Source organism: Rhodococcus sp. NPDC003318 (assembly GCF_042879035.1).
Taxonomy (GTDB): Bacteria; Actinomycetota; Actinomycetes; order Mycobacteriales; family Mycobacteriaceae; genus Rhodococcus_G.
This window is the reverse complement of sequence record NZ_JBIAOU010000005.1, coordinates 57,672-115,342: the sequence shown is the minus strand read 5'-3', so window position 1 is coordinate 115,342 and position 57,671 is coordinate 57,672. Positions and strand designations below refer to the sequence as shown.

General features: G+C 69.9%; 46 protein-coding genes and 1 pseudogene (2 of these 47 cut by a window edge). 36 read left to right on the top strand and 11 right to left on the bottom strand.

The window, feature by feature from the left end; all coding sequences use genetic code 11:
• The 9 genes from mftE to ACFYVR_RS11340 all read left to right on the top strand — a co-directional run.
• Positions 1–65, top strand: the final stretch of a protein-coding gene (mftE, locus tag ACFYVR_RS11380; RefSeq protein WP_387472831.1) for a mycofactocin biosynthesis peptidyl-dipeptidase MftE. Its footprint begins 631 nt before the window's first position; only the last 65 of its 696 coding nucleotides appear in the window; its start codon lies beyond the left edge, outside the window; its stop codon occupies positions 63–65.
• A 25-nt stretch (positions 66–90) separates the two neighbouring features.
• The gene (gene mftF / locus ACFYVR_RS11375) at positions 91–1,488 is read left to right on the top strand and encodes a mycofactocin biosynthesis glycosyltransferase MftF (protein ID WP_387472829.1); all 1,398 of its coding nucleotides are present in this window, start codon (positions 91–93) and stop codon (positions 1,486–1,488) included.
• Between the two features lie 5 nt (positions 1,489–1,493).
• A complete protein-coding gene (gene mftG, locus ACFYVR_RS11370; protein WP_387472827.1) occupies positions 1,494–2,951 on the top strand; it encodes a mycofactocin system GMC family oxidoreductase MftG in 1,458 nt (485 codons plus the stop codon).
• A 131-nt stretch (positions 2,952–3,082) separates the two neighbouring features.
• On the top strand, positions 3,083–4,405 hold the full coding sequence (locus ACFYVR_RS11365; protein ID WP_387472825.1) for a transcriptional regulator: 1,323 nt from the start codon (positions 3,083–3,085) through the stop codon (positions 4,403–4,405).
• Between the two features lie 85 nt (positions 4,406–4,490).
• Entirely contained in the window at positions 4,491–6,014 is a 1,524-nt protein-coding gene (gene adh / locus ACFYVR_RS11360) for an aldehyde dehydrogenase (RefSeq protein ID WP_387472823.1), read from the top strand.
• 231 nt (positions 6,015–6,245) lie between these two features.
• Complete coding sequence (gene adhP, locus ACFYVR_RS11355; protein WP_387472821.1) at positions 6,246–7,271, top strand: alcohol dehydrogenase AdhP; 1,026 nt, start codon at positions 6,246–6,248, stop codon at positions 7,269–7,271.
• A 14-nt stretch (positions 7,272–7,285) separates the two neighbouring features.
• A complete protein-coding gene (locus ACFYVR_RS11350; RefSeq protein ID WP_387472819.1) occupies positions 7,286–7,849 on the top strand; it encodes a DUF779 domain-containing protein in 564 nt (187 codons plus the stop codon).
• A gap of 241 nt (positions 7,850–8,090) precedes the next feature.
• Positions 8,091–8,780, top strand: coding sequence for a TNT domain-containing protein (locus ACFYVR_RS11345; RefSeq protein ID WP_387472817.1), 690 nt, complete (start codon positions 8,091–8,093; stop codon positions 8,778–8,780).
• 76 nt (positions 8,781–8,856) lie between these two features.
• Entirely contained in the window at positions 8,857–9,294 is a 438-nt protein-coding gene (locus tag ACFYVR_RS11340; protein ID WP_387472815.1) for an Imm63 family immunity protein, read from the top strand.
• A gap of 7 nt (positions 9,295–9,301) precedes the next feature.
• On the opposite strand, the gene ACFYVR_RS11335 is transcribed toward ACFYVR_RS11340, so the two are convergent.
• Both ACFYVR_RS11335 and ACFYVR_RS11330 read right to left on the bottom strand, forming a co-directional pair.
• Positions 9,302–10,678, bottom strand: coding sequence for an MFS transporter (locus tag ACFYVR_RS11335; protein ID WP_387472813.1), 1,377 nt, complete (start codon positions 10,676–10,678; stop codon positions 9,302–9,304).
• Positions 10,679–10,859: 181 nt separating this feature from the next.
• The gene (locus ACFYVR_RS11330) at positions 10,860–11,864 is read right to left on the bottom strand and encodes an AraC family transcriptional regulator (RefSeq protein ID WP_387472811.1); all 1,005 of its coding nucleotides are present in this window, start codon (positions 11,862–11,864) and stop codon (positions 10,860–10,862) included.
• A gap of 121 nt (positions 11,865–11,985) precedes the next feature.
• Between ACFYVR_RS11330 and ACFYVR_RS11325 the strand changes: the two genes are divergently transcribed.
• From ACFYVR_RS11325 to ACFYVR_RS11305, 5 genes are all read left to right on the top strand, one after another.
• Positions 11,986–12,960 carry a quinone oxidoreductase family protein gene (locus ACFYVR_RS11325; protein ID WP_387472809.1) on the top strand — a complete coding sequence of 325 codons (975 nt, stop codon included), beginning with the start codon at positions 11,986–11,988 and terminating at the stop codon, positions 12,958–12,960.
• A gap of 98 nt (positions 12,961–13,058) precedes the next feature.
• Entirely contained in the window at positions 13,059–13,952 is an 894-nt protein-coding gene (locus ACFYVR_RS11320; RefSeq protein ID WP_387472807.1) for a TauD/TfdA dioxygenase family protein, read from the top strand.
• 45 nt (positions 13,953–13,997) lie between these two features.
• Positions 13,998–15,050 carry a 3-keto-5-aminohexanoate cleavage protein gene (locus ACFYVR_RS11315; RefSeq protein ID WP_387472805.1) on the top strand — a complete coding sequence of 351 codons (1,053 nt, stop codon included), beginning with the start codon at positions 13,998–14,000 and terminating at the stop codon, positions 15,048–15,050.
• 162 nt (positions 15,051–15,212) lie between these two features.
• Entirely contained in the window at positions 15,213–15,821 is a 609-nt protein-coding gene (locus tag ACFYVR_RS11310) for an RBBP9/YdeN family alpha/beta hydrolase (protein WP_387472803.1), read from the top strand.
• Complete coding sequence (locus ACFYVR_RS11305; protein ID WP_387472801.1) at positions 15,815–17,380, top strand: long-chain fatty acid--CoA ligase; 1,566 nt, start codon at positions 15,815–15,817, stop codon at positions 17,378–17,380. Before ACFYVR_RS11310 ends, ACFYVR_RS11305 begins: the two co-directional genes overlap by 7 nt.
• Here the strand turns inward: ACFYVR_RS11305 and ACFYVR_RS11300 are convergent.
• The 4 genes and pseudogenes from ACFYVR_RS11300 to ACFYVR_RS11285 form a co-directional block, all read right to left on the bottom strand.
• Positions 17,352–18,251, bottom strand: a complete 900-nt coding sequence (locus ACFYVR_RS11300) for a LysR family transcriptional regulator (RefSeq protein WP_387472799.1) — start codon at positions 18,249–18,251, stop codon at positions 17,352–17,354. The two genes, ACFYVR_RS11305 and ACFYVR_RS11300, sit on opposite strands and share 29 nt — an antisense overlap.
• Positions 18,252–18,258: 7 nt before the next feature.
• Complete coding sequence (locus ACFYVR_RS11295) at positions 18,259–18,465, bottom strand: hypothetical protein (RefSeq protein ID WP_387472797.1); 207 nt, start codon at positions 18,463–18,465, stop codon at positions 18,259–18,261.
• Between the two features lie 193 nt (positions 18,466–18,658).
• On the bottom strand, positions 18,659–19,417 hold the full coding sequence (locus ACFYVR_RS11290; protein WP_387472795.1) for an ABC transporter ATP-binding protein: 759 nt from the start codon (positions 19,415–19,417) through the stop codon (positions 18,659–18,661).
• Positions 19,414–20,529: pseudogene (locus ACFYVR_RS11285) on the bottom strand (ABC transporter ATP-binding protein); the annotation flags it as partial. The gene ACFYVR_RS11290 and the pseudogene ACFYVR_RS11285, both read right to left, overlap by 4 nt.
• A 315-nt stretch (positions 20,530–20,844) precedes the next feature.
• Between ACFYVR_RS11285 and ACFYVR_RS11280 the strand changes: the two are divergent.
• From ACFYVR_RS11280 to ACFYVR_RS11235, 10 genes are all read left to right on the top strand, one after another.
• On the top strand, positions 20,845–21,897 hold the full coding sequence (locus ACFYVR_RS11280; protein ID WP_387472793.1) for a YeiH family protein: 1,053 nt from the start codon (positions 20,845–20,847) through the stop codon (positions 21,895–21,897).
• A gap of 108 nt (positions 21,898–22,005) precedes the next feature.
• Positions 22,006–22,500, top strand: coding sequence for a hypothetical protein (locus ACFYVR_RS11275; protein WP_387472791.1), 495 nt, complete (start codon positions 22,006–22,008; stop codon positions 22,498–22,500).
• 137 nt (positions 22,501–22,637) lie between these two features.
• The gene (locus ACFYVR_RS11270; protein WP_387472789.1) at positions 22,638–24,023 is read left to right on the top strand and encodes an MFS transporter; all 1,386 of its coding nucleotides are present in this window, start codon (positions 22,638–22,640) and stop codon (positions 24,021–24,023) included.
• Between the two features lie 214 nt (positions 24,024–24,237).
• Entirely contained in the window at positions 24,238–25,839 is a 1,602-nt protein-coding gene (locus ACFYVR_RS11265; RefSeq protein ID WP_387473121.1) for an AMP-binding protein, read from the top strand.
• Entirely contained in the window at positions 25,836–27,602 is a 1,767-nt protein-coding gene (locus tag ACFYVR_RS11260; RefSeq protein ID WP_387472787.1) for a sigma-54-dependent Fis family transcriptional regulator, read from the top strand. The genes ACFYVR_RS11265 and ACFYVR_RS11260 overlap by 4 nt, the downstream gene beginning before the upstream one ends.
• Before the next feature lie 177 nt (positions 27,603–27,779).
• Positions 27,780–29,165, top strand: coding sequence for an MFS transporter (locus ACFYVR_RS11255; RefSeq protein ID WP_387473119.1), 1,386 nt, complete (start codon positions 27,780–27,782; stop codon positions 29,163–29,165).
• Between the two features lie 99 nt (positions 29,166–29,264).
• Positions 29,265–30,767 carry an aldehyde dehydrogenase family protein gene (locus ACFYVR_RS11250; RefSeq protein WP_387472785.1) on the top strand — a complete coding sequence of 501 codons (1,503 nt, stop codon included), beginning with the start codon at positions 29,265–29,267 and terminating at the stop codon, positions 30,765–30,767.
• 26 nt (positions 30,768–30,793) lie between these two features.
• The gene (locus ACFYVR_RS11245; RefSeq protein WP_387472783.1) at positions 30,794–31,906 is read left to right on the top strand and encodes an NDMA-dependent alcohol dehydrogenase; all 1,113 of its coding nucleotides are present in this window, start codon (positions 30,794–30,796) and stop codon (positions 31,904–31,906) included.
• A gap of 185 nt (positions 31,907–32,091) precedes the next feature.
• Positions 32,092–32,355, top strand: coding sequence for a GlsB/YeaQ/YmgE family stress response membrane protein (locus ACFYVR_RS11240; RefSeq protein WP_387472782.1), 264 nt, complete (start codon positions 32,092–32,094; stop codon positions 32,353–32,355).
• Positions 32,356–32,415: 60 nt separating this feature from the next.
• Positions 32,416–33,048, top strand: a complete 633-nt coding sequence (locus ACFYVR_RS11235) for a YoaK family protein (protein ID WP_387473117.1) — start codon at positions 32,416–32,418, stop codon at positions 33,046–33,048.
• Positions 33,049–33,118: 70 nt separating this feature from the next.
• Here the strand turns inward: ACFYVR_RS11235 and ACFYVR_RS11230 are convergent, their stop codons facing one another.
• Genes ACFYVR_RS11230 through ACFYVR_RS11220 form a run of 3 tightly spaced genes read right to left on the bottom strand, consistent with a single transcriptional unit; the run spans position 33,119 to position 35,204 of the window.
• Entirely contained in the window at positions 33,119–33,877 is a 759-nt protein-coding gene (locus ACFYVR_RS11230; RefSeq protein ID WP_387472780.1) for a maleylpyruvate isomerase family mycothiol-dependent enzyme, read from the bottom strand.
• 54 nt (positions 33,878–33,931) lie between these two features.
• On the bottom strand, positions 33,932–34,537 hold the full coding sequence (locus ACFYVR_RS11225; protein WP_387472779.1) for a TetR/AcrR family transcriptional regulator: 606 nt from the start codon (positions 34,535–34,537) through the stop codon (positions 33,932–33,934).
• Positions 34,538–34,589: 52 nt separating this feature from the next.
• On the bottom strand, positions 34,590–35,204 hold the full coding sequence (locus tag ACFYVR_RS11220) for a TetR/AcrR family transcriptional regulator (RefSeq protein ID WP_387472777.1): 615 nt from the start codon (positions 35,202–35,204) through the stop codon (positions 34,590–34,592).
• A 179-nt stretch (positions 35,205–35,383) separates the two neighbouring features.
• On the opposite strand from ACFYVR_RS11220, the gene ACFYVR_RS11215 reads away from it, so the two are divergent.
• From ACFYVR_RS11215 to ACFYVR_RS11190, 6 genes are all read left to right on the top strand, one after another.
• Positions 35,384–36,940 (top strand): carboxyl transferase domain-containing protein, encoded by a 1,557-nt coding sequence (locus ACFYVR_RS11215; protein ID WP_387473115.1) that lies wholly within the window; start codon positions 35,384–35,386, stop codon positions 36,938–36,940.
• Between the two features lie 82 nt (positions 36,941–37,022).
• Positions 37,023–39,044 (top strand): acetyl/propionyl/methylcrotonyl-CoA carboxylase subunit alpha, encoded by a 2,022-nt coding sequence (locus ACFYVR_RS11210; RefSeq protein WP_387473113.1) that lies wholly within the window; start codon positions 37,023–37,025, stop codon positions 39,042–39,044.
• Positions 39,041–40,204 (top strand): acyl-CoA dehydrogenase family protein, encoded by a 1,164-nt coding sequence (locus tag ACFYVR_RS11205; RefSeq protein ID WP_387472775.1) that lies wholly within the window; start codon positions 39,041–39,043, stop codon positions 40,202–40,204. Before ACFYVR_RS11210 ends, ACFYVR_RS11205 begins: the two co-directional genes overlap by 4 nt.
• Entirely contained in the window at positions 40,201–40,686 is a 486-nt protein-coding gene (locus ACFYVR_RS11200) for a MaoC family dehydratase (RefSeq protein ID WP_387472773.1), read from the top strand. The genes ACFYVR_RS11205 and ACFYVR_RS11200 overlap by 4 nt, the downstream gene beginning before the upstream one ends.
• Position 40,687: 1 nt before the next feature.
• On the top strand, positions 40,688–41,521 hold the full coding sequence (locus ACFYVR_RS11195; RefSeq protein ID WP_387472771.1) for an HpcH/HpaI aldolase/citrate lyase family protein: 834 nt from the start codon (positions 40,688–40,690) through the stop codon (positions 41,519–41,521).
• 23 nt (positions 41,522–41,544) lie between these two features.
• Positions 41,545–43,674 carry an acetoacetate--CoA ligase gene (locus tag ACFYVR_RS11190; RefSeq protein WP_387472769.1) on the top strand — a complete coding sequence of 710 codons (2,130 nt, stop codon included), beginning with the start codon at positions 41,545–41,547 and terminating at the stop codon, positions 43,672–43,674.
• Between the two features lie 91 nt (positions 43,675–43,765).
• Here the strand turns inward: ACFYVR_RS11190 and ACFYVR_RS11185 are convergent, their stop codons facing one another.
• Entirely contained in the window at positions 43,766–44,839 is a 1,074-nt protein-coding gene (locus ACFYVR_RS11185) for a DUF6777 domain-containing protein (RefSeq protein ID WP_387472767.1), read from the bottom strand.
• Between the two features lie 97 nt (positions 44,840–44,936).
• Here ACFYVR_RS11185 and ACFYVR_RS11180 point away from each other — a divergent pair, with 97 nt between their 5' ends.
• Positions 44,937–45,407 (top strand): MarR family winged helix-turn-helix transcriptional regulator, encoded by a 471-nt coding sequence (locus tag ACFYVR_RS11180; protein ID WP_387472765.1) that lies wholly within the window; start codon positions 44,937–44,939, stop codon positions 45,405–45,407.
• A 66-nt stretch (positions 45,408–45,473) separates the two neighbouring features.
• On the opposite strand, the gene ACFYVR_RS11175 is transcribed toward ACFYVR_RS11180, so the two are convergent.
• The gene (locus tag ACFYVR_RS11175; RefSeq protein ID WP_387472763.1) at positions 45,474–46,385 is read right to left on the bottom strand and encodes a TetR family transcriptional regulator; all 912 of its coding nucleotides are present in this window, start codon (positions 46,383–46,385) and stop codon (positions 45,474–45,476) included.
• Between the two features lie 246 nt (positions 46,386–46,631).
• On the opposite strand from ACFYVR_RS11175, the gene ACFYVR_RS11170 reads away from it, so the two are divergent.
• The 5 genes from ACFYVR_RS11170 to ACFYVR_RS11150 form a co-directional block, all read left to right on the top strand.
• On the top strand, positions 46,632–47,837 hold the full coding sequence (locus ACFYVR_RS11170) for an acyl-CoA dehydrogenase family protein (RefSeq protein WP_387472761.1): 1,206 nt from the start codon (positions 46,632–46,634) through the stop codon (positions 47,835–47,837).
• Positions 47,837–48,859 carry a phosphotransferase family protein gene (locus ACFYVR_RS11165; protein WP_387472759.1) on the top strand — a complete coding sequence of 341 codons (1,023 nt, stop codon included), beginning with the start codon at positions 47,837–47,839 and terminating at the stop codon, positions 48,857–48,859. The genes ACFYVR_RS11170 and ACFYVR_RS11165 overlap by 1 nt, the downstream gene beginning before the upstream one ends.
• Positions 48,856–49,599, top strand: coding sequence for an SDR family NAD(P)-dependent oxidoreductase (locus ACFYVR_RS11160; RefSeq protein WP_387472757.1), 744 nt, complete (start codon positions 48,856–48,858; stop codon positions 49,597–49,599). The genes ACFYVR_RS11165 and ACFYVR_RS11160 overlap by 4 nt, the downstream gene beginning before the upstream one ends.
• A gap of 156 nt (positions 49,600–49,755) precedes the next feature.
• Positions 49,756–50,025, top strand: coding sequence for an MbtH family protein (locus ACFYVR_RS11155; protein ID WP_387472755.1), 270 nt, complete (start codon positions 49,756–49,758; stop codon positions 50,023–50,025).
• 262 nt (positions 50,026–50,287) lie between these two features.
• Positions 50,288–57,671, top strand: the 5' portion of a protein-coding gene (locus ACFYVR_RS11150; protein ID WP_387472753.1) for an amino acid adenylation domain-containing protein. 1,802 nt of this gene lie beyond the right edge of the window; only the first 7,384 of its 9,186 coding nucleotides appear in the window; it begins with the start codon at positions 50,288–50,290; the stop codon falls past the right edge of the window.

Sequence of the window (57,671 nt, the reverse complement as noted above, 5' to 3'; positions counted from 1 at the left end):
TGTGTGCGCGGGCTGCTGCGGCGGCGGAGCGGTGGCAGCCGGATACCCGCGGAATGTTGCGATGAGACCAGATCCGAATACGATCACCTGATGCGCCAAGCTCGACTGCCCGACGGATTCGGGGTTCGACTCGATCCGACGGTGCGCACCTTCTCCGACGGGCGGGTTCTGATCGGGGGGTCTCCGACCCGGATGCTCAAACTGGCGCCGACCGCGGCCGCGATGATCGGGGACGGCTACCTGAAGGTGGTGGACCAGCAGTCCGCGGTGGTGGCGCGACACCTGCTCGACTCCGGTGTCGCCAACCCGCGGCCGATGAGTTCACCCCCCAACCACGACGTCACGGTCGTCGTCCCCGTCAAGGACAACGTCGTCGGGCTCAACCGCCTGCTGCCCGCCCTGCACGGATTGCACGTCGTCGTCGTCGACGACGGGTCGGCGGAGCCGGTCCTTCCGCCGCCGGTGCCGGGTGGTCGCGGTGAGGTCCGGGTCCTGCGGCACGACGTCTCGCGCGGTCCCGCCGCCGCGCGGAACACCGGAATGGAAGCAGCGACAACGGAGTTCGTCGCCTTTCTCGACTCCGACGTGGTGCCGCGCACCGGCTGGCTGGAGTCGATGCTCGGGCACTTCAGCGATCCGGCGGTCGCGATGGTCGCGCCTCGGATCGTCGCGCTCACGCCGGAGGGCGGAGCGCTGGCCCGGTACGAACACGCGCGGTCCTCGCTCGACCTCGGACGCAAGGAGGGGCCGGTGCGGGCCGGGAGCGCCGTCTCCTACGTGCCGAGCGCCGCGATGCTGGTGCGGCGCAGTGCGCTCGACGAGTGCGGTGGATTCGACGAGTCGATGCACGTCGCCGAGGACGTCGACCTGTGCTGGCGGCTGCACGAGGCGGGTTGGCGCCTGCGGTACGAGCCGATCGCGCACGTCGCCCACGACCACCGGGTGTCCTTCCGGAAGTGGTTCGGCCGCAAGTTGTTCTACGGCACCGGGGCCGCACCGCTCGCCGCCCGGCACCAGGGTCGGGTGTCGCCGCTGGCGATGTCGGTGTGGACCCTGCTCGCGTGGGCGGCGGCCGCGACCTGCACCCGTGTCGGTCTGCTCGGTGCCCTCGTCACGCAGGTGGTGACGGTGCACCGTCTGCGGCGCACGTTCGCCGACCTCGACCGGCCGACGCGGATCGCGACGGTGCTCGCGATGCAGGGGCTGGCGGGTGGGGCGTGGCAGCTCGCGTCCGCGCTGTGCCGGCACTACTGGCCGGTGACAGTGGTCGCGGCGGTCTGTTCGCGGCGGTTCCGGCGGGTGGCGTTGACCGTCGCGGTCGCGGAGGGTGCCGCGGACTGGTGGACGCACCGGGAGCCCGGCGGGCTGGGGCCGGTGCGGCACGTCGTCTACAAGCGTCTCGACGACCTCGCCTACGGGGCCGGTCTGTGGCGTGGGGCGATCGACGAGCGGAGCCTCGCCGCGCTGGCTCCCCGGCTGAGCCGCTGAACCCGATGGCGCCGACGGCGGACGTGGTCGTCGTCGGTGCGGGCTCCGCGGGCTGTGTCCTGGCGGGCAGGCTGAGCGCGAATCCCGATCGCACCGTGCTGTTGGTGGAGGCCGGCGTCGGCGCGGGCCCGCCGGGACCGGTCGGTGTGCTGCCGGTGGGGCCGGCGAGTGACGTCGTCTGGAGGTATCCCGCCCAGTTGCGGGACGAATCGGCGCCCCGGGTCGCGCTGGCCCGTGGCCGCGTGCTGGGCGGCTCCGGTGCGGTCAACGGCGGCTACTTCGTCCGCGGCACCGCCGCGGATTTCGCGCGCTGGCCGGCGTCCTGGTCCTACGAGTCGGTGCTGCCGTACTTCCGCAGGCTCGAAAGCGATCCGTTCGGCGACCGGGCCTGGCACGGTGACAGCGGTCCCGTGCCGGTGACCCGCACCGCCCCGGACGAGTTGCATCCGCGCAGCGCCGCGTTCCTCGCCGCGGTGACGGATGCGGGATTCGACTACCGCGTCGATCTGAACGAACCCGACGCCGTCGGTGCGGGCCCGGTTCCGCTCAACGTCCGCGCCGGGATGCGGGTCAGTACCGCCGAGGCATACCTCGTGCCCCACCTGGACCGGCCGAATCTGCGGGTGCTCACCGGTGCGGTGGCGCGGCGGGTGCTGCTGTCGGGCTCGCGGGCGGTCGGCGTCGAGGTCGAGACGGCAGGTGGAGTGCGCGTCCTGCGCGCGGGCACGGTGGTCCTGTCCGCCGGCGCCGTCGGCACACCGCATCTGCTCGTGCACTCCGGAATCGGTCCCGCACAGTCGCTTTCACGGATCGGAATTCCCGTCGCGGTGGACCGGCCGGGGGTCGGCCGGAACGCCACGGACCATCCGGAGGTGACGGTCGGGTACCGGCCCCGGTCGAGCGTCCCGCACCGGACCGACCGGGCGATCCTCGAAGTCGCGCTCGAGACGGACGACGTCGAACTGCGGCCGTACACCGCGACGTTCGGGCAGTTCATCCCCGGCGTCGACGACCCGTTCGGCCGGATCGGTGTCGCGTTGATGCGTCCACGCAGTCGCGGGGAGGTGGTGGTGCGGTCTGCGGATCCGGCTGTTCCGCCGCTGGTGCGGTACCGCTACCTGCGGGAACAAGCCGACCGGACCGCGCTGCGGGAGGGTGTGGATCTCGTCCGGGAACTGTTGGCGGGGGCGGCGTTCGCGGGCCTGGTCGAACGCCCGACGCCGCCACCGGGGGATCCGCTGGACGAGCTGGGGACCTCGATGCACCTGGCGGGCAGTTGTGCGATGGGCTCCCCGGACGATCCGGATGCGGTGGTCGACGACCGCTGCCGGGTGATCGGGGTGGACGGGCTGTGGATCGCGGACGGTTCGGTGATGCCGTCGTTGCCGTCGCGGGGACCACACGCGACCGTCGTGATGATCGGTGAGAGGGTGGCCGACCACGTCGCCGGGTTGGACGGCTGACCAGCGGTTCCGCCTCCCGCGCGGTCACCACTTCGATCCGCGATCCTGTGACGGGCGTTACAGTGGTGGTGTGCGCCAGGCCAGCGCACGCGGTCATCCGACTGCACAGCGTCCTCGACGGAGGGAAATCCTTGACCACAACCTCGCGGGCCACGACGACGCGCGGCAACCCGTGGGTCGCCGTCCGGCCGGGTGACGACGTCGCGCAGCTCGCCCGCACGGTGTCGTCCGCGCATCGCTCGTTCGTGGCGGGTGCCGACCCGCAGTCCGGCGGGGACGCGGTGCGGTCGCCGGTGCGGCCGGTGGTGTTCGATTCGTGGTTGCGCAGCCGCAGCAGGGGAGTCGACCCCGACGCCGTCGGCGAGGACATCGGGTTGGACGGGGGCGAACTCGACCGGTACCGCAGGGCGCATCCGATGGCGCTGATCCGCCCGGTGGTGCGTCGCCTGCTCGTCGACGACATCGCCGACACCGGACTGCTCGTCGCGATCAGTGACGCCCAGGGCCGGCTGCTGTGGGTGGAGGGAGACTCCGACGCGCGCGATCGCGCCGTTGCGATGCACTTCGTCGAGGGCGCCGACTGGAGCGAGGACCGCGTCGGCACCAACGCCCCGGGCACGGCGCTCGCGGTCGACCAGTGTGTCCAGATCTTCGGTGCCGAGCACTTCAGTTCCGCCGTGCACGACTGGAGTTGTTCGGCTGCGCCCGTGCACGATCCGATGAGCGGGCAGATCCTCGGCGCCATCGACATCACCGGCGGGCCGCAAGTTGCCGAGCCCCAGGTGCTCGCGCTGGTGCGCGCGACGGTCGCGGCGGCGGAGGCGGAACTGCGGTTGCACCTGATGAACTCGCCGCGCCTGCTCGGTTCCGCACCGGCGCGGCTGGCGGTCCTCGGCTCGGAGCGCCCGACCCTGGTCCGGGACGGCGACCGCATTCCGCTCTCCCGCAGGCACGCCGAGATCCTGCTGCTGCTCGCGGACCGTCCCGAGGGGCTGCGCGGAGACCAGTTGGCGATCCTGCTCGACGAGTCGGAACTGGACTCGGTGACGATCCGGGTCGAGATGTCCCGGCTGCGCAAGGTGTTCGGAGCGGACGGGCTCGGGTCCCGGCCGTACCGGTTGCTCACCGACCTCGTCACCGACGTCGACGAGGTGCGGCGGGCGCTCGAACGCGGCGACGCTGCCGCGGCGCTCGCCTCCTACCGCGGTCCGGTGCTGCCCGGTTCCGTCGCACCCGGCGTCGAGGAGATCCGTGAGCAGCTGCGGGCCAGGGTGCAGGCGGCTCTGCTGCGCGCAGGTGAGCAGTCCCTGCTCGCGCGCTGGACCGCGACCGAGGAGGGACGGGAGGACTCCGCGGCGTGGGCTGCGTACCTGTCGTCGATCGACCCGCGATCGCCGATGTACGACCAGGTCAGGGCGCGGATCGCGATCCTCGACGAGCACCTTGGGCAGTGACGGTGCCGAACGCAACGTAGTTGCAACCCCCGCTCTTCTAGTGTTCTGGATCACACGCAGTGCCGGATATCAACGAGGAGTTCGAATGACTGTGTACGCCCGCCCGGGTTCGCCCGACGCGCTCATGTCCTTCCAGTCCCGCTACGAGAACTTCATCGGCGGGCAGTGGGTGCCGCCGGTCAAGGGACAGTACTTCGAGAACACCACCCCGGTCACCGGTCAGCCGTTCACCGAGATCGCGCGCGGCACCGCCGAGGACATCGAACTCGCCCTCGACGCCGCCCACGCCGCCGCTCCGGCCTGGGGCAAGACCTCGGTCGCCGAGCGCGCCGTGATCCTCAACAAGATCGCCGACCGGATCGAGGAGAACCTCGAGTCGATCGCACTCGCCGAGTCCTGGGACAACGGCAAGCCGATCCGCGAGACACTCAACGCCGACATCCCCCTCGCCGTCGACCACTTCCGCTACTTCGCGGGAGCTGTTCGCGCCCAGGAGGGGTCGATCTCCGAGATCAACTCCGAGACCGTCGCTTACCACTTCCACGAGCCGCTCGGCGTGGTCGGCCAGATCATCCCGTGGAACTTCCCGATCCTGATGGCGGTGTGGAAGCTCGCGCCGGCTCTCGCGGCGGGCAACGCGGTCGTGCTCAAGCCGGCCGAGCAGACCCCGGCGTCGATCCTGTACCTGATCTCGGTCATCGGTGACCTGCTGCCTCCGGGCGTGGTCAACATCGTCAACGGTTTCGGCACCGAGGCGGGCAAGCCGCTCGCATCGAGCCCGCGGATCAAGAAGATCGCCTTCACCGGTGAGACCACCACCGGCCGGCTGATCATGCAGTACGCGTCGCAGAACCTGATCCCGGTCACCCTCGAACTCGGCGGCAAGAGCCCGAACATCTTCTTCTCCGACGTGCTCGCCGCGAACGACGACTACCAGGACAAGGCCCTGGAAGGCTTCACGATGTTCGCCCTGAACCAGGGTGAGGTGTGCACCTGCCCGTCGCGGTCGCTGATCCAGGAGGACATCTTCGACGAGTTCCTCGCGATGGCCGCGATTCGCACCAAGGCCGTCCGTCAGGGCGATCCCCTCGACACCGACACGATGATCGGTGCGCAGGCCTCGAACGACCAGTTCGAGAAGATCCTCTCGTACATCGAGATCGGCAAGTCCGAGGGCGCGAAGCTGATCACCGGTGGTGAGCGGGCCGACCTGGGCGGCGACCTGTCCGGCGGCTTCTACATTCAGCCGACCGTCTTCACCGGTAACAACAAGATGAGGATCTTCCAGGAGGAGATCTTCGGTCCGGTGGTGTCGGTGACCTCGTTCAAGGACTACGACGAAGCCATCTCCATCGCCAACGACACCCTGTACGGTCTCGGCGCCGGAGTCTGGTCCCGCGACGGTGGCGTCGCCTACCGCGCAGGCCGCGACATCGAAGCCGGCCGGGTGTGGACCAACACGTACCACCAGTACCCGGCGCATGCCGCGTTCGGTGGCTACAAGCAGTCCGGAATCGGTCGCGAGAACCACCACATGATGCTCGATCACTACCAGCAGACCAAGAACCTGCTGGTGAGCTACGCCCCGAAGGCCCAGGGATTCTTCTGATCCCGAGCTGAGCCCTTCCGATCCGGGGCTGCCCCGACCTCCCCGGATCGGGAGAACGGCGCGGCGCCCGCCGAACCACCCCCTCCTCGGCGGGCGCCGTGTCCCACCACTGCAGACCGATTCGCCCGGACCGTCGGACGGGTGTCGCCACGACGAACCGGCTCCGCCCGACGGATACTGGGACCGCGCGATCGCATCCTCCAGCCACCCACAGCGGAAAGAGACCTCACGATGGTCGACACGATGAAGGCAGCTGTAGTCCACGAGTTCGGCAAGCCCCTGGTGATCGAGGAGTTGCCGGTGCCCCGGCCGGGACCGAACCAGGCATTGGTCAAGCTGGAAACCAGCGGGGTGTGTCACACCGATCTACATGCGGCGGAAGGTGATTGGCCGGTCAAGCCGAGCCCTCCGTTCGTGCCGGGGCACGAAGGGGTCGGCACCGTCGTCGAGTTGGGAGAGGGCGTCACCGAACTCGCGGTCGGGCAGCGGGTCGGCAACGCCTGGTTGTGGTCGGCGTGCCTCGAGTGCCGCTACTGCCGCACCGGCTGGGAGACGTTGTGCGAGAAGCAGGTCAACGGCGGCTACTCGGTGAACGGGTCGTTCGCGGAGTACATGCTCGTCGACGCCCGGTTCGCCGCCCGCATCCCCGACGGCGCGGACCTGGTGGAGGTCGCGCCGGTGCTGTGCGCCGGCGTCACCGTGTACAAGGGCATCAAGGTCGCGGACGTGGTGCCGGGCGAGTGGATCACCATCTCCGGCATCGGCGGACTCGGCCACGTCGCCGTGCAGTACGCGACCGCGATGGGACTGCGGGTCGCCGCCGTCGACGTCTCCGACGACAAACTCGAACTCGCGAAGAAGTACGGCGCCGAGGTGCTGGTCAATGCCGCGAAGGAGGACCCGGTCGCCAGGATCCAGGAGGCCACCGGCGGCACCGACGGCGTGCTCGTCACCGCGGTGCACCCGAAGGCATTCGGCCAGGCGATCGGGATGGCGCGACGCGGCGGGACCATCGCGTTCAACGGTCTTCCTCCCGGCGACTTCCCGGCCCCGATCTTCGACACCGTCCTCAAGGGTCTGACCATCCGTGGCTCGATCGTCGGCACCCGGCAGGACATGGTCGAGGCGCTGGACTTCTACTCCCGCGGCAAGATTCGTCCCACGGTGCACACCCGCGGGCTCGACGAGATCAACGACGTCTTCGACGAACTGCGGGCGGGCACCGTCGACGGCCGCGTCGTGCTGGACTTCCGGTGAGCGAAGGGGCGTCGGTGAGCACCCCTCGAACTGTCGCCACCCCACGGATCGTCGCGACCGTGGTGGCGGCCGACCTCCTGCGACGGCTCGTCGCGGTGCACGGCGCGGTGATGATGCACCAGTCCGGTGGCTGCTGCGACGGGTCGGCGCCGATGTGCTATCCGGCAGGGGAATTCATTGTCGGTGACCGGGACGTCCTGGTCGGCCTGCTGGACCTGCGGTTGGCGGTCGGGCAGAGCCCCGCCGACCTGCCCGCCGGCCCGGACGCCGTCCCGGTGTGGATCTCCGGTCCGCAGTTCGACCTCTGGAAGCACACCCAACTGGTGATCGACGCCGTCCCCGGCCGTGGCTCGGGATTCAGCCTCGAAACCCCTGAGGGTGTGCGGTTTCTCAGCCGGGGACGGGCCTTCGACGACCACGAGCTCGCCGACCTGGCAATCGACGAACCCGTCACCGGCGAGCAGTGGGAGGCGGGTCGTCGTCCCGCGGTACCCGCACAGCCGCAGATCGTCGCGGAGGCGGCCGAGGCCTGTCCCGTTCCTCCTCGATCCCAGGTCGTGTCTCGCCGCGAGGGCTGACCGACTCCCGGGCCGCGCCGCCGTGTCGTTCGTGTGAATGACACGGCGGCGCACCGGAAGTGCCCGGCACCACGGCATTCGTCACCCCGACCCCGACCCGCGCGTCCGCGCCGGGCTGCTGTCGGGGTGACGAAGCCGGACCGATCTGTCACGATTTGGGTGAATGATCTTGGCGGGGTCGGTACCCGGGTCGAACGGGATCACATGGGCGTCGCCGCATCTGATGGTGAAAGGGTCCGGTATGCGTCGTCGCCAGCTGCTTCTCGTCTTCGCCTTCGTACTGTCCACGGTGTTCGCCGAGGGGGCGGTCGCCCAGGCGGCCCCGGGTTCGTCGGTCGGTTCCAGTGATCTACTCGGCGGGGCCGGTTGCTCGGCGGAGTACTTCGACGGCGACAAGCGGCTCGGACCGCAGACGCTGTCGGATCAGTTCCCGGTTGCCGATCAGCTCGCCGACTACCGGCGCACCGGCGACCTGACACCGGAGCAGTTCCTGGCCGAGTACTGGGATCCGACCGTACTCCCGGCCGGCTCCTACAAGTACCCGCCCAAGAACGGATACGTCCTCGACGGCAGCGGCAACCCCCGACGGGTCGAAGGCCGGCTCGACGTCGGCACGCTGATCGACCGGTACGGCAGCGAGGGAGGAAACTTCCTGGCCCCGGCAGGCGCCAGCTACACGTCCCGCGCGCTTCCCCCGGTGAACCTGGTGGGTGTGCCGGCGGAGACCTGCAACTACCACGTCTACCTGGTGACCAAAGCCCTTCCCCTGTACACCGGTCCGATCGCGCCGTGGTTCGAACAGGAGGGTTACGGCACGCAGTACGAGGTGGTGGCCGACCTGCTGCCGCAGGTCGCCGAGTGCGGATCGAAGGTCGACGTCACCTGGTTGCGTTGCGCCGGCTACGTTCGCCTCGTGTACCCGCCGCAGTGACCCCGCTCCGACCACAGTCTGCTGCAATGACATTCGACCGAGGGGACGCCCCGCTGCCGACGGCACCGAGCGTCCGATGACCGACGATCTGCTCGATCCCGGCATGCGCCGGCGGATCCTGGAGGTGACGCAGCGGCTGGGTGCGCTGCCCGAGGACCTGCCCGCACTCGGGCAGGCCACCGAGGACGCGCTTCCCTTCTGCTGGAGTGCACCCGAGGGCGGTTGGCATCTGACCGTCCGGGAACGTGACCGACTCCTGTCGGACCGGTTCACCGACGATCCGGACGAGTTCGTGTACTGGGTCGCCGAGTCGGTCTCCGAGCGCATCTCCCTGCGACTGCACCCACCGGAGAACCCCGGTTTCCGGGCCGCGTCCTGGCGCACCCAGTACCGACTGTTGAGCGGTGTCGATCCGGCCTGGGGTGAGGCGTGGCTCGGCGCCACCCGCTCGGCGTTGACGGCCGCCGGCGCGGGCCGCGCCGTCCTCGACATGCTGCCGCAGCCGCCGCCGTGACCCGACGTCACCGGTGGTCCGCACCCGCATCCGGGCACCGTCCGGCGCTCTGCGCCGCCAGCGTGCGGAGCCCGGCCGGGTGGAGGCGCCTGCCCGTGGCCAGGGCCGCGATCGCGAGCACGTACACCAGCGGCGCCACCTGTAGTGCGCCCAGCAGTCCCAGACGGTCGGCGAGAACGCCGATCAGCAACGGACCGGTCGCCAGTCCGAGGATGTTGTTGGCGACGGTGAGGCTGCCGAGCGCCGACGACCGAACCGACGGATGCGTCAGTCTCGCCACCATGGCCGCGGTCGGCCCGGACGACCCGGCGGAGAAGAAGGCGCCGATGCCGAGCAGGATCAGCTGGGGTGCACCGGTGTCCAGCGCGAACGCGCACCCGAGCGTGACGAGCGAGATGATGCAGTAGGCGATCGCGCTGGCCCATTTACGGCGGGGATCCTCGCCGCTGACGCGGTCGGTGATCATGCCGCACACGACCATGCCGCTTCCGACGAGAAGCACGAACAGCGAGGCGATGACTCCGGCCTTGTCGGGCGCGAGACCGTAGTAGCGGTTGAAGAAGCTGGGGGTCCACGCGAGCAGCACGGCGGCGGTGAACATCTGGAGTCCGCCTCCGAGATACGCGCACCACACCGCCGGGTTGGTGAACAGTGTCGACACCGGCACCCGGATCCCGGCCGTCGCCGGCGCCGAGGCGGGCAGGTCGTCCTCGGAGTTGTGTTCGGCCAGTCGGCGTTCGGTGACGACGGCCCGGAACAGTGCCACGAGCAGGAGTCCGAGAACCGCCATCGCCGCGAAGGACCATCGCCAGCTCAGGTGCACCGCGATCACGCCGCCGAGGGATACCCCGATGACGGAGCCGAAGGATCCGCCCGCCATGAACGCGCCGCTCAGCGTCGAATGCACGCGGGGCGCGAAGACACCGAGGACCACCGCGATGCCGACGCTGCCGTAGGCGGCCTCGCCGACGCCGACCAGGAACCGGGAGGCCAGCATCTGCTCGTAGTTGGCGGCCACCGCGCAGCACAGCGTGGCGACGCTCCAGATGACGGCCATCAGGACCAGGCTCCGTACTCGGCCCCACCGGTCGGCGAGCAGCGACAGCGGGAAGGTGAGCAGCCCGACCATCAGCGCGACGACGCTGGTGAGGGATGCGAGCTGCGAATCGGTCAGTGCCCATTCGGTTTTCAGGAACGGGAACACCGCGCTGAGGACCTGGCGGGACATGTAGTCCGAGAGCAGCAGGGCGAAGGTGAGCGCGAACACGAGCCAGGGATACAGTCGCCGGCCCGGACGGGGCCGGGCGCGGTCCGGGGCCGAGTCGGTGTTGGTGGGTTCGTCGGCCCCGATCGGGTCGGCGGTCGTCGCGGGAGGCAGTGCCATCGATGCTCCTTGCGGGAAGGAAAGTGGGGACGATGTCGCGGGGGACCGGGGCGATGGGAGTGAACCGCCCGGAACGGAAAGTGGTGTGGATCACGTTATCGCGGTCCTGGGGTCGACAATTGCCTCTGCGGGACACTGTTCTGTCCAATTCGGGACAGAATTCGGAGCGGGACTGCCCGGGCTACCGTTCCGCCTGCCTGCGCCACTCGCGCGGGCTGGTACCGAACCGCTGGTGGAACCAGCGCGAGAAGCTGCTGGGTGTGGAGAAGGCGAGTATCTCGGAGATCTCCGTGAACGAGTAGCGCTTGCCGCTGACCAGGCGGTTGGCGAGTTCGGCTCGCGTCGAGTCGAGAACGGCGGAGAACGTCAGCCCCGACGTGGCCAGGTGCCGGTGCACTGTGCGCCGGTCGACGCCGAGGCTTCGTGCCACCTGCTCGATCGTGCACTTGCCCGTGGGCAGCAGCAGTTCGACGAGTTCGCGCACCCGCGAGGTGACCGTCGGTTCCTCGGGTTCGGTGAGGGTGTCGAGGAATTGCTGGGCGTACGAGCGCAGGAGGGGGTCGGCCAGTCGGTTGGGCTCGTCGAGATCGCTCGAGTAGACCACGACGCCGGACCAGTCGCCGTCGAAGACCAGTGGCGCCCCGAACATCTGGCGGTGGGTGCCGTCGTTCGCGGGTCGGGGATGGTCGAAGCTGACCGTCACGGGGTGCCACCGATCGCCGAGCAGGTGCTGGAGCAGTTGGTGGATCACGGCGACGGCGAGTTCGACGGACTGGCGGACCGGAATCGGCTCGCCCGGATCGACGGCGATCCGGACGGTCGCGAGGCCGTCGCGCTCCGAGAGGCGGACGGTCAGAGCCTCGTTGTACATGTGCTGGTAGCGGATGAGCAGGCGCAGTGCGCTCCGTGCGTCGGGCTCCTCGCGGATGCTCACGCTCAGTGGGCCGAGGGTCGACAACCGCCGATGTTGCGCGAGGATCAGTGCGAAATCCTCGCGTCCCGACGCTGCGGCCGACAGTTCCAGCACGCGGGCAATGGATCCGGCGGGAATCCACCGGTCCTGAAGGTCCAGGGCCCCGGGGTCGAGGTGGGCGCTGCGCAACAGCTGGACCGGGTCGATCGACAGGGCGCGAGCGACCTCGACGTACCCGGTCAGCGTTGCGTAGCGGGCGAGCGGCCTGGCCACACGAATCACCGTCCTGTCCCGAAATAGCAAGAAATGTGTCCCTTGAGGATAAGTGTGATGGAGCTCTCGTGGCTACTGTCGATCTCGTCGAAGTCACCCGGACGACAATCGAGGAGATCCAATGGCACAAGCGATCCGCTTCCACGAAACCGGTGGTCCGGAGGTCCTGAAGTGGGAGTCCGTCGACGTCGGCGACCCCGGGGCCGGTGAAGTCCGGGTCCGGCACGAGGCGGTGGGGCTGAACTTCGCCGACACCTACTTTCGGACCGGTCTCTACCCGGCTCCGCTGCCGGCGGGGATGGGGGTCGAGGCCGCCGGTGTCGTCGAGGCGGTCGGGCACGGTGTCACCGGCTTCCGCGAGGGTGACCGCGTCACGTACACCGGCAGTCCGCTCGGTGCGTACAGCACCGAGCGCGTGATGCCGGCCGAGCACCTGATCGCACTGCCCGACCGGATCCCGTTCGGGACCGCCGCGGCGATGACGATGCGCGGACTGACCACCGCGTACCTGCTCCGACGTATCCACCCCCTCGCGGCGGGCGACACGGTCCTGCTGCACGCCGCCGCCGGTGGTGTCGGCCTGATCTTCACCCAGTGGGCGAAGCTGTTGGGTGTCAACGTGATCGGCACCGTGTCCACCGACGAGAAGGCCGCGGTGGCGCGAGCCCACGGTTGCAGTGAGGTCATCGTGTACACGCGGGAGAACGTCGCCGAGCGGGTGCGCGAACTGACCGACGGCAAAGGCGTGCCCGTCGTCTACGACAGCATCGGTGCCACCACGTTCGCGACCTCGCTCGACTCCCTCGCGCGGCGCGGTCTCCTCGTCGCCTTCGGCACCGCGTCCGGGCCGATCCCGCCGATCGACGCGATGCAGCTCGCGGTGAAGGGATCGCTGTTCGTGACCCGCCCCGCGCTGGCGGACTACATCGCCGACCCCGCCGAACGCGCCGAGCTCGCCGGTGAGCTGTTCGACCACGTCGCGGCCGGCCGGATCGCCATCGAGATCAACCAGCAGTACGCGCTCGACGATGCGGTGCGCGCCCACCGGGACCTGGAATCCGGCCGCAGCGTCGGATCCTCGGTCTTCACCTGCTGAGCCGCGTTCACTGCCGAGACCTCCCTCACTCCAGAGACCGCTCACTCCAGAGACCGCTCACTGCAGAGACCGCTCACTGCAGAGACAAGGAGACGACCATGACCGCCACCGTCGACATCGGAGCCGTCCGCACCGAGGCCACGATGGACGCTCGACCGCTCACGTGCAGCATCGGCGCCGAAGTGCACGACGTCGACCTCGCCGAGGTCGGCCGTGACGAGACCCGTTTCACCGAGCTGAAAGCGCTGCTCCTCCACCACAAGGTGCTCTTCTTCCGGGACCAGCACATGAGCCGCGGTGAGCACGTCGCGCTCGCCGAGCGATTCGGTCCGCTCGAGGACCATCCGGTCGTCGGCAGCGACCCGGACCATCCCGGACTCGTCCGGATCTACAAGGACGTCGACAGTCCGCCGGAGCGCTTCGAGAACGCCTACCACTGCGATGCGACGTGGCGCGAGAAGCCACCGATGGGCGCCGTGCTGCGGTGCATCGAGGGGCCGCCGGTGGGGGGCGACACCATGTGGGTGAACATGGCGCTGGCCTACGAGCGGCTGCCCGAGCGGGTCAAGGAGCAGATCGAGGGCCTGCGGGCGCGGCACAGCATCGAAGCGACCTTCGGTGCGCGGATGCCGATCGAGCAGCGTCTCGAACTCAAGGACCGGTTCCCGGACGCCGAACACCCGGTGGTGCGCACCCACCCCGAAACGGGGGAGAGGATCCTGTTCGTCAACTCGTTCACCACGCACCTGACGAACTACCACACCAACGAGAACGTCCGCTACGGAATCGATTACGCGCCCGGTGCCGGCGAGCTTCTGCGGTACCTGCAGAGCCAGGCCACCATCCCCGAGTACCAGGTGCGGTGGCGCTGGACGCCCGACAGCGTCGCGATCTGGGACAACCGGTCGACGCAGCACTACGCGGTCCAGGACTACTGGCCGGCGGTCCGCAAGATGGAGCGCGCCGGCATCGTCGGCGACCGGCCCTTCTAGCCCCCTCACCACTTCCTCCCCTCATCCAGAAATCGGAGTCCTGCCATGCATTTCCACGACGACGCGTTGTTCCCGGAGAACCAGGAGAAGCTGGTCATCACCTGTGCCCCCTACGGGCCGGAGTGGGAGCCGGACGACTTCCGCGAGGACCTGCCGCTGACGATGGAGGAGCACGTCCAGAAGGCGGTCGACTGCTACGAGGCCGGCGCCACCGTGCTGCACATCCACGTCCGCGAACTCGACGGCAAGGGCAGCAAGCGGCTGTCGAAGTTCAACGAGCTGCTCGCCGGACTGCGCGAGGCGGTGCCGGACATGATCCTGCAGGTCGGCGGATCGATCTCCTTCGCGCCGGAAGGTGAAGGCGCGGACGCGAAGTGGCTCTCCGACGACACCCGGCACATGCTCGCCGAGCTGGACCCGAAGCCGGACCAGGTGACGATCGCGATCAACACCAGCCAGATGAACATCATGGAGCTGATGACCGCGGACGACATCGCGGGCACCTCGATGGAGCGCCCCGACCTGGCCGCGGCGTACCGCGAGATGACCGTCCCGGCGGGACCGGAGTGGGTCGAGGAGCACCTGCGCCGGCTGCAGGCCGCGGGAATCCAGCCCCACTTCCAGCTGTCGTCGATCCCGCAGCTCGAGACCGTCGAGCGACTGATCCGTCGCGGCGTCTACACCGGCCCGCTGAACCTCACGTGGGTCGGCATCGGTGGTGGCTTCGACGGCCCCAACCCGTACAACATCATGAACTTCATCCAGCGCGTCCCGGACGGCGCCTGCCTCACGCTCGAAACCCTCATGCGCAGTGTGCTCCCCGTCAACGCGATGGCCATCGCGATGGGCCTGCACACCCGCTGCGGCAACGAGGACACCATCTGGGGCCGCAAGGGCGAGAAGATGACGTCGGTCGAGCAGATCCGGCAGCTGGTGCGGGTCGCGAACGAGCTGGGTCGGGAGGTCGCCACCGGCAAGGAGGCCCGCGACATCTACCGGATCGGCACGACGTACGCCGACGCCGACGAGACCCTCGCCCGGCTCGGCTACGCCCCGAACCGCCGGCCCGGCCAGGTCGGCTTCACCCACCACGCCTGAACACCGTCCCGCCTGAAACACCGTCCCGCCTGAAACACCGTCATGCCTGATTCGAGGGGGGTCGGGTGGTGGCGCGGCGCCGCCGCGCCGCGCCACCACACGTGCCCGCACGCCTCGACAGTCTGCTCGAACCACGGTTACCACAACAGTTTCGGAGAACCCATGACCCGCACCGCAGACCCCACGGTGGTGATCGTGCCCGGCCTACGGGGCCACGTCGCAGATCACTGGCAGACCCTGCTCGCCGAGCGACTCGACAGGGTCCGCACGGTGCCGCCGCTCGACCACGACACGTTGAGCCTGCGGGCGCGGGTCGAGGCACTGGACGCGGTCCTCACCGAGGTCGAGGGACCCGTGGTCCTGGTCGCGCACAGTGCGGGGGTGTTGATCACCGTGCACTGGGCGCAGCAGGCCGACCGTCCCGTGCAGGGCGCCCTGCTGGCCACCCCTGCCGATCTGGAACGGCCTCTGCCCGAGGGGTATCCGACAGTCGCGGACCTCGATCGTGGTGGCTGGTTGCCGTTGCCGCGGCGCCGACTGCCGTTCCCGAGCATCCTCGCGGCCAGCAGCAACGACCCGCTCGCCACGCCTCGACGGGTGGCGGGTCTGGCGGAGGTGTGGGGCAGCCGGCTGGTCGACCTCGGTGAGGTGGGGCATCTGAACCCCGCGTCCGGATACGGATACTGGCCGCGGGCCGAGGAATTCGTCCGGGAGCTGATCGGCCTCGCCGATTCCACCGGTCGTCGGCCGTCGGTGAGTTCGCCGTGCTGAACCTGTCCCTGCTGCTGGAGGATTCCGCGCGCCGATACCCGGACCGGGACGCCCTCGTGTTCGGGGATGTGCGCGTGACGTACGCCGAGCTCGACGCTCGGTCGAACCGGGTTGCCAACCTGCTCGTCGCGCGGGGCGTCCGACCCGGGGACCGGGTGGCGATGTCGCTGCCGAACGTGCCCGAGTTCCCGGTCGTCTACTTCGGGATCGTCAAGGCGGGGGCGGTCGTGGTCCCGCTGAACACCATGCTCAAGGGCCGCGAGATCGCCTACCACCTGGAGGATTCGGGTGCCCGGGTGTACTTCTGTGCCGAGGGCACCGAGGAGCTGCCGATCGGCGAGTTCGGTCACGCCGGATTCGACGAGGCCCGGCACTGCCGCGACATGTTCCTCGTCGGTGCCGGCGCAGCCCTGCCGGAGGGTGTCCGGTCACTCGACACCGCGGTGTCGGAGCAGTCCGACGTATTCGCGTCGGCGGCCACCGAGCCGGACGACACCGCCGTCGTCCTCTACACCAGCGGCACCACGGGAAAGCCCAAGGGCGCCGAGCTGTCCCACGCCAACATGGTGATGAACGCGGTGACCGCCAACCGGCTCTTCGACAGCAACCCGGTCCGCCGGGACACCGCGCTGGTGACGCTGCCGCTGTTCCACTCCTTCGGGCAGACGGTCGTGATGAACGCCGGTCTGGCGGTCGGCGCGACCCTGGTGTTGTTGCCCCGGTTCGAGCCCGGCGCCGCGCTGCGGCTGATGGTGGACGAGGCGGTCACGGTCTTCGCCGGTGTTCCCACCATGTACTGGGCGTTGCTCGGCGCCGTCGACTCCGCCGAGGCGGCGGGCACCGTCGACGTCGCCCGCATCGCCGCCACCATCCGCCGCGCCATCTCGGGTGGTGCCGCGTTGCCGGTGGACATCCTGACCCGATTCGCCGACCGGTTCGGAGTGCAGATCCTCGAGGGGTACGGGTTGTCCGAGACGTCCCCGCTCGCACTCTTCAGCGATCCCGAACGCGCGCCGCGTCCGGGGTCGATCGGGGTGCCGGTGTGGGGAGTGCAGGCGCGACTGGTCGACGCCGACTGGAACACCGTGACCGGCACCGATCAGGTCGGCGAGATCGCCCTGCGGGGCCACAACGTGATGAAGGGCTACCTGAACAGGCCCGAGGCCACCGCTGCGGTCGTGCGGGACGGCTGGTTCCGCACCGGTGACCTCGCCCGCTGCGACGACGACGGCTTCTACTACATCGTCGACCGTGCGAAGGACCTGATCGTGCGAGGCGGATTCAACGTCTATCCGCGGGAGGTCGAGGAGGTCCTGATGACGCACGACGCGGTGTCGCTCGTGGCGGTGATCGGTGTGCCGCACCCCAGTCACGGCGAGGAGGTGAAGGCTGTGGTCGTCCTCGAACCGGGCGCGGGGATCGGCGAGTCGGAGTTGATCGCATGGAGTCGAGACCGCATGGCCGCCTACAAGTACCCGCGAATCGTCGAGTTCGTGACGGTGCTGCCGATGACCGCGACCGGCAAGATCCTCAAACGCGAGCTCGTCGCAGGAGCCTGACCAGGTCGCCGCCCGGACCCTCCAGCTGGCGGGGCGGCCGCCACACGGCCCGCAGGGTGCGGTCGAGGTGGAGTCCCTCCACCTCGACCACACGCAGTTCCCCGGATTCGACCTGAGCGGACACGGCCAGCGTGCTCAGCACCGCCGGGCCGACTCCGCCGAGCACGGTCGTCCTGACCGCGGCACCGCTGCCGAGCTCGAGGAGCGGTGCCGCCCTCTCGTATTCCTGCAGTGCGACATCGAGTGTCGTGCGGGTGCCGGATCCGGGTTCGCGGACCACGAGCGGTGTCGCCGCGAGCTCCGCGATCGACAGGGGGCGCCGGCGACGCGTCCACGGGTGGCCCGGGTCGACGACCACGACCAGTCGGTCCCGCGCCACGGCCACGCTGTGCAGCCCGCGCGGGACCGTCGGCGACTCGACGAATCCGACGTCGCAGGAGCCCGTGGTGACGTCGTCGAACACCTGCATCGAATTGCGTACCTGCAGGTGGAGGGTGACGTCCGGAGTCATCCGACGGAATTGGCCGAGCCACGTGGGCATCAGGTGCTCAGCCACCGTCATGCTCGCGCTGATCGTCAGTTCGGCGGCACGCTTCTCACGCATCCCCGCTGCCACGTCGAGCAGTTGGCGGGCCTCGTCGAGCACACGGCGTGACCAGTGTGCGAGCACGGTTCCCTCTGCGGTCAGCGTCGAACCGGTCGGCTTCCGCTGGAGCAGGGGAGTGCCGACCTGTGCCTCGAGCCGCTTGATCGCTCGGCTGGCGTTCGGTTGTGCCATTCCGGCGATCCGTGCTGCCGCGCTGAGGCTTCCGTGGTCGTCCACGCCGACGAGGAGTTCCAGGACGTCGAGATCCGGCCAGTCCCTGAGCATGCAGACATCATATGACATCGCAAGTTCCCATATCAGCTGGATATGAGCTCGCGGCGGTGGGGGCGCCGAGCTCGTCGTTGGCGTACGCGACCGCGGCTTCGGCGGCCTCTCGGTTCTCGGGCTGCGAAACAGCCTGCCCACCTTCGTTGTTGATGAGCCCGATCTTCACCGGATCACCGGTGGTAGCTTTGCCCGGAAACGAATCGGCGGGCACGTTCGCGGACGATCCGGACGCGGCGGAGGCCTCGTCCGAGCTGTCGCTGCTACAGGCCGTCAACGCCGTCAGTGCGAGAGCGGCGAGGGATGCCGCGGCAACGCGCGCGACACTCCGGCCATTCGAAGGCTTCATCCCTTTCATTCGGGTTGGACTGAGTTGGTCTGGAGCGGGGCAGCGGTGCCCTGGAGGGTCAGGCGACCGTACTCGGCTCGGCGACACCCGGGTGCGGATGTCCGGCCGCGCCCAGGTAGGCGTCTTCGATCAACTTCGGATCGCCGGCCAGATCGGATGCCTTGCCCTGCAGGACGTTCGTGCCGTGACGCAGCACGAGCGCAGTGTCGGACACGGCCAGCGCGAGCTGGACGTGCTGTTCGACGAGCACGACGGCGGTGCCGGTGGTGTCGGCGACCGTCCTCAACACGGGAAGGAGCCTTTCGACGATGACGGGTGCCAGACCCATGCTCAGTTCGTCGATCAGGAGCACCTTGGGGTTCTGCACCAGCGCGCGGCCGATTGCGAGCATCTGCTGCTCACCGCCGGACAACGCACCGGCCGGCACCTTCAGCCGCTTGTCCAGTTCGGGGAAGTGACCGAGCACCGTGTCCCGGGCGGCTGCCCAGTTCCGTCGCGACTTCACGGCCAGCCGAAGATTCTCCTCCACGGTCAGCGTCGTGAACAGCGCCCGGTCGTCGGGGACGAACACCAGCCCCCCTTCGGACGCGCCGCGCGCGTGTCCCGGCTTGACCTGGTGGCCGGCGATGTCCACCGTGCCGCGCAGGCTGGGCAGCAGGCCCGCGAGCGTCAGCAGGACCGTGGTCTTGCCTGCGCCGTTGGGCCCGAGGAGGGCGAGGACTTCACCCTCCTGCAACTCGAGATCGAAATCGCGAACGCACGGTCGCCCCTGCGAATAGCCCGCATCCAATTCCGTGCACGTCAATACCGTGGTCATGCGTTCAGCTCCTGCCCGGTGTGGGTCGAGCCGAGGTAGGCCCGGGTCACTTCAGGGTTGTTTCGGATCTCGTCGGGAGTGCCGATCGCGATGAGCCTGCCGAGATCGAGAACGACGATGCGGTCGCAGACCTCGAGCACCAGCTCCATGTCGTGATCGACCATGACGACCGTCAGGCCCGAATCACGCACGGCCCGCAGTCGATCGCCCAGCCACATGCTCTCGGCGCTGTCGAGTCCCGCCGCGGGTTCGTCGAGCAGGACGACTCGCGGCCGGCCTGCGAGGGCCCGGGCGACCGAGACGAGCTGACGCTGGCCCTGGGACAGTTCCCTGACGGGGCGGTCGGCGACCGCGCTCAGGTGCAGCACCCCGAACAGCTCGTCGAGTCCGGCGGAATCGAGAGGCGGGTTGTCCGGCCCTCGATGGTGTGAGGCCGTGGTCCCGACGGAGACGTTCTCGCGAACCGACAGGTCGTCGTACAACTCGATGCCCTGGAAGGTCCGGCCGAGGCCCGCGCGGCTGCGTTCGAAGGCCTTGCGGTCGTCGAGGTTCTCGCCGGCGAGGGTGACACCACCCGTGGCGTCGGCGAAGCCGCTGATGGCGTCGATGAACGTCGTCTTACCGGCGCCGTTGGGTCCGATCAAACCGATGATCTCGCCGTCGCGGACGTCGAACGAGACGTCGTCGAGTGCGGTGATGCCGCCGTAGTGGACGCTGATTCCCTTGCTGGACAGGACGACGTCACCGATGTGACGGCTCGTTCCCGTGTAGGACGTCGCGGTGTCCACGTCGAGCTCGATGCCGTCGGGTTCGGTGTCGAGGGGAGCGCGGGTGATCCTGCGGCGCACCTTGTCCACCGTCTTGTGGAGGTCGGAGATGATTCCCTCGGGATTCGTGATGACCGTGACGACGAGGAGGATGCCGGTGATCACCGCGTAGTAGGTGCCGATGTTGGCCACCCGGTCGAGGAAGATGAACATGATTCCGCCTGCGCCCATGACTCCGGCGAGCATGCCACCGGAGACGCACGTGACACCCGCGAGGTAGGAGACGGCGAACATTCCGATTCCGGTCATGGCGGCGAAGGATTCGGGAACGGCTGCGGTCTGCTGCAGCCGACTCGGTGCGTCGATGCTGGCCGTGCGAGCCAACGAACGATCTGCCGCGCGCTCTCGCTGCGAAAACCGGCTCGCGTGAAGGCGACAGAGGTGACCAGGTTAGCTATGTCGTCTCCGGGCGCTTCGTGTCACGGGACCGGACGTCCCGGCCTTTCCGGTCAGCCGGGTGCTCGCCGCCCGCCCTCGGTGGTTCGCTCGCCGACCGGTGCTGTCGAGGAGCGACTCTCGGTGATTCCATATCAGTTCGATATATGGCAATGGCGAGATGACGGCTACCGCGCGCACTGTCGGTGCAGCAGTGTCATCGGCATGTCCAGTGATGTGCGAATCCACCCGCAGCCGAGTGCCGATCGACAGGCTCGGATCAGCGACCGTCGATCTCGGTCCACCGGCCTCGTGGCGGGTGTCGCGCTGTGCGTGACGGGATCCGCGATCGCGATGGGAATCGGCCGGCTCGTTCCGGCGGTCAACCCGATGCTGATCGCGATCGTCGCCGGCGCGTTGGTGGCGAACCTCGTCACCGTGCCCGGCTGGATCCGGCCGGGTCTGGACTTCTCGGCCAAACGGCTCCTGCGGGCCGGAGTGGCGCTCCTCGGACTGCAGCTGATGTTCGGGGACGTCATCGGCCTCGGTTTCGGCGTGATCGCCGTTGTGGTCGCCATCGTCGTGCTCGGCATCGCAGGCACGATGTACGCGGGCAAGCTGCTCGGCCTGTCGTGGTCCCAGCGGGTGCTGATCGCATGCGGGTTCTCCATCTGCGGCGCCGCAGCCGCGGCTGCCACCGACGGGGTGATCAACGCCAAGGAGGAGGAACTGCTCACGACGGTGGCTCTGGTCGTCGTCTTCGGGACGCTGATGATCCCGACGATCCCGCTGCTGTCGACCTTGCTGGGGCTGACCGACCGGCAGGCCGGGATGTGGGCAGGCGGGTCCATCCACGAGGTCGCGCAGGTCGTCGCGACCGGTGGTGCGATCGGCGGCGCCGCGCTCGCGGTCGCCACGGTCGTCAAGCTCGCACGGGTTCTCATGCTGGCCCCGGTGATGGCCTACCTCGGCGCACGTGCGCGCCGGGACGCACGTGGCGGCGGCACCTCGGCCACACACCCCCCGCTGGTTCCACTGTTCGTTCTCGGATTCCTCGCCTGCGTGGCGCTGCGCTCGTCGGGTCTGCTGCCGGAGGCCGCGATCGCCGGCGCGAAGCTCGCGCAGACCGCGCTGCTGACCACCGCCATGTTCGCCCTCGGACTCGGTGTCCGCGTGAGCCTGCTGCGTTCCGTCGGCCCGCGCCCGTTCGTCCTCGCTGCGCTGTCCACCGTGTGGGTGGCGACCGTGGCGTTCGTCGGCGTCCTGCTGGTGGCCTGACGAACCGCGGGCGAGCAGGGTAGCTGCACCCGGCGCCGCCCGGCCAGGCGATGATGGTGCGCACGGCGACCGCGATCACGAGTCGCGAACACGAAGAGGAGAAACGCAATGGCCTTCGCAGGCAATGTGGACGAGCTGGCGCTGCTGCAGACGGTCCGGCTCAAGGGCGCGGTGACGCCCGCGGTGCTGGCGACGCAGCTCGGCGTCGGTGAGGCGTCCGCGCATGCCGCGCTCACCGCGCTCGTCGACCTGGGGCGTGCCACCGCCGACGACGCCGGTTCCGTCACTCTCACCGCGGCGGGCATCGCCGAACTCGACGATCAGCTCGACGCGGAGCGCGTCTCGATCGACGAGTTCCTGTTCGCCGAGGTCGTCGAGCGGTTCGAGCCTCTCGACGCCGAGTTCGCCGACGCGAACGGTGACGCGGCCGCGCTCGCCGACCTGGATCGTCGCGCCGCGGACGTCTTCGACGACGTCTCCGCCTACGTGCCGCGGCTCGCGCGCTACCAGGAACTGCTCGCCGACACGGTCGCAGACCCCGGGGCGTATGCGGTGGTGTGGTCGGAGCTGCGTCAGGAGATCCTCAGCGCGGCGGGTCGCTGACCCACACCGACCGCCCTGTGACGCGGCTCACCACCACCCCCTTTTCGGGGGTATTCGGGGGTGAGCCGCGTCACTACCTTTTCCCGCAGTCCCGGCGACCGCGCCGGGGAGACCGCAACCGCGAGAAGAGGACACCCATGACGACAGTGTCGCCAGAACCGGCGTCGCCGGCACCGCCGGTAGTGTCGCCGGAGCCTGCCATGCCGACGGAGGCCGGCGCCCGCGCCACCACGCGGACGAGCGTGCGCCGAGTCGCCGTCGCCAGCTGCATCGGCACGACCATCGAGTTCTACGACTTCTTCATCTACGGGACCGCCGCCGCGCTGGTGTTCCCGAAGGTCTTCTTCCCGGCACTCGGATCGACCGCGGGTACCGTCGCCTCGTTCGCCACCTTCGCGGTCGCATTCTTCGCGAGGCCGGTCGGCGCGATGCTGTTCGGGCACTACGGCGATCGGATCGGCCGCAAGAAGACCCTCGTCTCCACCCTGCTCCTGATGGGCATCTCGACCCTGCTGATCGGTCTGCTGCCGAGCGCCGAGACCATCGGGGTTGCCGCGCCGCTGATCCTGGTTCTGCTGCGGTTCGCGCAGGGCTTCGCGGTCGGTGGTGAATGGGCCGGTGCGACGCTGCTCACGGCGGAGTACGCGCCGCCCGGCAAACGCGGCCTGTACGCGATGTTCCCGCAGCTCGGCCCGGCACTCGCCTTCGTCCTGTCGTCCGGCACCTTCCTCGTCACCGGCGCCGTCCTCGGCGACTCCAACGAGGCATTCCTGAACTGGGGCTGGCGGGTGCCGTTCCTGTTCTCCATCGTCCTCGTCGCGATCGGCCTCTACATGCGCCTCGCGATCGAGGAGACCCCGGTCTTCCGTGCCAATCAGGCCGAGCAGGCCGTCCAGGCCGAAGGACAGGAGCCGCGGCGCCTGCCGTTCGCCGACGCCTGGCGGTACCAGAGCAAGGAGATCCTGCTCTCGGCGGGCGCCCTGGCCACCCTGTTCGCGTTCTTCTACATGGGCACCGCGTTCCTGACCAGCTACGGCACCAAGACCCTCGGGTTCTCCCGCCCGTTCGTGCTGTCCGTCGGCATCGCGTCCGCGGTGGTGTTCGGTGCCGCGATCGTCGTGTCCGCGTTGTACTCGGACCGCATCGGCCGCCGCAAGGTGATCATGGCGTCGTGCGTCGCTGCGGTCTTCTGGGCGCTGGCACTGTTCCCGCTGCTCGACACCGGCTCGCCCGCCGCATTCGCGATCGGCATGTTCGGCACCCTCGCCATCTTCGGCATTGCGTACGGCCCGTGCGGCGCACTGCTGCCCGAGATGTTCGCGACCCGGTACCGCTACACCGGCGCCGGACTCGGTTACAACCTCGCCGGTGTCCTCGGCGGCGCGATCCCGCCGCTGATCGCGGCGCCACTGGCCGCTTCCTTCGGCGGTGCCGCGATCGGCGTGCTGCTGGCCGTGCTCGCCGTGTTCAGCTTCTTCTGCACCCGAGCACTGGTGGAGACCAAGGACGTCGCGCTCTCGTGAGGCTCCGGGCGGGGTGTCCTGTTCCCGGACAGTTACCGACACCCCGCCCGTCGGAGTATGTCGTGGATCACACGTGTGCGAGTAGTTTCGATGAGACGCCCGGATCCAGCCGATCGGGCGCAAGGGAGGACAGACGATGACCCGGATCGTGCCCGATGCAGCGGATCGGTCGACCGCGTTGCCCAGTTACACCTCGGGCGTCTGGGACGCGCCGATGTCGGGGGACACGATCGGTGACAATCTCGATCGGACGGTGGCCGCGCACGGCGACCGCGACGCCGTCGTGGACGTCGCCTCCGGGCGCCGGTGGACCTACACCGAGTTCGCCGCCGAGGTCGACGGACTCGCCGCCGGGTTGCTGCAGCGCGGCGTGCGCACGGGGGACCGGGTCGGGATCTGGGCGCCGAACTGCCCGGAGTGGACGATGGTGCAGTACGCCACCGCGAAGATCGGGGCGATCCTGGTCAACATCAATCCGGCCTACCGCTCGCACGAACTGCAGTACGTGCTCGAGCAGGCCGGGATCCGGATGCTGGTCTCCGCCGCCGCGTTCAAGACCTCCGACTACGCCGCGATGATCGAGCAGGTCCGGCCGAACTGCCCGGACCTCGAGTCGGTGATCCTGCTCGGTGGCGAGGGCTGGCAGGCCCTGGTCGCGGACGGCGCCGCCGCGCACGCCGCCGATCCCTCGGCGGTCGCCTCGGCGCAGGCCGCGCTGTCGATGGACGACCCGATCAACATCCAGTACACCTCGGGGACAACGGGTTTCCCGAAGGGCGCCACCCTCAGTCACCACAACATCCTCAACAACGGGTACTTCGTCGGTGAACTGTGCCACTACACCGAGGCCGATCGGGTGTGTATCCCGGTGCCGTTCTACCACTGCTTCGGCATGGTGATGGGCAACCTCGCCTGCACCAGTCACGGTGCAGCGATGGTGATTCCGGCGCCCTCGTTCGATCCGAAGGCGACGCTCGAGGCCGTGCAGGCCGAGCGCTGCACCTCGCTGTACGGGGTGCCGACGATGTTCATCGCCGAACTCGCCGACCCGGACTTCGAGCGGTACGACCTGTCCAGTCTGCGCACCGGGATCATGGCCGGCTCGCCCTGCCCGGTCGAGGTGATGAAGCAGGTCATCGAGCAGATGGGCATGGCCGAGGTGTCCATCTGTTACGGCATGACCGAGACCTCGCCGGTGTCGCTGCAGACCCGCGCGGACGACACCATCGACCAGCGGGTGTCCACCGTCGGCCGGGTCGGACCGCACCTCGAGGTCAAGATCGTCGATCCGGCAACCGGATTGACGGTGCCCCGCGGCGAGCCCGGTGAGCTGTGCACTCGCGGCTACTCGGTGATGCTCGGCTACTGGGACAACCCGGAGAAGACCGCCGAGGCGATCGACAGTGCCCGGTGGATGCACACCGGCGACATCGGGGTGATGGACGCCGACGGCTACGTCGCGATCACCGGCCGGATCAAGGACATGGTGATCCGTGGCGGCGAGAACATCTACCCCCGCGAGATCGAGGAGTTCCTCTACACCCACCCCGACATCCTCGACGCGCAGGTCATCGGGGTCCCGGACGCCAAGTACGGCGAGGAGTTGATGGTGTGGGTGCGGATGCGCGAGGGCGCACCCGACCTCGACGCCGCCACGTTGCGCGCCTACTGCACCGGCAAACTCGCCCACTACAAGATTCCCCGCTACGTCCACGTCGTCGACGAGTTCCCGATGACCGTCACCGGGAAGGTCCGCAAGATCGAGATGCGCGAGAAGTCCATCGAACTGATCGGACGTGAACAGGTCACGGAATGACCTCGAGCAGCGAGACGGAGTCGGCGGGCAGGGGCGGGTCGGTTTCGATCCGCCCGGAGATCGCGCTGTCCTGGAAGCGTTCCGCGCTCAGCGGAGTCGACCCCGGACGGGAGTTCGACGCGACACCCGCCGACGATCTCGACCTCACCGGCCGGTTGCTGCGGGCCGCGCGTCCCGTCCTCGACGAGGTCGGCATCCAGATCGCAGGCACCGAACTGTGCGTGCTGCTGGCCGACCCGGACTGCCGGATCGTGGCCAGCGTGTTCGACAACCCCGCCGTCGCGCGGCGGATGGAGCGCCTCGGCGCGATCGTCGGATCGAGGTTCGGGGAGGACCGGGCCGGTACCAACGCCCTCGGGACGCCCCTCGAGGTCCGGCGCGGTGTGGCGGTCAACGGGCCCGAGCACTACCTCGAACAGTTCAAGGAGCTGAGTTGCTACGGGCACCCGATCATCCACCCGGTGACGCGGCGGGTGGAGGGCATCCTCGACCTGACCTGCATTGCCCCGCAGGTCAACTCGCTGTTCGCGCCCTTCCTCCAACGGGCCGCCGCCGACATCGAGAGGCGCCTGCTCGAGGGGTCGCGCGCGTCCGAGCAGCGCCTCGTCGACGCCTTCCACCGGGTCTCGCCGCAGCGTCACGTGGCGGTCGCCGCGATCAGTGAGGACCTGCTGCTGTCCAACCGCACCGCGCAGGAGATGCTCGACGGCGCCGACCACGCCGTCCTGCGCGGGCTCGCCGCGGATCTGCAACCGAACCAGTCACGCACCGTGCGGATCGAACTCGCGTCGGGGGAGTCGGTGACGGTACAGGCGGACCGGATCGCCGGCGCCGACGGTGGGGCACTGTTCCTGGTACAGCCGACGTCGCGGCGCTCGGTGCCGATACCCCGTGGGTCGACGCGCCCCGAATCCGCGGGCACGCGAACGAGCCGGAAACTGCAGCGGCTCCGGCACACCGACGACGCGGTGCTCGTCCTCGGGGAGCCGGGGTCGGGACGCACCAGCGCCGCCCGGGACATCGCCGACGACCGGTGCACCCACAGCCTGGACGCGGCGCACATCGCGGTCCGCGGCCTCGACGCCTGGGTCGCCGAGCTCGGCACCCATCTGCAGGGCAGGGCGGCGGACGGGGTGTCGCCGGACGTCCTCGTCGTCGAACAGGTGCAGTTGCTGCCGGAATCGGTGCATCCCCTGCTCGCGGGGGCGCTCGCGGGCACCGGACCGCGCATCGTGCTGACCGCGTGCCCGGAGCCCGACCTGCCGCGACCGGTCGCGGCGCTGGTTGCCCGCTGCCCCGAGCGCGTCGTGCTGCCGCCGCTGCGGCAGCGGCGCGCCGAGCTTCCCGACATCGCACAGGTGATGCTCGACGAGATCGCGCCCGGTGCGCGGTTGACCGCCTCGGCGATCGAGGCGCTCGGGGCGGCCCAATGGCCGGGCAACCTGGCAGAGTTGACGGTGGTTCTCGACAAGGCCGTCGCGCGGGCACGGGCGGCGAAGTCCGCCGCCGACGGGGCCGCCCGAGACCCGTCCCGGTCCGTGGGGAACCGGGCCCCGCTCCGGATCACGGTCGCGGACTTGCCCGCCCGGTGCCGCACCAGCGACCGGGTGACCCGGCTCGGTGGGCGCGAACGCGCAGAACGCCAGGCGATCGTCGACGCGCTGACCGAGTGTGGTGGCAACAAGGTGCACGCGGCTGCGCAGCTCGGTATCAGCCGCAGCACCCTCTACACCCGGATGCGGGCACTCGACATCACCCGGTGAGCGACCCGCTCCGAGCCGGTCGGCCCTCGGCCGACCAGGTCTTTCGCATGGCTACGATTATCGGATCGTCGGCGCCCTGCCGGCGGCCGTGCGAGAGGAGAACGGGCCGTGACGGATTCCCCGACCGAGGTCGAGTCCCCGGGCCGTCGCCCCGGGCGGGTGGGGGTCCCGCGCGGACTGGCGATCCTGGTCGCCGGTACGGCCTTCATGGAGATCCTCGACGGGACCGTCATCGCGACCGCGGCGCCCGCCATCGCGCAGTCGTTCGGGGTGGCCGCGGTCGACATCGGTATCGCGATGACGGCCTACATGCTCACCATCGCCGTGTGCATCCCGGTCAGTGGCCAACTCGCCGAGCGGTGGGGCGTCCGGCGGGTGTTCCTATGCGCCATAGCGGTTTTCACTGTCGCATCGGTGCTGTGTGCGCTGAGCACGAGCCTGGCGATGCTCACCGCGATGCGGGTACTGCAGGCCGTCGGGGGAGCGATGATGGTCCCGGTCGGCCGGTTCGCGGTCCTGCGCAACACCGAGAAACGGGACATGATGCGCGCGGTCGCGTACCTGACGTGGCCCGCCCTGCTCGCGCCGGTGCTCGCCCCGGTGATCGGCGGTGCCATCGTCACCCTCGCCTCGTGGCACTGGATCTTCCTCGTCAACGTGCCGCTGGGTATCGCCGCCTTCCTGGCCGCCGTGAGGGTGGTGCCCGCCGAGGCTCGGACGGTCGCTGCCCGCACACTGGACTGGCCCGGCTTCGTGCTGATCGGTGTCACGATCGCGGCGCTCACCGTCGGGGCCGATTCGCTCTGGTCCCGACCGGTGGTGGGGTCGCTGGCCGCGGCCGCGGTGGCGGTGGTGTTCGGGGTCGCCGCGTGGTGGCATCTGCGACGCACAGCCCGTCCGCTCCTCGACTTCACCGCGCTGCGCACCGACACCTTCCGGGTGTCCACTGTCGCCGGGAACGTGTACCGGGCGACGATCTTCACGGCGCCGTTCATGCTGCCGTTGATGTTCCAGGACGGCTTCGGGTGGGATCCCTTCCGATCGGGACTGGTCGTTGCGGCAGTGTTCGTCGGCAATCTCGCCATCAAGCCGGTCACCACGCCACTGATGCGGTGGCTGGGTTTCCGGACGGTGCTGCTCGTCAACACGGTGTGCGTGGCCCTGACGTTCGTCGGATGCGCCTTCCTCACAGCCGGGACACCGCTGCCGCTGATGCTCGCGGTCCTCTTCGTCAGCGGCGCGTTCCGCTCGATCGGCTTCACCGCGTACAACACCATGACGTACGCGGACATCCCGTCCGACCGGCTGTCCGGGGCCAACACGCTGTCCGCCACGGTGCAGCAGGTCGCCGCCGGCATGGGGGTCGCGCTCGGCGCGCTGGCCGTGCAGGCGGGCACATCGGTCGAGTCGGTGAATCCCGACGACTCCGCCCTGGCGCCCTACCGATTCGCGTTCCTGCTGGTCGCCGGGTTGCTGCTGGTGACGCTTCCGCCGCTGCTCCGACTGCGCGGCGATGCGGGGGCCGAGGTGACCGGACGCCTGCGGGAACGGGTCGCTACCTGACCGCACGATGTCCGGCAGGTGTCCGAACCTTGGACAGTTGGCACCCTCGAACTTGACGAAATATGGCGCACGTCACATCGTCAGTACGAAGGAGATCCGATGACAGCGATCGCCGACTTCCCGCTCGCCACCCCGGTGCGGGGCTTCCTGGCCGGTGGGCCGAAGAAGCTCCTGATCGGAGGCGAGTGGGTGGAGGCGGCCTCAGGTCGCACCTTCCCCACGCACGATCCCGCCACCGGAAACGTCCTCACCGAGGTGGCCCACGGTCAGGCCGAGGACGTCGACCGGGCGGTGCGCGCCGCTCGCCGCGCATTCGACGAGGGCCCGTGGCCGTCGATGAAGCCGAACCAGCGCGAACGGTTGATCTGGCGGGTCGGTGACCTCCTCAGCGAGCGGGCCGAGGAGTTCGGTCAGCTCGAGGCCCTCGACAACGGCAAGTCCGCCGGCATCGCCAGCGCTGTCGACGTGGCCTGGGCGGCCGACGTGTTCCGCTACTACGCCGGTTGGGCCACCAAGATCGAGGGCAGCACGGTCAACGTGTCCATGCCGTTCGCACCGGACGCCCAGTTCCACGCCTACACCCTGCGGGAGCCGGTCGGCGTCTGCGGACTGATCGTGCCGTGGAACTTCCCGCTGCTGATGGCGGCGTGGAAGCTCGCCCCCGCCCTCGGCGCCGGCAACACCGTCATCCTCAAGCCCGCCGAGCAGACACCGCTGACCGCGCTCCTGCTGGGGGAGGTGTTCCAGGAAGCGGGATTCCCGCCCGGTGTGGTCAACATCGTCAGCGGCTTCGGCGACGCCGGCGCCGCGCTGTCCGCGCACGAGAGCGTCGACAAGGTGGCGTTCACCGGATCCACGGAGGTGGGCAAGAAGATCGTCGACGCCGCGAAGGGCAACCTGAAGAAGGTCACCCTCGAGCTCGGCGGCAAGAGCCCGAACATCGTGTTCGCGGACGCGGACTTCGACGCCGCCGTGGAGGGGTCGCTGAACGCCTGGCTGTTCAACCACGGGCAGTGCTGCGTCGCGGGCACCCGGCTGTTCGTGGAGGACAAGATCTTCGACGAGTTCACGCAGGCCGTCGCCGATGCCGCGAGCCAGGTGAAGATCGGCCCCGGCCTCGACCCGACCACCCAGCTCGGCCCTCTCGTCTCGCAGGAACAGTTCGACAGGGTCACCGGCTACCTCGCCGCCGGGCTCGCCGACGGGGCGCGGGCACTGACCGGCGGCAAGCGGTGGGGCGAGACGGGCTGGTTCGTCGAACCCACCGTCTTCGTCGACGTCGAGCCCGAGTTCTCCATCGTCCGCGAGGAGATCTTCGGCCCCGTCGTCGCCGCCCAGCCGTTCAACGCCGAGGCAGGTGTCGCCGCCGCGGCCAACGACTCGATCTACGGTCTCGCCGCGGGCATCTGGACCAAGGACATCTCCAAGGCGCACCGCACCGCACGCCGGATCAAGGCCGGTTCGGTGTGGATCAACCAGTACAACGGCTTCGACACGGCGATGCCTTTCGGCGGCTACAAGCAGTCCGGGTGGGGGCGTGAACTCGGTGCCGCCGGACTCGACGCCTACACGATCACCAAGTCCGTCAACATTGCACTCTGACCACCACTCGCCGAAGGATAACCACCATGAAGACCACCGCAGCCGTACTGCTCGAGGCGGGCAAGCCGTTCGAACTCATGGAACTCGAGCTCGACGGCCCGGGCCCCGGCGAGGTGCTGATCAAGTACACCGCCGCCGGCCTGTGCCACTCGGACCTGCACCTGACGGACGGCGACCTGCCGCCGCGCTACCCGATCGTCGGCGGCCACGAGGGCTCCGGGATCATCGAGGAGGTCGGCCCCGGCGTCACCAAGGTCAAGCCCGGCGACCACGTCGTGTGCAGCTTCATCCCGAACTGCGGCACCTGTCGCTACTGTTCGACGGGGCGGCAGAACCTGTGCGACATGGGTGCCACGATCCTCGAGGGCTCGATGCCCGACGGCACCTTCCGATTCCACGGCAACGGAGTCGATTTCGGCGCCATGTGCATGCTCGGCACCTTCTCCGAGCGGGCCACCATCTCCCAGCACTCGGTCGTCAAGGTCGACGACTGGCTGCCGCTGGAGACGGCGGTCCTCGTCGGCTGCGGCGTCCCCTCGGGCTGGGGCACCGCCGTGAACGCGGGCAACCTGCGTGCCGGGGACACCGCTGTCGTGTACGGCATCGGTGGCCTCGGCATCAACGCGATCCAGGGGGCGGTCGCCGCCGGTTGCAAGTACGTCGTCGCCGTCGATCCGGTTCCGTTCAAGCGGGAGACCGCCCTGAAGTTCGGTGCCACGCATGCATTCCCGGACGCCGAGAGTGCGGCGGCCAAGGTCACCGAACTGACCTGGGGCCAGGGCGCGGACGCGGCGCTGATCCTGGTCGGCACCGTCGACGAGGCCGTCGTCTCCGCGGCGACCGCCGTGATCGGCAAGGGCGGCACCGTCGTCATCACCGGGCTCGCGAACCCGGAGAAGCTCACGGTGCACGTCTCCGGCTGTGACCTGACCCTCAACCAGAAGACGATCAAGGGTTCGCTGTTCGGGTCGATGAACCCGCAGTACGACATCGTCAGGCTGCTCCGCCTCTACGACGCGGGCCAGTTGAAGCTGGACGAATTGGTCACCACCCGGTACACCCTCGAACAGGTCAACGAGGGCTACCAGGACCTGCGCGACGGCAAGAACATCCGCGGCGTGATCGTGCACGGTCAGTAGTCCCACCGCCGCTCGCCCGGTCGATCTCTCGCCCCACACCTCGCGCCCGATTGTCCGGGCGACGGGGTGTGGGGCGAACTTCGTGGCCGGGAAACAGTTCCGTTCGAGCCGTATCCGTGCCACGATCAGAGTTTGACGAAGTCGTACACCGTCCGGTTCGGGTGCAGTACGAAGGGAGTCCACCCATGGTTGGGGACATCATCGGCACCATCATTTTCGGCGCGGTCATCGGCGTGCTGGCCCGCCTCGTCATTCCGGGCAAGCAGGCGATGGGCTGGGTGATCACCGTCATCCTCGGCATCGCGGGCGCGCTGATCGGCTACTGGGTCTGGGACATGATCAGCGACACCGGAGACACATCCGGGATCGACTGGTGGCGGTGGATCATCAGTATCGCGGCGGCCGCGGTCCTGACTCTCGGCTACACCTCGCTCACCAGAAAGACCTAGCCGTACGCTGGGGCGGGTTCGCCGGCAACGAGATCGATCGAAAGGGAACCCGCCTTGGTTGTGGACGCCGATCGCGCGACCTTCGCGATCGCGGCGCTGCTCGCTGCCCTGGCCGGGTACGTCGACGCGATGGGGTTCATCACCCTCGGCGGGTTCTTCGTCTCGTTCATGAGCGGCAACACCACCCAGGCCGGGGTGGCCCTCGTCGACGGGCAGTGGCATCCGGTTCTGGTCGGAGCGTCGGTCGTCGCGTTGTTCGTGCTCGGCGTGACCGCGGGTTCGGTGCTCGGGCACCTCGCGGGTCGGCGCCGTCGCCCGGCGGTGATGGCCCTCGTCGCGGTGCTGATCTCGGTGGCCACGGTGTGCTCCGCGTTCGGTCCCGACCAGGCGGTGATCGCGGCCCTGACGCTGGCGATGGGAATCGAGAACACCGTCTTCGACGGGAGCAGCGCGTCGTCGATCAGCCTGACCTACGTGACGGGCACCCTGGTCAAGGTCGGACGCGGCATCGCGGCGGCACTGACCGGCGGACCGCGGTGGGACTGGCTGCGATTCGCGGGCCTGTGGCTGGCGCTGTCGGCAGGGGTGCTCGCGGGCGCGGCGACGCACCGCGCACTGGGGTTGGCGGGGCTGTGGTTCGCCGTCGCGGTCGCGCTTGTCCTCGCGGGCGTGTTCGCCCGCACCCGGAACTGAGAGGCGCTCCGCGCAGTGGTGCACTTTCGGAGGGTCCGGCGTCCACAAGTGCACCACTGCGCGGAGCGTGTCAGAACGGGACGGGGCGCGCGAGCAGCCCGGTGCCTGCCCGGCCTCGCCCGGAGAGGACGCGGCAGAATTCGACGGCGTCCATCGAGATGCTCTCGGAACATGCTGTCGGCGAGGCGAACACGCCGCCCGCCGGTCCCGTCAGCTCCACCGCGAAGGGCCGGCCGTGCCGCCCCGCCCATTCGCGGACCACGTCGGCGACGATCCGCCCGTCGTGGTCGCCGGTCAGCGTCATCGGGGTGTCCGTCGCACGGCACAGATCCACCCGGTGCATCCAGGTGTCGCGGGTCAGAATGATGTCGAAAAGGTAGCCGAGACGCCACTTCTCGTCGACGTCACCGACCCTGGCGGTCATCGGAATCCACCGGAACGGGCGGGGGAGCCGGGCCCGCACCCGCGCGGCCCGGGGACCGGCGAGTCCGAACCGGTCGATCAGTTCGTCGGTGCCGAGCGGGGCGCGTTCGCGCACCTGGACCTCGGTCATCCCGTCGACCGTGGGGCGGCCCCGCGCGGCGGCCGACCCCGCTCGGAGTTGGTGGACGAACTCGCGCAGAGTGCAGACGAGTTCGGTGCCGCCGAGAACGTGGCCGGCGAGGGCGCGCACGTCCCAGGCCGCGCAGTCGGTGGGCCGGGGCCAGTCGCCCGGCGTCAATCCCCGCAGCGTGTCGAGCATGCGTGCGTACTCGGTGGCCGCGAGTCGCGCGTACCCCGCGCGATCCAGGCGTGGAATGTCGGTGACGGGATCGGTGATGTCGGTCATGGCGGGCCTCGTGTCGTGGTGGGCCTGGGGGGCCCGGTCCCTCGCTGCGGCGGATCAGCGGGAGACGTGATTGTGGAACATCGTCATCGCGTCGTCGATCAGCCGGATCCACCGGTCACCGCCGGGATCGTTGGAAATCTGCTGATCGGCCAGTCCGGTGCCGATCGCCGTGAGGAGGTCGAGGACGTCCTCGTCGTACCCGTGTACGGACAGCCGGCGGCGGAGGAGGTCGAGGCCGCGGACCGCCCACGAGAACGAGTCCGGGGTCGGTTCGAAGCCGGGAAGTGTGCGCTGGAAGAGCAGTTGGTACCGGGCGGGGTCGTCGGTGCAGAAGCGGACGAATGCGTGCATCCCGGCCCGGAGATCGGTCAGCGCGTCGTCGGTGACGGGGATCTGCTCGTAGTACTCGACGAACTCCCGGCACCCCTGCACGTACATCGCGTCGTAGATGGCGTTCTTGGACGGGAAGTACGAGTAGAGCGAGGGCGCTCGCATCCCGACCTCCCGGGCGACGTCGCGCAGCGTGAGCGCGGCGAGACCGTGTGCTCGCACCAGGGACCACGCCGCAGCGAGGATCTCCGCTCGCGTCGCCTCGTGGCGTTTGCGGACCCTGCTGGTGGGGGTGCGTACCGGGACGTCCGGCCGCACGTCGTCTAACACAGTTCGAATTGTCTAACGTTGTTCGGAAAGGTGCAATACCCGGTTTCGCGTCTCACACGCCCGGCGCGAGCGCGGCGACGGTCATCCGGCGCAGGACGTCGCGCGTCCGGGTCGGGGTCGCCGGGTTCGCGCTGTGCGGTGTGGAGTTGATCAGGCCGAAGGTGGCGTGCGCCTTGGTGCGGGCGTCGGTCTCGGAGAGCGCGGGGTCGGTCTTGCACAGCACCTGCACCCACAGTTCGACGTAGCGGCGCTGGTACTGGCGCACCTGGCGCCGGGCCGGGTCGGGCAGCGACCCGAGGTCGCGGTCCTGCACGCGAATCAGATCGGATTCGCCGAGTGCGAAGTCGAGGTGGAACTCGATCAGCCCGGCGAGTGCCAGCTCGGCGTCGGGGGTGGACTCGACGACGGCGGTGCCGCCGTCGAACAGGCGCGCGCTGATGCCGACCAGCAGCTCGACGAGCAGCGCCTCCTTGTTGGAGAAGTGGCGGTACACGGCCGGTCCGCTGATGCCGACGGCCGAGCCGAGATCCTCGAGGCGAACTCCGGTGTAGCCCCGTTCGGCGATCAATCTGGCTGCCGCCCGCAGGAGTTGGCGTCGACGGTCCGCCTTGGCCTGGCTGCGTCGCGTGGGGGCGGCGGTGCCGGCCACATCGTGGTTCGCCGTCACGGTGGGGCCTCCTCTCCTGGTCTGTCGGTCGTCCCCGAGCCTGGGGTCTGGACAACTCAGTTAAGCACAGTTATCTTGAATTCGGTTATTGGAAGTTAACCGAATTGGCGAAGATGTGGTTCCGGCGATCGGATCCGGTGGCCACGGACCGCGCGGGCTTCGAGCGGACAGGCGGCGAGATGGCGTTCGATCAGGACAAGAACAGGGCCGAGCACGAGCGGTTGGTGACCGAGCTGCGGGAGCGGCTGCGGGTTGCGGCGCTCGGTGGCAGTGAGAAGTCGCGGCAGCGGCACGTCGATCGGGGCAAGTTGTTGCCGCGGGAGCGGGTGAACACGCTGCTCGATCCGGGCAGCGCGTTCCTGGAGTTGGCGCCGTTGGCGGCGAACGGGTTGTACGACGACGAGTGCCCGGGTGCGGGGATGATCGCCGGGATCGGGCGGGTGTCGGGTCGAGAGTGCGTGATCGTCGCCAACGATGCGACGGTCAAGGGCGGAACCTACTACCCGATGACGGTGAAGAAGCATCTGCGGGCGCAGGAGATCGCGCTGCAGAACAACCTGCCGTGCATCTACCTCGTCGACTCCGGGGGTGCGTTCCTGCCGCGGCAGGACGAGGTGTTCCCGGACCGGGAGCACTTCGGGCGGATCTTCTACAACCAGGCGACGATGAGCGCCAAGGGGATTGCTCAGATCGCGTCGGTGATGGGGTCGTGCACCGCGGGTGGGGCGTATGTGCCCGCGATGAGCGACGAGGCGGTCATCGTCCGCAACCAGGGCACCATCTTCCTCGGCGGTCCGCCACTGGTGAAGGCCGCGACCGGTGAGGTGGTGACCGCGGAGGAACTCGGTGGTGGTGACCTGCACTCGAAGGTCTCCGGGGTGACCGACCACCTCGCCGAGGACGACCAGGACGCGCTGCGGATCGTGCGGAACATCGTCTCGACACTCGGTCCGCGGGAGCCGCGTCCGTGGGACGTCGCGCCGACCGTCGACGCCGTGGCGGATCAGACCGAGTTGTACGACGTGGTGCCGACGGATCCGCGGACCCCGTACGACGTGCACGAGGTCATCACTCGCGTCGTGGACGGCGTCGGCGGTGCCGACCATGGGTCCGGTGCGTTCCAGGAGTTCAAGGCGGAGTACGGCAAGAGTCTGGTGACGGGGTTCGCCCGGATCCACGGGCATCCGGTGGGGATCGTCGCCAACAACGGTGTGCTGTTCGCCGAGTCCGCGATGAAGGGTGCGCACTTCATCGAGTTGTGCGACAAGCGGTCGATTCCGTTGGTGTTCCTGCAGAACATCGCCGGCTTCATGGTGGGCCGGGACTACGAGGCGGGTGGTATCGCCAAGCACGGTGCGAAGATGGTCACGGCGGTGGCGTGTGCGCGGGTGCCGAAGCTGACGGTGGTGATCGGCGGTTCGTACGGGGCGGGCAACTACTCGATGTGCGGGCGGGCGTACTCGCCGCGGTTCCTGTGGATGTGGCCGAACGCCCGGATCTCGGTGATGGGTGGTGAGCAGGCCGCGCAGGTGCTCGGCACGGTCGGGTCGGGCAGCGACCCGGACGCGATCCGCGAGCAGTACGAGTCGCAGGGCAACCCGTACTACTCGACGGCGCGGTTGTGGGACGACGGCGTCATCGACCCCGCCGACACCAGAACTGTTCTCGGACTTGCCCTTTCGGTGTGCGCGAACGCGCCGATCGAGCCGGTCTCCTACGGCGTGTTCCGGATGTGACGAGATGAGCGAGATGAGCGAAAACAGCACGCGCGATGCCGCCGGCGGTGCCGGCATGTTCGACACCGCCGGCGGTGCCGGCATGTTCCACACCGCCGGAGGTGCCGGCATGTTCGAGACCGTCCTGGTCGCGAATCGCGGCGAGATCGCGGTCCGGGTGATCCGTACGTTGCGGGCGTTGGGGATCCGGTCGGTGGCCGTCTACAGCGACGCCGACGTCGATGCCCGGCACGTCCGGGAGGCGGATGTCGCGGTGCGGCTCGGGCCGGCGCCGGCGCGGGAGAGTTACCTCGACATCGACAGGGTCGTCGACGCTGCGCGCCGCACGGGGGCGCAGGCCGTGCACCCGGGGTATGGGTTCCTGTCGGAGAACGCGGCGTTCGCGGCGGCGTTGGCGGACGCGGGGATCGCGTTCCTCGGCCCGTCGGCGAAGGCGATCGAGGTGATGGGCGACAAGATCACCGCGAAGAACGCGGTCGCCGCGTTCGACGTGCCGGTGGTGCCGGGCATCGCCCGGCCCGGGCTGACCGATGCGGAGCTGATCTCCGCGGCCGAGGACATCGGGTATCCGGTGCTGGTCAAGCCGTCCGCCGGTGGTGGCGGCAAGGGCATGCGGATGGTCGAGGATCCGGCGGATCTGCCCGCTGCGCTTGCCAGTGCGCGGCGGGAGGCGGCGTCGGCGTTCGGTGACGACACCCTGTTCCTCGAGCGGTTCGTGTTGCGGCCCCGGCACATCGAGGTGCAGATCCTCGCGGACACCCACGGCAACGTGATCCACCTCGGGGAGCGTGAGTGCAGCCTGCAGCGCCGGCACCAGAAGGTGATCGAGGAGGCGCCGTCGCCGCTGCTCGACGAGGCCACCCGCGCACGGATCGGTGAGGCGGCGTGCAACACCGCCCGCAGCGTCGACTACTCCGGCGCGGGGACGGTGGAGTTCATCGTCTCCGCCGACCGGCCGGACGAGTTCTTCTTCATGGAGATGAACACCCGCCTGCAGGTCGAGCACCCGGTCACCGAGATGGTCACCGGCATCGACCTCGTCGAGTGGCAGGTCCGCGTCGCCGCCGGCGAGAAACTCACGATCGCGCAGGACGAGATCACGCTGACCGGTCACGCAATCGAGGCCCGCGTCTACGCCGAGGACCCCGGACGCGGGTTCCTGCCCACCGGTGGGACCGTCGTCGATCTCGCGGAGCCGAGTGGTCCGGGTGTGCGGGTCGACTCCGGGCTGCGGGTCGGCACCGTCGTCGGCAGCGACTACGACCCGATGCTCTCGAAGGTCATCGCGCACGGACCGGATCGGGCGGCAGCACTGCGCGGGCTGGACCGTGCGCTGGCGGAGACGGCGGTGCTCGGGGTGGTCACCAACATCGACTTCGCCCGGTTCCTGCTCGCCGATCCCGACGTGGCGGCGGGGAACCTCGACACCGGACTCCTCGATCGCCGCGTCGAGCACTTCGTGGCCCCGGAGCCGTCGGACGATCAGATCGTCGCCGCCGGCGCCTACCGGTGGCTGAGCCGCTGGCCGGTCGGTGCTGCCGATCCGTGGGACGTCCCGACCGGGTGGCGGGTCGGGGGCCCGGCCCCGACCAGCGTCCGGCTGGCGACCGCGGGACGAGCCGAGCACGTGCACATCACGGGCCGCCCCGACGCAGCGACCGTCCGGCTCGAGGATGGCGAATCGCATTCGCTGACAGCATCTCTCGACGGTGACGCGCTGCGGGTGGTGATCGACGGGCGCAGTGAGACCTACCGCGTCGCCGAGGACGACGGGCACCTGTGGCTGACGTCTCCGACGGGCACCGCGTTGATCCGGGAGGTCGCCGAGGTCAACGTCCGTACCGGTGACACGCACGCCGGCGAAGCCGAACTGACGAGCCCCATGCCGGGCGCCGTGATCGCCGTCGGCGCGGAATCCGGCGCCACCGTGACCGCGGGCACCACCATCGTCGTCGTCGAGGCGATGAAGATGGAACATGCCCTGACCGCCCCCGTCGACGGTGTCGTGGAGGTGTACGCCGCGGCGGGTGACCAGGTGAAGGTCGACCAACTACTCGCACGAGTGATCCCGAACGCACAGAACGAGAAGGGTGACGACGAATGACCGACTATCTCTCCACCGGGGGACTGCCCGACGAGTACGCCCAGCTGGCGAAGACCGTTCGCGACTTCGCACAGTCGGTGGTCGCGCCGGTCGCCGCCGAACACGACGCCAACCACACGTTCCCGTACGAGGTGGTCGACGGGATGGCCGATCTCGGCCTGTTCGGGCTGCCGTTCCCCGAGGAGTACGGCGGACAGGGCGGCGACTACTTCGCGCTCTGCCTCGCGCTCGAGGAACTCGGGAAGGTCGACCAGTCGGTGGCAATCACGCTCGAGGCGGGTGTGTCGCTCGGTGCGATGCCGGTGTACCGGTTCGGCAACGAGGCACAGAAGCAGGAGTGGCTGCCGCAGCTCACCAGCGGAAAGTCGCTTGCCGCTTTCGGTTTGACGGAGCCGGGTGCGGGCAGCGACGCCGGCGGCACCCGCACCACCGCCCGCGAGGACGGCGAGGACTGGGTGATCAACGGCAACAAGCAGTTCATCACCAACTCCGGCACCAACATCACCAAGCTGGTCACCGTCACCGCGGTCACCGGTGTGAACGAGGCCGGCAAGAAGGAGATCTCCACGATCCTGGTTCCGACGTCGACGCCCGGGTTCACCGCCGAGCCGGCGTACAACAAGGTCGGCTGGAACGCCTCCGACACCCATCCGCTGTCGTTCGACGACGTGCGGGTGCCGCGGGAGAACCTGCTCGGCGAACGTGGCCGCGGCTACGCGAACTTCCTCCGGATCCTCGACGAGGGCCGGATCGCGATCGCGGCGCTGTCCGTCGGTGCGGCGCAGGGCTGCGTCGACGAATCCGTCAAGTACGCCAAGGAGCGCGAGGCGTTCGGCCGGCCGATCGGCGCCAATCAGGCGATCGCGTTCAAGATCGCCCGGATGGAGGCCCGCGCGCACACCGCCCGCACCGCCTACTACGACGCGGCGGCACTGATGTTGGCGGGCAAGCCCTTCAAGAAGCAGGCCTCGATCGCCAAGCTGGTCGCCAGCGAGGCGGCGATGGACAACGCACGCGACGCCACGCAGATCTTCGGCGGCTACGGCTTCATGAACGAGTACGCGGTCGCCCGTCACTACCGGGACAGCAAGATCCTCGAGATCGGTGAGGGCACCACCGAGGTGCAGCTGATGCTGATCGCCCGGGAGGCGGGCCTGTGAGCGACGTCCGACGTGTGGTCCAGCGCGGACTGTGGTTCGAGGAGTTCGAGACCGGTGTCGTCTACGAGCACCGACCGGGCCGCACCGTCACCGAGGCCGACAACGTCCTGTTCACCACGCTGACGATGAACACCCAGGCACTGCACCTCGACGCCGCGTTCGCCGACGACCTGCCGCCGTTCAACGCGCGTCTGGTGAACTCGATGTTCACGCTGTCCACCCTGGTCGGGTTGTCGGTGGCGCAGCTGACGCAGGGCACCATCGTCGGCAACCTCGGGTTCTCCGAGATCGCGTTCCCCAAACCGCTGTTCCACGGTGACACGATGTACGCGGAGACCGAGATCGTCGAGAAGCGGGAGTCGAAGAGCAGGCCCGGGGAGGGGATCGTGACGTTCGCCCACACGGCGCGGAACCAGCACGGCGACGTCGTCGCGACCGCGGTCCGCAAGACGATGGTCCGCAAGCGCCCGGAAGGGGAGTGAGATGACCGAGACACGCTCGATGTGGGTTCCCCCGGGGCCCGCATGGCTGTTCTGCCCGGCGGACCGGCCCGAGCGGTTCGCCAAGGCCGCGGCCGCTGCCGATGTGGTGATCCTCGACCTCGAGGACGGTGTCGCCGCGGCCGATCGGGACGCGGCCCGCCGCGCGCTGATCGACACCCCGCTGGATCCGGAGCGCACCGTGGTGAGGATCAACGCACACGGCACCGAGGACCAGCGCCTCGACCTGGAGGCGCTGCGCGAGACCCGTTATCCCCGGGTGATGCTGCCGAAGTGCGAGTCCGCCGAGCAGGTCCGGTCGCTGGCACCGCGCGAGGTGATCGCGCTGATCGAGTCCCCGCTCGGCGCGCTGACGGTCGCGGAGTCCGCGCAGGTCGCCAACGCGGTCGGCGTGATGTGGGGCGCGGAGGATCTGGTGGCCGGGCTCGGCGGCACCGGCAGTCGGGATGCCGACGGGACGTATCGCGATGTCGCTCGGCACGTCCGGTCCACGTCGCTGCTCGCCGCGAAGGCGCACGGCCGGTTCGCGCTGGACTCGGTGTACCTGGACATCGAGGACCTCGCCGGGCTGCGCGCGGAAGCCGCCGATGCGGTCGCCGTCGGGTTCGACGTCAAGGTGTCGATCCACCCGAGCCAGGTGACGGTGGTCCGGGAGGCGTACGCGCCGAGTGCGCAGGACCTGGACTGGGCCCGGCGTGTCCTGGCCGCGGCCGGGAACGAGCGCGGAGTCTTCACCTTCGAGGGCAAGATGGTGGATGCCCCGCTGTTCCGGCACGCGGAGGCGATCGTGCGCAGGGCAGGTGACACTGCACAGTAGAGGCGACCAGGAGGCGACTGACAGTGGCGGAGCGGGCGAAGGACGCGGCCGAGCCGCAGCGGGCGAAGAACGCACCCGAGACGCAGCGGGCGAAGGACGCGGCCGAGCCGCAGCGGGCGAAGAACGCACCCGAGCCGCAGCGGGCGAAGAACGCACCCGAGCCGCAGTGGGTGCCGACGGACGAGGACGTCGAGGGTGCGCGGATCACCGATTTCACGTCCTGGGTGCAGGCCCGCTGCGGCGTCACGCTGGGCGATTACCACGCCCTGTGGCAGTGGTCCGTCGACGACCTCGACGACTTCTGGCAGGCCGTGTGGGAGTACTTCGAGGTGCAGTCGGCGGAGCCGGTCGGTGCGGCGCTCGTGGACGAGCAGATGCCCGGTGCCCGCTGGTTCCCCGGCGCCCGGATCAACTACGTCCGGCAGGCACTGCGGCACGAGACCCGGCACCATCCCGCCATCCGGTACTGCAGCGAGGATTCGGCGCGTGACACCGCCCTGTCCTGGGCCGAGTTGCGGCGCCAGGTGGGTGCCCTGGCCGCGACGCTGAAGGCGCACGGCGTCGGACCCGGAGATCGGGTGGTCGGTTACCTGCCCAACATTCCCGAGGCCGTCGTCGCGTTCCTGGCGACCGCCGCGCTCGGTGCGATCTGGGCGGCGTGCGGGCAGGACTACTCGGCCCCGGCGGCGCTCGACCGGCTCGGCCAGCTCGAACCCGTCGTGTTGGTGGCCGCCGACGGCTACCGGTACGGCGGGAAGGCGCAGCACCGCGACGCGGAGGTCGCGACGCTGCGAGCCGGCCTGCCGGACCTGCGGCTGATTGTGCGAGTGGATCATCTCGGCGACAGCGAAGCCGCCCCTGCCCCCGACGGTGCCGTCCCGCCTCCGCCTGTGCCCGAAGGCCTTCCGGCGCCGGGGCGGGTGATGTGCTGGGCGGAGGCGAGTGCCGGTGACGCCCCGCTCGATCCCGTCGACGTCGACTTCGACCACCCGCTGTGGGTGGTGTTCTCCAGCGGGACCACCGGGCTGCCGAAGGGCATCGTGCACGGGCACGGTGGAGTCCTCCTCGAGCACCTGAAGTCGCTGGCCCTGCAGAACGACATCGGCCCGGCCGACACACTGTTCTGGTACACCAGCCCGAGCTGGATGATGTGGAACTTCCAGGTCGCCGCTCTGCTCGTCGGCGCGACCGTCGTCTGCTACGACGGCAGCCCGTCGTTCCCGCAGCCGGACACGTTGTGGGAGTTGGCTTCCCGGAACAAGGTCACACTCCTCGGGACCAGCCCGGGCTACGTGCTCGCGTGCCGGAAGGCGGGGGTGGTGCCGCGCGCGGATCACGACCTGGGTGCACTGCGGGCGGTGGGGATCACCGGGTCGTCGCTGCCCGCGTCGTCGTCGTTGTGGCTGGCCGAGAGCGTCGGGGATCAGGTTCCGGTGTTCTCCATCAGCGGCGGCACCGACGTGGTGTCGGCGTTCGCCGGCGGGGTCCGCACGGTCCCGGTGTGGCCAGGTGAGTTGTCCGTGCCGTACCTCGGTGTCGCGGTGGATGCGTTCGACGAGGACGGCGCCCCGGTTCGCGGTGCCGTGGGGGAGTTGGTGGTGACCCGGCCGATGCCGTCGATGCCCGTGCGGTTCTGGAACGACCCGGACGGTTCCCGCTATCGGGACGCCTACTTCGGCACGTATCCGGGAGTGTGGCGGCACGGAGACTGGATCACGATCACCGACCGCGGCAGTGTGATCGTGCACGGAAGGTCCGACTCGACGTTGAACCGCAACGGGATCCGCATGGGCAGCGCCGACATCTACCAGGTCGTCGAGGGGCTGCCCGAGGTCGTCGAGGCGATGGTGATCGGCGCGGAGCGGCCCGACGGCGACTACTGGATGCCGCTGTTCGTCGTCCTCGCCGACGGCGTCGAACTCGACGACACGCTGCGTGACCGCATCAAGGCCGCGATCCGGGAACAGGTGTCGCCGAGGCACGTTCCCGACGAGATCATCGCCGCGCCGGGTGTCCCGCACACCCGCACCGGGAAGAAGCTCGAGGTGCCGATCAAGCGGATCCTCCAGGGCGGCGACCCCGCGAAGGTGCTGGCCCGCTCGGCCGTCGACGTCCCCGACCTCGTCGACTGGTACGCGGCCCGCAAGCCCTGAACCGCAGCCGGCCGGCGTCGCTGGGGCGGATACATCGGCGATGTCGAGGCGACTCGCGTGGAGGGCAGGACTTGTCGACGGCGCCGACCGCTCAGTTCGGCAACTGGATGATCAGCGGAGGAAGTCCGGGCACCTCCACCCGGATTTCCGGGGGCGGGGCCGGTTGTGGCACCACGACGGGCGCCGGTGCGGGCGGTGCGGGTTGAGCGGGCGGCGCGGGTTGAGCTGGCGGCGCGGGTTCCGGTTCGGGCGCCGGTGGCGGTGCGGCAGCGGGTGGCGGTGCAGCCGACGCTTCCGCGAGCGCGGGACCCGGCGCCGGGGCGGACGCCGATGCGACGGGGACGGGTGCCCGCGTGGTGGGCGGCGGCGCCTCGGGCGTCGACTCGGCCTGCGGTCCGGAGCCGAGCGGCAGCACGGTCAGCGCTGCGGTGGACAGATCCACCACCGTCACCGCGCCCAGCGACTCGGGGGCGGGGGACACGACGAGCAGCCGGTCGGCCCGGTAACCCGGCCACGGGACCGCGAGGGGGTCGGGGTCGGTGTCGAGGGCGGGCGAGCCCAGGGGGGCGCCGCGCGCGCAGCGGACCTTCGGGACGCCGTGGTCGTCGATGAGCACGATGGTTCCCGCCTCGAGTACCGACTCGCGGGGTGTCGCACGCCCCTCGTCGTACCCGTACGCCGTGACGCGCGTGTCCTGCCGCAGCAGCACCGGCGTCAGCGTCTCGACGAACCCGCGGACGTCGTCGACACCCTGGACGGTCGACCACGCCGTCATCCGCTGCGGGTCACGTTCCAGGTCGTCTACGAGGCGGTCGCGGTCGCACAGCGGACGGTCGAGGCTGCCGCCGTAGAGGCCCGCGCGGTCGCCGGTCGTGGTCGGGGAGGCGCCCGCGGGCAGGTCGCTCCCCGGCGGCCCGGGGGGCACCGCGGTGGGGGTCTGCGGCGGCAGCAGCCGGTCCGTCCAGGGCAACTCGTCCTGCTGCATCGTCGAGATCAGCGCGATCTCGTCGGTGTCGGCACCCCGCGGCGTGCACCCCGCCGCGGCCACGGCGAGTGCGGCGCAGATGACCGCAAGAGGCCGAACCGGCCACCCGCAGGTGCCGGTGGTTGCGACGGCGCGGCGTCGGGACGTGGAAGCAGCCCGGACGCCGATGTCGGGGGCCACGCCGCCATCGTAAGCACGTTCGCGGCTCCGTGCCGGGTGGTTCGCCGAGCCCGGCCGCGACCTTCGGCTCGCGGCGGCGATGCCACAATTGGCCGCGATGAACGCAAACGAGACGCAGATCGAAGCCGTACGAGGTCTCGAGCGCGAAATGGTACTCCTGGCCCGGCACATAACCCTGGTGAACAAGGCGCACGCTGCCGAGCAGGAACTCGACCGGTCCGCCTACCTGTTGCTGAGCCGGCTCGAGATCAGCGAGCCGATGACCCTGGGCGAACTCGCCGCCTCCTTCGGCCTCGACGTCTCGACGGTCAACAGGCAGACGGCCGCACTCCTGCGCGACGGGTTCGCCGAGCGGATCGCCGACCCGGACGGCGGCACGGCCCGGAGGCTTCGCCCGACCGAGGCGGGTCTGGCGGCACTGCGGCGGGACCGCAGCAGCAAGATCGACGGGCTCAACGATCTGCTCGCCGACTGGGACGAGGCGGATCGACGCAGTCTGGTCGTCGTGCTGCGACGGCTGAACGAGGAGATCGAGCGACGGCAGGGGCTGAGCTGGCCTCGGGACTGACACTGCGAGCGCTGTCCGAACGCCGGGATGGTGATGTCCGCCGCGATCGGACCGTCCGCATCCCGTTCACTCTTTCGGCCGGCCGAGCAGGTCGAGGGCGAACTCGGCGTACTCGGCCGCGATCTGTTCCGGCGACGACGGGCCCTGCGCTCGGAACCACTGCGGCAGTGAGGTGCACATCGTCGCGATGGCCCGCCCCGCGTCGCGGGGATGGGCTGTGCGCAGGGTTCCGTCCCGGACCGCGGCGTCGATCTGCTCGTCGAGCAGGTACTGGATCTGATTGCGGGACTCGGTGATTCGCGATCGATCGGGCTCCTCGATGCTGCGCATCTCGCTCGCGCCGATGAACGCGAGGGCCCGTCGGTGCGTGTGGTAGAGCGCCAGGGCCTCCACGATCAGGGCCACCCGCGCGGCGGCGGTTGCGCCCTCGTCTCGGGCGGCTCGCACCCGCCAGTGCAGTTCGGACATCGTCAGGTCGAGCGCGCGGACCAGCAGTGCCTGCTTGTCCCGGTAATGGTGGTAGACCCCGGGGACGCTCATTCCGGCACGTCGGGCGAGCGTGCGCATGGTGGCCCCGTGATAGCCGGTCTCGACGAACGCGTCGATGGCGGCGGCGAGGACGGGATCGATCGTCAGAGGCGGAAACGTTCGCCACTCCGCTCCCTCCGGTGCGGCCGTCGGCGGTTCCGGTACGGGTGTGCGCGGTGTGGGCCCGGGTGACTCACGGGATTGTTCGCCGACCAGGCGAGCGACCGTCGTGTCCAGCACGTCCGCGATCTCCCGGAGACGATCGACGTTGACTCCGGTCCGTCCGTTCTCGACGGCGCTGAGGGTGGCCGGGCTCACTCCGATCCGCCGCGCCAGGTCGCGCAGCGACATCCCCCGGTCGATGCGTGCGGCACGGATCGCCGCGGCGGTGGTGTCCGCCGCGGTCGCAGATCCCACGGTTCCCGCGGTGTCGGTCGTCGGTTCACCCATGCGATTCACCCCTGCGATTCTCCCCGGCCTGCGGCCCTGCCCCCGTGGGGAAGTGGCGACGGACAGTGTTCAGATTATCTGAACGAGGTGGACCCTATCAGGGATCCTGAACAACCGGACCGACGCGGTTCGTTGCCGTTGGGTACAGGTGAAAACGCAATGTTGACCGGTTTCGAGGCCTGTGGCACCCTGGCGACGGGCCGAGTGATCGCTCGGCAGGTGCATGTACGACCCGAGGAGACTTCCGTGGCGATCGACCTGACCTACACGCCCGATGTGGAGGCGCTGATCGAGCGCACCCGCACCTTCGTCCGGGACCACGTCCTGCCGATCGAGGACGCGCACGGCGGCGACATCGCCGTCGCGGGTGGCGACGAGATCCGGGTCAAGCTCCAGCAGGCGGCCAAGGACGCCGGTGTGTTCGCCCCGCACGCGCCGGTCGAGTTCGGTGGCCACGGCCTGAACATGTCCGATCGCGCGCCCGTGTTCGAGGCGGCCGGCTACTCCCTGTTCGGCCCGACGGCCCTGAACATCGCCGCCCCCGACGAGGGCAACGTCCACATGCTCGCCCACATCGCCAACCCGGAGCAGCGCGAGCAGTACCTGGCTCCGCTCGCTACCGGTGACGTGCGGTCCGCGTTCGCGATGACCGAACCGGCGCCGGGCGCGGGCGCCGACCCGTCGGCGCTGAGCACCCGCGCCGTCAGGGCCGACGGCGGGTGGCGCATCAGCGGACACAAGTGGTTCATCACCGGTGCCGACGGCGCCGGCTTCTTCATCATCTTCGCCCGCACCGCAGGTGAGCCGGGCGACCGAGGCGGGGCCACCATGTTCCTCGCGCCTGCCGACGCCCCCGGCATCCGCGTCGGCCGCCACATCGACACGCTCGACAAGTCCATGCTCGGCGGGCACTGCGAGGTGTTCTTCGAGGACCTGCTGGTTCCGGACTCGGCGGTGCTCGGCGAGGTCGACCGCGGCTTCGAGTACGCCCAGGTCCGCCTCGGCCCGGCCCGCATGACACACGTGATGCGCTGGCTCGGTGCGGCTCGCCGCGGCCACGACATCGCGGTCGAGTACGTCGCGAAGCGGGAAGCGTTCGGCGGCAAGCTCGGTGACCTCGGCATGGTGCAGCAGATGGTCGCGGACAACGAGATCGACATCGCCGCGACCCGGGCGCTGCTCACCCGGGCGTGCTGGGAGCTCGACCAGGGACTCAAGGGCGGCGACTCGACGTCCATCGCCAAGACCTTCGCGGCGGAGGCCATCTTCCGGATCGTCGACCGCAGCGTCCAGATGTGCGGCGGCATGGGTGTGTCGGGCGATCTGCCACTGGCCCGCCTGTCCCGCGAGGTGCGCCCGTTCCGGGTGTACGACGGTCCGTCCGAGGTGCACCGGTGGGCGCTGGCCAAGCGCGTCATCGGCGCCGCCAAGCGTGCACTGAAGGAGTCCTGATGACCCTGCCCGGCATGGATGTCGCCGCGCTGCGGCAGTTCCTGGTCGAGCGCGGCGTCGAGCTCAGCGGCGAGCTGAAGGTCGACCTGGTCAGCGGTGGCCGGTCCAACCTCACCTTCAAGGCGGCCGACGACCGCAGCACCTGGATCGTGCGTCGCCCTCCGACGAGCGGGCTCACCCCGTCGGCGCACGACATGGCGCGTGAGTTCCGGGTGACGAAGGCCCTCCAGGATTCCTCGGTGCCCGTCGCGCGGACGGTGGCGTTCGACGAGGCGGGCGCGGCGCTCGGTGCGCAGATGACGGTCGTCGAGTTCGTCGACGGCCGCGTCGTCCGCGACCAGGACGACCTGGCAGCCCTGTCCGACACCGAGGTCCGCGATTCGACGCACGCTCTCGTGCGGGTGCTCGCCGACCTGCACGCGGTCGACTACCGGGCCGTCGGTCTCGGGGAGTTCGGCAGGCCCGACGGATTCGTGGCCCGTCAGGTGAAGCTGTGGGCCGGACAGTGGGAGCGGGTCAAGACCCAGGACCTGCCAGATGTCGCCAGACTGCACGCCAAGCTTGCGGACGCGATCCCGCAGTCCTCGGCCGCGTCGATCGTGCACGGCGACTTCCGGATCGACAACACGATCCTCGACGCCGCCGACCCGACGAGGGTGCGGGCCGTCGTCGACTGGGAGATGTCGACGCTCGGCGACCCGCTCACCGACGCGGCGTTGATGTGCGTCTACCGGGCGCCGGTGTTCGATCTGGTCCTGGGGTCGCAGGCGGCGTGGACGAGCCCCCGGCTGCCGTCACCCGACGATCTCGCACAGACCTACGCGGTCGCCTCGGGCCGTGACCTGGGGGACTGGACCTTCTACCTGGCGCTGGCCAACTTCAAACTCGGCGTCATCGGCGAGGGCATCACGCACCGGGCCCTGCAGGGTTCCGACGCGGGCAGTGGCGCGGCGCGTGCCGCGGAGGCCACGGGCGAATTCATGGCAGCAGGGCTGCGAGCACTGGCAGGAGCAGGAGTATGAGCGATCTGACCGCACTCGTCACGGGGGCGTCCCGGGGAATCGGGTTGGGGGTGGCCGGAAGGCTTGCCGCCCAGGGCTACTCACTCACGATCACGGCGCGCGATCCCGAACGGCTCGACGCCGTCGCCGAGGATCTGCGACACGCGGGAGCGCCGGACGTGGTCGCCGTGGCCGGGGACATGGCCGACGCGGAGTTTCCGGCTGCGATCATCGCGGCCCACGCCGAGCGGTTCGGTGCGGAGATGACCGCGCTGGTGCTCAACGCCGGTGTCGGCACCGCGGGTGCGGTGGCGGAGTACCCGATGCGTCGGTTCGACAAGACGATCGACGTCAACCTGCGGGCCCCGTTCGCCCTTCTGCAGCAGTCGGTTCCGCTGCTGCGTGCCGGTGCGTCCGCCCGGCCCGGCCGGGGCGCGAAGGTGGTGGCACTCGCGTCGATCACCGGTGTCTTCGCCGAGGGCGGCCTCGCGGTCTACGGCGCCACGAAGGCAGCGCTGATCTCGCTCGTGCAGACGTTCAACACCGAGGAGTCGGGCAACGGCGTCAGTGCGACGGCCATCTCCCCGGCATACGTCGACACCGACATGGCCGCGTGGATCCACGACAAGATCCCTGCCGAGCAGATGCTCGAGGTCGACGACGTCGTCGAGATGGTCGACGGGTTGCTCCGGCTGTCCTCGCGCGCGGTGGTCCCGAACATCGTGATGACTCGCGCCGGAACCGACGGCCTGCGCGCCTGACGGCGCGCTGTCTCGAACGGACCGTTCGGGCTCCCCTCCGGGGACCCGGACGGTCCGTCGTGCTGCTGACCGATCAGCCGGACGCGTTCCCGGAATCGGTGACCCGCATCCTCGCCATCGGCGAAGCGCTGCCCGCGGAGACCGCCGCCCGCCTCCGTGCGGTCGGTACGGCTCGGCTGGACAACCTGTACGGCCCACAGAGGCGGCCGTCTCGGTCCCTTCGACGACGAGGACGGCACCTTCCTCGTCCTGGTCAACGACGAGGGCCAGCACCCCCTCTGGCCCCTGTTCGCGCAGATCCCCGCCGGCTGGAGCGAGGTCCACGGCCCGGCCGCGCGACACGAGTGCACCTCCTACGTGGAGGCGAACTGGACCGACATGCGCCCGACGAGCCTGATCGCCGCGATGGAGCGGGACGCGAAGTGATCGGTGGCGGCAACTCCTCGTCACGGGTACCGGTGGTGCAGTCGAGTCCGGCCCGGATGGACCTCACAGCAACCGACCCCGCACGCGTCCTACCTGGACGTTCGAACACGTCGCGGGCGGGCGGCGGGCGCGGGCGTTGTTGCTCCAGGTCACAGCGCTACCCGTGCCCAGGGCTGGTTCGATACGATCGCGCGGCGAAATAGGGGGTCATTTCGTGTACTGACGGCGTCGGTGCTCCCGACCCAACCCCGTGGAGAGTGTGTTGTCGGATTTGTCACTGTGCGTCGAGGTACTGGCGGCTGCGCAGCCCGACGGCGCGGTGCTGTCCACGGCCGAGGTGACGTTCCTGGACCTGCACCAGCGGGTCCGCGAGCTCGGCGGAATGCTTCCGGGGCTGGACGCCGACGCGCTGGTGACGCTCGCGATCACCGGGCTGGCACCGGAGGTCGCCGGCCGCGACGGTGCCCTTGCCGCTCTCCTCGACCGGATCGAGGTGCAGGGCCGCGACCTGATCGGCACGGACGACCGCACCCTCGTCTCGCTGTTCGACGCCCAGGTCGCCGCCACGCCGGACGCGGTCGCGCTGACGTTCGAGGACGAGTCGGTGACCTACGCCGAATTCGGCGCCCGGGTCGGCCGCCTGGCGGGGCATCTGATCGCGCTCGGTGTCGGACCGGAATCGCTGGTCGCGGTCGCCGCGCGGCGCTCGATCGAGCTGCTCGTCGCGGTCTACGCGGTCGTGAAGGCCGGCGGTGCCTACGTGCCCGTCGATCCGGATCAGCCGGCCGAGCGGATCGGGCACATCCTCGCCACCGCCCGGCCGGTCGTCGTGCTCACCACAGCTCGGGACGGGTTCACCGCAGCGGGGGACACGCCCGTCGTGCTCGTGGACACCGTCGACCTCTCCGGGTACCCCGAGTCGGTGGTGCCGGGGGCGCCCCTGCACCCCGACCACCCGGCCTACGTGATCTTCACGTCGGGGTCGACGGGCCGCCCGAAGGGTGTCGCCATCTCGCACCGGGCGATCGTGACCCGCCTGGTGTGGATGCAGTCCGAGTACCGGCTCGACGGCGCCGACGTGGTGCTGCAGAAGACGCCGGTGACGTTCGACGTCTCGGTGTGGGAACTGTTCTGGCCGCTGCAGGTCGGGGCCCGTCTCGTGGTGCCCTCGCCCGACACCCACCGCGATCCCGGTCTGCTCGCCCGGACCGTGGCCCGGGAGTCGGTGACGACGGTGCATTTCGTGCCGTCGATGCTGGCACTGTTCGTGGCCGACGACCTGACCGGACGCCCCGCGGCGGCCGAAGCGGTGTCGCTCACGCGCGTCTTCGCGTCCGGGGAGGCGCTGCCCGCGACCACTGCCGCGGCGCTGCGGGCCGCGCTGCCGGGGACCCGGCTGCACAACCTGTACGGCCCCACGGAGGCCGCGGTGGACGTGACCTTCCACGAGGTCACCGCCGCGGACTCGGTCACCGTGCCGATCGGTGCGCCGGTGCCCGGCACGCACGTCCACGTCCTTGACCCGCGACTGCGCCCCGTCCCCGCCGGCGTGGCCGGGGAGCTGTACCTCTCCGGTGCGCAGTTGGCACGCGGTTACACGGGTCGCCCCGACCTGACCGCGGACCGGTTCGTGGCCAACCCGTTCGACGCGGGCACACGGATGTACCGCACCGGAGACCTGGTGCGGATGCGTGCGGACGGTGTCCTGGAATACCTGGGGCGCAACGACTTCCAGGTGAAGCTGCGTGGACTGCGCATCGAGCTCGGAGAGATCGAGCAGGCCTTGCTCGCCCACCCGTCCGTCACCGCGGCGGTCGCGCTGGTCCGGGAAGACGTACCCGGGCACCAGCATCTGGTCGCGTACGTGACCGGCGGCGGAGCCGAGAGCGAGTCGGACCTGTTGACGTCGCTGGGTGCCGCCCTGCCGGACTACATGCTGCCCACGGCGATCGTGCACGTGGCCGCCCTGCCCACCACGGTGCACGGGAAGCTCGACCGCGCCGCGTTGCCGCGACCGGACCTCGGCGCCCACACCGGTCGGGCACCGTCGACCGCGGAGCAGATCGTCGTCGCGCGGATCTTCGAGGAGGTCCTCGGCATCGGCGACATCGCCGCCGGCGACTCGTTCTTCGCCCTGGGCGGCAATTCCCTGTCCGCGGCACGGGTGTTGGCGCGGCTGAACTCCGCCCTCGGCGCGAGTGTGACGTTGCGGGAGCTGTTCGACGCCCCGACCGTGGCCGGACTCGCCGCGCTCGCCGCGGCGGGCACCGGGGTCGCACGGCCGCCGCTGACACCCGGCGAGAGGCCCGCGCGGATCCCGCTCTCCCCGTCGCAGCAACGCATCTGGTTCCTCAACCGGTTCGACCCGGAATCCGGGGCGTACAACCTGCCGTTCGGGTTTCGTCTCACCGGCGACCTCGACGTCCTTGCCCTCGAGCGCGCACTGACCAGCGTCCTCGACCGGCACGAGGCGCTGCGCACCGTGTTTCCCGACGACGGCCGCGGACCCTGCCAGCGCGTCGTCGAGACACCGCGACCGGACCTGACCGCGATCCCGGTGTCCGACAATTCGGCTCTGCGCCACGCGATCGAGGACGCCGCGGCCCGCGGGTTCGACGTGACGAGCGAAATCCCGTTGCGCGCGTTTCTCTTCCGTGTCACCCCGCACGACCACGCGCTGCTGCTGGTGCTGCACCACATCGCGGCGGACGGGGCGTCGCTGGTGCCCCTGGCTCGCGACGTCACCACCGCGTACGCGGCGTGGCATGCGGGGTCGGCCCCCGACTGGACACCGCTGCGCGTCCAGTACCCGGACTACGCGCTGTGGCAGCGGGACCTGCTCGGCGACCCGGACGAGGGCGGGTCGGCGCTGTCGCGTCAACTCGACTTCTGGACACGTGAACTCGACGGAGTCCCTGCACTGCTACCCCTGCCGACCGACCGTCCGCGCCCGGCGGTCGCATCCGGGGCAGGCGCGAGCGTCGACTTCGCGGTCGGCGACCGGCTTTCCACCGCGATCCGGGAACTCGCCGCCCACCACCAGGTCACCCTGTTCACGGTGCTGCACGCGGCGTTCGCGGTGCTCCTCGGCCGCCTGTCCGGAACCGACGACGTCGTCGTCGGTGTGCCCGTCGCCAACCGCGGCGAGGAAGCGCTCGACGACCTGGTCGGCATGTTCGTCAACACCCTGCCGCTGCGGACCACCCTGAGCCCGGCCATGTCGTTCGGTGACCTCCTGGGGGCGACCAGGGACGCCGACCTGCGCGCGCTCGCCCACGCGGACGTGCCGTTCGAGCGGGTGGTCGACGCGGTCGCGCCGGAGCGCTCCCTCGCCCACGCGCCGATCGCCCAGGTCGTGCTGACCGTCGACCACGCGATGCCGACCGCGTTCGAGCTCCCCGGCCTCGCCGCGGCGGCGGTGGCACCGCCGCGCACCTACGCGAAGTTCGACCTGCAGTTGGCGTTCGTCGACGACGGCACGGCGCTGTCTGGTCACCTCGTTCACGCCACCGACCTGTTCGACGGACGGACCGTCCGGGGGATCGCCGAGCGCCTGTTGCGCGTCCTCACCACCGTGACGGCCCGCCCCGACACCCTCGTCGGCGACATCGACCTGCTGCATCCGCACGAGCGCCGGGTGCTGGCACCGGTCCGCGGCGCCGCCGGGGAACCCGCGCTGACGCTGCCCGCCCTGCTCGCTGCGGGCGCGCGGGACCGGTCGGCGCAGGCCGTCGAATTCGGTTCGCAGTCGGTGAGTTACGGAGAACTCGACGACGAGTCGAACGCGCTGGCGCGCATGCTCCTCGCCCGGGGCGCGGGACCCGAGCGCGTGGTCGCCCTCGCCGTGACGCGTTCCGTTTCGTCGATCGTCGCCCTCTGGGCCGTCGCGAAGACCGGCGCCGCGTTCGTCCCCGTCGATCCCGCCTACCCGTCGGCGCGGATCGAGCACATGGTGGCGGACTCGGCGGTCACGGTCGGTGTCACGACGACCGCGCACCGACCGCACCTCCCGGGCACCGGCTGGCTGGTCCTCGACGATCCCCGCACCCGTGACGAATGGAAGGCGACCTCGCGCGCGCCGGTCACCGACCGGGACCGGCCCGTCGCACTGCACGTCGACCAGACCGCGTACGTCATCTACACCTCCGGGTCCACCGGGCAGCCCAAGGGGGTGCTCGTCACCCACGCCGGGCTCGCCAACTTCGCCGCGGACCAACGCGCCCGGTACGCGGTCGACGCCTCCAGCCGGGTTCTGCACAGGTCGTCACCCAGCTTCGACGCGTCGATTCTCGAGATCCTCATGGCGACGGCGGCGGGGGCGACCCTCGTCGTCGCAGCACCCGAGGTCCTCGGCGGAGACGAACTGGCGCAGGTGATCCGGGACGGGCGCGTCAGCCACGCCTTCACGACGCCGTCCAGCGCCGCTGTGCTGGCCCCGGACGACCTCGGATCCCTGCGCTGCGTGGTGATGGGCGGCGAGGCCCTCACCGACGACATCGTCGCCCGCTGGGGACGCCGCTTCCGACTGCACAACGCCTACGGGCCGACCGAGGGCACGGTGATGGTGACGGCGAGCCGCCCGCTGCGGCCCGGTGACGCCGTCACGCTGGGCGAGCCGATCCGCGGCGTGTCGGCGCTGGTACTCGACGAGCGGCTGCGGCCCGTGCCCGTCGGCGTCGCCGGCGAACTGTACGTGGCCGGTCCGCAGATCGCGCGCGGCTACCACCGGCGGCCCGCGCTCACCGCCGCACGTTTCGTCGCGAACCCGTACGGCCGCGGCCGGATGTACCGGACCGGCGACCTGGTGCGCTGGGTCGACAGGTCCGCCGCAGGCGACGCCTCCCTCCTCGAACTCGACTACCTCGGCCGCGGTGACCAGCAGGTGAAGATCCGGGGCTTCCGCATCGAGATCGGCGAAATCGACGGCGTGCTTCGCGCCCACCCCTCGGTCGCGCAGGCGGTGACCGTCGGGCGATCGGGCCCGGCGGGGGAAACGGTGCTCGCCTCGTACGTCACCGCCGCCGACCCCGGCGCCGCACCCGATCCCGCTGCGTTGCTCGCGGAACTGCGCAGCCGCCTGCCCGCGCACATGGTCCCGGTGAGCGTGACGGTGCTGACCGCGCTGCCCCGCACCGTCAACGGAAAGCTCGACGCCGCGGCGCTCCCCGAACCCGAGTTCCGGACGGCGCCGAGCCGCGCCCCCCGAAATCCGGTGGAGCAGATGGTCGCGACCGCGATGGCGGAGGTGCTCGGTGTTCCCGCCGTCGGCCTCGACGACGACTTCTTCGCGCTCGGCGGCAACTCGCTGACCGCGACACGGCTCGTCGCCACACTGGGAACCCTTCTCGGAGAGCAGGTTCCGGTCCGCGACGTCTTCGACGCGCCGACGGTGGTGGCGCTGGCCGCGCGGGTGGAGAGCGGCGACCGGATCACGGCGACGCCGCTGGTGGCCCGAACACGTCCCGATCGGGTCCCCCTGTCCCTCGCGCAGCAACGGTTGTGGTTCCTGAGCCGGCTCGAGCCCGACGCCTCCACCTACAACATGCCGCTCGCGATTCGGCTCACCGGCGCCCTCGACCTCGCGTCCCTGCGTGCCGCCGCCGGCGACGTCGTCGAACGGCACGAAACCCTCCGGACGACCTATCCGTACCTCGATGCGGTCGGGGACGCATCCGCCGGGCCGGTGCAGGTCGTCCTCCCCGCCTCCACCGTCACGCCGGACCTGACGCCGGTCCCGCTCGCCGAACGCGACCTCGACGCGACACTGGCCGCGTTCGTCGACCGCGGCTTCGACCTGACAACGGAACCGCCGCTGCGGGGCGCGCTGTGGCGACTCGGTGAGGACGACCACGTGCTGGCGTTGGTGCTGCACCACATCAGCGGTGACGGGTACTCGCTCGGGCCGCTGACCCGCGACCTGACGGCGTCCTACGCGCAGCACGCGGCCGGCGGAGACCCGGATCCGACGCCCCCGCGGGTGCAGTACGCCGACTACACGCTCTGGCAACGGGAGACGCTCGGCGACGAATCCGACCCGACGTCGGTGATCGCCGGCCAACTCGACTTCTGGCGAGGCGCACTGGACGGCATTCCGGACGTCCTGCCGCTGCCCGCGGACCGGCCACGCCCCGCGGTCGCGTCCGGAGCCGCCGACTCCACGGTGACGACCGTCGACCGGGCGCTCGTCGACCGCCTGACCGACCTCGCGTCCACCCGTGGCGTGTCGCTGTTCATGGTCGTCCACGCCGCGCTCGCGGTGCTCCTGGCGCGGACGTCCGGCGCACACGATGTCGTCGTCGGCACTCCGATCGCCGGACGCGGCCACGCCGGCCTCGACCACCTGGTCGGCATGTTCGTCGGCACGCTGCCGCTGCGCACCACGGTCGACGGGAACGAGAGCTTCGTGGACCTGCTCGGCCGGGTCCGGACCGGCGACCTCGACGCATTCGCGAACGCGGACGTGCCGTTCGACCGGATCGTCGACGCGATCGCACCCCCACGATCCACCGCGCGACACCCCCTGTTCCAGGTCATGCTGGCATTCCAGAACCTCGACCCGCTCGACCTCACGCTCCCGGGACTGCGAATCGAGGGGATCGACCTCCACGTCCCACCGATCGACGTCGACCTCGACATCACCGTTACCCCGACGACGTCCGGGGCACTGACCGTCACGCACCGCTACGCCACCGACCTGTTCGACCCGGCGACCGCCACCCGATTCGCCACGCAGCTGGCGCGCATCCTGGACCAGGTGGCCGCGAACCCGCAGGTCACCGTCGGCGACCTCGAGCTGCTCACCGGGGACGAGCGCACGCAGGTGCTCGAGCGGTGGAACGACACCGGACAGGTGGTTCCGGAGGCGACGTTGGTGTCGTTGTTCGAGGAGCAGGTGGTTCGGGCTCCGGGTGCGGTGGCGTTGTCGTTCGAGGGTGTGTCGTTGTCCTATGGGGAGTTCGGCGCGCGGGTGAATCGTCTTGCTCGGTATCTGATCTCGCTCGGTGTGGGGCCGGAGTCGTCGGTGGCGGTGGTGATGCGGCGGTCGGTGGATCTGTTGGTGGCGGTCTATGCGGTGCAGGCTGCGGGTGGGGCGTATGTGCCGGTGGATCCGGATCAGCCGGGCGAGCGGGTGGGGCACATTCTGGATACGGCGGCGCCGGTGGTGGTGTTGTCGACGTCGCGGGACGGGTTCGGCGCTGCGGGGCAGTGGTCTGTCGTGCGGACGGACACCCTGGATTTGTCGGGGTACTCGGATTCGGTGTTGTCCGGTGCCGAGCGTGGTGTGTTGTCGTCGGCGAACACGGCGTATGTGATTTTCACGTCGGGGTCGACGGGGCGGCCGAAGGGTGTTGCGGTCTCGCATGGGGCGATCGTGAATCGTCTGGTGTGGATGCAGGCGCAGTACGGGTTGGGCGCGGATGATGTGGTGTTGCAGAAGACGCCGGTGACGTTCGATGTGTCGGTGTGGGAGTTGTTCTGGCCGTTGCAGGTGGGGGCGCGGGTGGTGGTGGCGGTGCCGGAGGGGCATCGGGATCCGGGGTATCTGGTGGGGGTGATCGCGGCGGAGGGGGTGACGACGGTGCATTTCGTGCCGTCGATGTTGGCGGTGTTCGTGGCGGAGCGGTCGGTGGCGAACGCGGTGTCGC

Coding starts and splice junctions, on each gene's coding strand:
- ACFYVR_RS11165 (WP_387472759.1), top strand. CDS start 47,837: ATGACCCTGCCCGGCATGGATGTCGCCGCGCTGCGGCAGTTCCTGGTC.
- ACFYVR_RS11180 (WP_387472765.1), top strand. CDS start 44,937: ATGAACGCAAACGAGACGCAGATCGAAGCCGTACGAGGTCTCGAGCGC.
- ACFYVR_RS11230 (WP_387472780.1), bottom strand. CDS start 33,877: ATGACCGACATCACCGATCCCGTCACCGACATTCCACGCCTGGATCGC.
- ACFYVR_RS11280 (WP_387472793.1), top strand. CDS start 20,845: ATGTCCAGTGATGTGCGAATCCACCCGCAGCCGAGTGCCGATCGACAG.
- ACFYVR_RS11300 (WP_387472799.1), bottom strand. CDS start 18,251: ATGCTCAGGGACTGGCCGGATCTCGACGTCCTGGAACTCCTCGTCGGC.
- adh (WP_387472823.1), top strand. CDS start 4,491: ATGACTGTGTACGCCCGCCCGGGTTCGCCCGACGCGCTCATGTCCTTC.
- ACFYVR_RS11205 (WP_387472775.1), top strand. CDS start 39,041: ATGACCGACTATCTCTCCACCGGGGGACTGCCCGACGAGTACGCCCAG.
- ACFYVR_RS11275 (WP_387472791.1), top strand. CDS start 22,006: ATGGCCTTCGCAGGCAATGTGGACGAGCTGGCGCTGCTGCAGACGGTC.
- ACFYVR_RS11345 (WP_387472817.1), top strand. CDS start 8,091: ATGCGTCGTCGCCAGCTGCTTCTCGTCTTCGCCTTCGTACTGTCCACG.
- mftG (WP_387472827.1), top strand. CDS start 1,494: ATGGCGCCGACGGCGGACGTGGTCGTCGTCGGTGCGGGCTCCGCGGGC.
- ACFYVR_RS11290 (WP_387472795.1), bottom strand. CDS start 19,417: ATGACCACGGTATTGACGTGCACGGAATTGGATGCGGGCTATTCGCAG.
- ACFYVR_RS11270 (WP_387472789.1), top strand. CDS start 22,638: ATGACGACAGTGTCGCCAGAACCGGCGTCGCCGGCACCGCCGGTAGTG.
- ACFYVR_RS11215 (WP_387473115.1), top strand. CDS start 35,384: ATGGCGTTCGATCAGGACAAGAACAGGGCCGAGCACGAGCGGTTGGTG.
- ACFYVR_RS11195 (WP_387472771.1), top strand. CDS start 40,688: ATGACCGAGACACGCTCGATGTGGGTTCCCCCGGGGCCCGCATGGCTG.
- ACFYVR_RS11160 (WP_387472757.1), top strand. CDS start 48,856: ATGAGCGATCTGACCGCACTCGTCACGGGGGCGTCCCGGGGAATCGGG.
- ACFYVR_RS11265 (WP_387473121.1), top strand. CDS start 24,238: ATGTCGGGGGACACGATCGGTGACAATCTCGATCGGACGGTGGCCGCG.
- ACFYVR_RS11210 (WP_387473113.1), top strand. CDS start 37,023: ATGTTCCACACCGCCGGAGGTGCCGGCATGTTCGAGACCGTCCTGGTC.
- ACFYVR_RS11335 (WP_387472813.1), bottom strand. CDS start 10,678: ATGGCACTGCCTCCCGCGACGACCGCCGACCCGATCGGGGCCGACGAA.
- ACFYVR_RS11240 (WP_387472782.1), top strand. CDS start 32,092: ATGGTTGGGGACATCATCGGCACCATCATTTTCGGCGCGGTCATCGGC.
- ACFYVR_RS11175 (WP_387472763.1), bottom strand. CDS start 46,385: ATGGGTGAACCGACGACCGACACCGCGGGAACCGTGGGATCTGCGACC.
- ACFYVR_RS11315 (WP_387472805.1), top strand. CDS start 13,998: ATGCATTTCCACGACGACGCGTTGTTCCCGGAGAACCAGGAGAAGCTG.
- ACFYVR_RS11325 (WP_387472809.1), top strand. CDS start 11,986: ATGGCACAAGCGATCCGCTTCCACGAAACCGGTGGTCCGGAGGTCCTG.
- adhP (WP_387472821.1), top strand. CDS start 6,246: ATGGTCGACACGATGAAGGCAGCTGTAGTCCACGAGTTCGGCAAGCCC.
- mftF (WP_387472829.1), top strand. CDS start 91: ATGCGCCAAGCTCGACTGCCCGACGGATTCGGGGTTCGACTCGATCCG.
- ACFYVR_RS11260 (WP_387472787.1), top strand. CDS start 25,836: ATGACCTCGAGCAGCGAGACGGAGTCGGCGGGCAGGGGCGGGTCGGTT.
- ACFYVR_RS11340 (WP_387472815.1), top strand. CDS start 8,857: ATGACCGACGATCTGCTCGATCCCGGCATGCGCCGGCGGATCCTGGAG.
- ACFYVR_RS11310 (WP_387472803.1), top strand. CDS start 15,213: ATGACCCGCACCGCAGACCCCACGGTGGTGATCGTGCCCGGCCTACGG.
- ACFYVR_RS11250 (WP_387472785.1), top strand. CDS start 29,265: ATGACAGCGATCGCCGACTTCCCGCTCGCCACCCCGGTGCGGGGCTTC.
- ACFYVR_RS11245 (WP_387472783.1), top strand. CDS start 30,794: ATGAAGACCACCGCAGCCGTACTGCTCGAGGCGGGCAAGCCGTTCGAA.
- ACFYVR_RS11320 (WP_387472807.1), top strand. CDS start 13,059: ATGACCGCCACCGTCGACATCGGAGCCGTCCGCACCGAGGCCACGATG.